We start from the raw sequence: 55,966 nt of genomic DNA, 5'->3' as shown, positions 1-55,966 counted from the left end.
ATCGTGTCCTCGGAGATCCCCACTTCGAGAGCGAGGTCCTTGGCGACGATCCGGCCGTCCGTGCGCAGGCGTTCGAGCAGCAGGTCACGGCGTTGGGCAGCGAGCATGCACGTTTCTCCTTGTTTCTGCCGAGTCTTGCACATTATGGTCGATCGCATGCTGATTCTGATCGCGGGGCCCTACCGGTCGGGTACCGGGGACGACCCCGAACTGATGGCGCGCAACCTCGAACGGCTGGAGGAGGCGGCGTGGCCGATCTTCCGCAGCGGGCACGTGCCGATGATCGGCGAGTGGGTGGCGCTGCCGGTTCTGCGTGGTGCGGGCGGCAGTTCGCCGTTGGACCCGATCGCCGAGGAGATCATGTACCCGACCGCGGAACGCCTGTTGAGGCACTGTGACGCGGTGTTGAGGTTGCCGGGGGAGTCGACCGGTGCGGACGAGGACGTGAGGCTCGCCCGGGAACGCGGGTTGCCGGTGTACGGCCGAGTGGAGGACATTCCGGGCTACCGTTCCGCCTAGCGGAACAGAAGCTTGCCAGGGGAGACGCTCCACATGCCTCGACCGGAACGGCCACTCGGGCCCGAGGACAGCTCGCTGCTGAGCTTCGCGGCGGACCTGCGGCGGTTGCGGGAGAAGGCGGGCAAACCGACCTACCGCGAGCTGAGCAAGCAGGCGCACTACTCGGTGACCGTGCTGTCGGACGCGGCGAGCGGGCGGAAGCTGCCGACGCTGGCCGTGACGCTCGCGTACGTCGAGGCGTGCGGGGGTGACGCCGAGGAGTGGCGGCGGCGGTGGCACGAGCTGTCCGAGGAGCTGACCGAACCGCCTGCTGAAGGTGTCCGGCCGCCCTACCTGGGGCTGGCCGCGTTCCAGGTCGAGGACTCCGACAGGTTCTTCGGGCGGGACGTGCTGATCGCCGAGCTGGTGCGACGGTCGTCGGAACGGCGGTTCCTCGGGGTGTTCGGGGCGTCCGGCTCGGGCAAGTCCTCACTGCTCCGGGCCGGTTTGGTCGCACGCACCAACACACCGTCCGTTGTCTTCACGCCAGGAGCCCGTCCACGCGAGGAATGCGCGCTGCGGATGGCCGAGCTGACCGGCACGCGGGTAGGTCAGGTCCTGGAAGACCTCAAGGATCCCGCCGCCCTGCACGTGTACCTCGGGATGGTGGCCGACGAGGTGCTGGTCGTCGTCGACCAGTTCGAAGAGGTCTTCACGCTGTGCCAGGACGAGGACGAACGGGCGTGGTTCGTGGAAGCACTCGTCAGGGCCTCGGCGCGGCACGGCCGGGTCGTCATCGGGGTGCGCGCGGACTTCTACGGCCACTGTGGACGGTACCCGGAGCTCGTGAAAGCTTTGCAGGACAGCCAGGTCCTGGTCGGCCCGATGGATGCCGACGAACTGCGCCAGGCCATCACCCAGCCCGCCTCCAGGGAAGGCTGCGTCCTCGACACCGCGCTGGTGGCCCGGTTGGTGGCGGAGGCGGCCGGGCAGCCCGCCGCGTTGCCGTTGGTGTCGCACGCGTTGCTGGAGACGTGGCGACGGCGGCGCGGGCTGCGGCTCACCGTCGAGGGCTACGAGGAGGCCGGCGGGATCCAGCACGCGATCGCCCGCAGCGGCGAGGAGGCCTACGCATCACTCGACCCGGCCGGGCAGGTGGCGGCAAGGCAGATCTTCTTGCGCCTCACCGCGATCGGTGAGGGCACGGCGGACACCAAACGCCGCATCACCCGCGAGTCGCTGGACGACAGCGACCTCACCGTGCACGTGCTGGAGAAGCTGGCCGCGGCCCGGTTGATCACCATCGACGACAACACCCTGGAGCTGACGCACGAGGCGTTGATCCGCAGCTGGCCGCGGTTGCGCGAGTGGCTCTCCGACGACCGCGAGGGACTTAGGCTGCACCGGCAGCTCAGCGAGGCGACCGAGACGTGGGCGGCGGTCGGACACGATCCCGGCGCGCTGTACCGGGGTGTGCGGCTCGCGTCGGCCCGCGACTGGGCCGCGGCGAACCCGGAGGCGTTGACACCGCGCGAAAAGCGGTTCCTGTCGGCCAGTCTGGAGTCGGAGGCGGCGGAGCAGGAGAACACGGCTCGTCGCAACAAACGACTGCGGAAACTCGTTGCGGCACTGATGGTTTTCGTGTTGCTCACGACGGTGGCGGGCGTTGCCGCGCTGGTGCAGTGGCAGCAGGCCGTCACCGACCGGGACCGGGCGACGTCGCGGCAGGGCGGCGAGCACGCCGCCGGGCTGATGGCCACCGATCCGTCGCTCGCCGCCCAGATCGGCCTTGCGGCGTACCGGATCTCGCCCACACCTGAGGCCCGCGGCGCTGTGCTGAGCACGTTCGCCGCGTCGTTCCCGACCCGCCTGCACGGCGCGGGCGACCAGGTCGACACCATCGCGCTGTCCCCGGACGGCCGCCTGCTCGCCACGGGAGCCGTCGACGGCGTCGCCGAACTGTGGCGGGACTCGCGGAAGATCGCCACCCTGCCCAACACCGGCCGCGTGACCGACGTGGCGTTCAGCCCCGACGGCCAACGCCTCGCGGTGGCGGGCCGCGAGGGCGTGCGGCTGTTCGACGCCGACGGGCGGCAGATCACCGCCCTGGAACCGAAAGCCGCGGCCGCGGGTGTTTCGTTCAGTCCCGACGGGACCCGGCTCGCGACCGCGGGAGCCACCGCGCAGGTGTGGGACCTGAAGTCCGGCAAGGCCGAGTCCGCGCCGGTGCGGCACGAGGGCGACGTCTACCGCGTCGCGTACAGCCCGTCCGGCGTGCTCGCCACCGCGGGCGCGGACGGCGGGGTCTTCGTGGGCGACCGGCAGATCATGAGGGCGGAGGGCCCGATCAGCGGCCTCGCGTGGAGCCAGGACGGCAAGCTCGCGATCGCCGACGAGACCCACGCCCTGTGGCTCTACGACGGCGCGGTCACGTCGTTCCCCGGCCCGGACTCGCTGGTCCGCGGCCTCGCCTTCCACGACGACAAGCTCGCCGTGGGCTCGAACGACGGCATCGTCCGGATCATGGACGTGGCCACCCGCCGCGAAACCGGCCGCCTCACCCAGCCGAACCGCGTCCGCGACGTCGCGTTCAGCCGCGACGGCGCCCTGCTGGCCAGCTCCAGCAGCGCCGGGCGCGCGTACCTGTGGCACGACCCGCTGACGAGCTCGACCGGCCACGCCACCTCCCTGGAGGGCTTCTACACCCACCCCGCGAGCGGCCTGGCCGCGACCACGGCGAGCCTCGACCCGACGGTTCGCCTGTGGCGCACCGACTTCCGCACGCTCACCCCGCTCACGACGCTGACCGGGCACACCGACTCGGTGTACTCCGTGGCTTTCAACCCGTCCGGCACCGTTGTGGCGACCGCGAGCCGAGACCGCACGGTCCGCCTGTGGGACATCACCGGTCAGCCGGTGGCCGTGCTCGACGGCTACCGCGAAACGGTCACCACCCTGGCCTGGAGCCCCGACGGCACAACGCTGGCCTCTGGCGACGACGCGGGCGACCTCGTGCTGTGGGACGTCACGGCCACCCCGCCTCGGAGACTCACGACCCTCACCGACAACGTCCGCAACGTCAACGGCGTCGCCTTCAGCCCGGACAGCAAACGCCTGGCGTCGGCCAACACCGACCGCGCCGTCCGGTTGTGGGACCTCACCGACCGGGCGAACCCGCGCCTGACCGCCAAGCTGACCGGCTTCCGCGAGGCGGTCATCAGCGTGACGTTCAGCCCGGACGGTTCGATGGTCGCTGCCTCCGGACTCGACCGCACCGCACGGCTGTGGCGCGTCGCCGACTCTGTTGCGTTGGCGACCATCACCGACCAGAGTGGACCGATCAACCGGGTCCGGTTCGCTCCGGACAACCGCTCGCTCATCACCACCGGCGGCGACCGCGCCACCCAGCTGTGGAGCATCGACGATCCCGTGAAGCCCGCGCTGGTCGCCACGCTGCGCAGTCCGGAGGCCACCGTGGTCGGGGTGATCTTCACGCCGGACGGGCGGCGCGTGGCCGTGACGAGCGACGAGGGCACGATCCGGTTCTGGGACTCCGACGTGGAGGCCGCCGCCAAGAGGATCTGCGAGCTGGCCGGCACCGCGATCACGCGCGAGGAGTGGTCGGCACAATTTCGCGATCACGACTACCAGCCGCCCTGCACGACCTAGCATCACCGGCATGCCGAGAGCCCTGGTCCTGCTGCTGTGCCTGCTGATCGCGGGTTGCGCCGAGCCTCCGCCCGAGCGCGGGGACCTGCAGGGCACGCTGCAGCGGCTGTCCGAGGCCGGCTACGACTGGACCAGCGTCGGGCACAGTCAGCCGGCGCCCGGTCAGGACCTCGTCCTGGTGGAGCTCAGGACCAAGTCCGAGCCGGCCGAGCAGGCGGCGGACCGCGCCGCGAAGCTCGTGTGGACGACCCACAAGGGACCGCTCGACGCCGTCGCCGTCGAGGTCAACGGCGTGGACACCCTGGTGCTGAACCGGACCGAGCTGGTGACGCGGTTCGGGGCGCGCGACCGGCAGCTCGACGCCCTGCCGAAGAAGGCCGACTGGACGGGGTTCTGGTCCGTTGTGATCGGCGTGGCCGGCGTCTTCGCGGTGGGGCTGCTGGCGTTCAGGCTGTGGCGTCGCGCGAGGTCGTGAGCCCCGCGATCAGCACGTCCAGCGCCCGCCGGAACTGACGCACGAAGTCGGCCCGCGCCGACTCCAGCCGCAGGTCTGACACCGCCTCCAGCACCTCCGCCGTACTCGGCCTCGAAGGCCGCCGTCACCGTGCTGCCCGAGCACCTCGGCGGCTCCACACATTGATCAACTAGCCTGGGCGCATGAAGTACGCGATCAGGGCAGAGCGGATCTTCGACGGAGAGCGTGAGATCGCCGGAAAGCCGTTGGTCGTGATCGCGGACGGCAAGATCGTCGACGTCACGCACGCTCGAGCTGACCTTCAGGTCGTCGACCTCGGCGACGTCACACTGCTGCCCGGCCTCGTCGACGCGCACGTGCACCTCGGGTTCGACCCCGACGGCAAGGCGGCCGAACACCTGCAGCACGACGCGGAAGACGTGATGCTGCAACGCATCCGCGCCAACGCACGGGAAGCCCTCCACGCGGGCGTCACGACCGTGCGCGACCTCGGTGACCGCAGCTACCTGACGCTCGAAGCCCGCGACGCCGGCCCGGAGGTGCTGGTCTCCGGTCCGCCCGTGACGACGACCGGCGGCCACTGCTGGTTCCTCGGCGGTGAGGCGGACGGGATCGACGGCATCCGCAAGGCCGTCACCGAACGGGTCGAACGCGGCGTCGACGTCGTGAAGATCATGGTCACCGGTGGGTCGATCACGCCGGGCTCGTCGCCGTTCCACCAGCAGTACACGACCGACGAAATCAAGGCGGGCGTGGAGATCGCGCACGCGGCGGGGATCCCGGTCGCCGTGCACGCGCACGCGCCGGCTGGCATCAGGGCGGCGGTCGAAGCCGGCGTCGACTCGATCGAACACGGCTTCTTCCTCACCCCCGAAGGCGCCGTCGCCGACTGGGACACCGTGGACCTGTTGGTGCAAAAGGGGATCTACGTCAGCACGACGACGGCGCGCCGGCCGTCCGGCAACCCGCTCCCGCCGATCAGCGTGCGCGTGCGGGAGAACTTCGCCCGGATGCGCGAGCTCGGGGTGCGGCTGGTCTGCTCGTCCGACGCCGGGGTCGGGCCGTTCAGCCGGTTCGACTCGGTGCCGCACGGGGTCGCCGAGTTCTGCGACGTGCTCGGATTCCGGCCCGCCGAGGCCATCGCGGCCGCCACCAGCGTTGCCGCCCAGTCCTGTGGGCTCGGCGGGCGCAAGGGCAGGATCGCACCCGGCCACGACGCCGATCTCCTTGCCGTGGCGGGAGATCCGTTGAAGGACGTCGCGGCGCTACTGGACGTGCGCGCGGTCTTTCGCGCCGGGGAGCGCGTCTCCCGCTGACGCCCGGTACGCCCTGGCCAGCTCGCGCAACCAGCGCAGCTCGGTCTCGGTGTCCGTTCCGCCGTGCCGCACCAGGTCCAGCACGACCGGCGACTTCGGTTCGCCGTCCCGCATGCGTTGCAACGCAAGACGAATCCACCGCGCGGTGGACTCCGCCGAGTCGCCGTCGACCTCGTCCGCCGGGGTGATCCACTCGCGCAGGCTCAGCATGCCGTCGCGGGTCTCGATGATCCGCCGCTGCAGGCGCATGCGCATGCTGCTGCGTGATGGCTGCAGCGCGATGTGCGGGAAAGCCGTGACGAGGTCGTGCCACAGCGGATGGAGCCGGCGGCAGTCTAGCCAGTCCACAAAGGACTCGCGCAACGGTGCGAGCGCGGCCAGCGAGGCACCGAGAGCCAGCAGTGCCAACGAGGTGGCGGCCCCGAAGTGGCCGATGTCGCGCAGCCAGACCGCGGTGCTGAACAGGCTGCCGATCCGGCTGAGCAGGTAGACCAGGCTCACCGCCGTCGCCAGCGCCAGCAACAGGATGCCGACCCGTGGCAGCGACCGGACCCGTGGCAGCAGCCGCCAGAACAACACCGACGAGACGAACCGGGTGCCGATCATGTACGTCAGGAAGAAGAACCAGTAGCCCATCACCCAGTTCAGCGCGCCGGGCGTGGGCGCGAAGCCGGGCCGCAGCGGGTCACCGGACGTGATCGCCATGCCGAAGCAGGTGATCTGCCCGGCCATCGTGATCGCGGCCAGCACGAACCGCGTGGTCCGCCCGCGCTGATCGGCACCGTGGAAGTGCACGGCGAGATGCAGCAACGCCGTCGAGAGCGCGACCGCGGCCAGGCCACGCGTGAGGTCCGCGAGCTGCGGCACGCCGGAGACCCCGTTGATCATCTTGGCCACGACCGGGAAGCCGGCGAGGTGGCCTACCTCCATGATCACCAACATCAGCCACAACGGCCGCTGCTGCGCGGACCGCACCGCGGGCAGCCGCAGCACGATCACCACGGTCACCAGCACCATCAGGAAGTCATTCATCACTCAGCCCCAGCACGTCGCTGATCCGCCGCTCGGTCTCGGTCGCCGGCGGCGTGCGCCGGCGTGCGAGCTCGAGGATCAGCGTCGCGACCATTTCCGCTTCATGTTCCTGCGCCGTCGTGTAACTGGTGCGCGCCATGGCCCGCTGCGACTCGTGGCCGCACAGCATGTGGCCGATCTCGTGGCAGATGATGTGTTCCTGGTGGAACCTGCTCGTCTGCTGCTCGAAGAAGACGTGGTCCGCCACGTCCGTCGCGACCCACAACCCGGACGGCATCTCGTCGACGGGCGGTTCGGTGAAGGGGTGCAGGAAGAGCTTCCGGCCGCGGACGCGCGCCACCTCGTCGCACAGCGCCTGGACCGAGAACGGCTCCGGCATCGTCAACCCGCGCAACGCCGCGCGGGCCCGGCGACGCAACCGGAACTGCCTGAGCTCCCGCAAGTCCCTCCATCCGCACGCCCGGTGGTGATCGGGCACCGGCGGTAGTCAATCACGACCCGAGGGGTCGTTTGGGGTCTTGTCTCGTTCTTCGTCCAGTTGCTCGATCTCGCGCGCCCGCTCGATCATGTCGAGGATCGCGCGCTGGCTGCGTTCAGACAGCCCGTTGGACCGCAGCGCGATCATCCGCACGCCCGCGGAGTGCAGCGCCGAGGCGAGCTCCATGTCGTCGTTCGTGACGTCGTCGTCGAGGAAGTACGCGGGCGGCTTGCCGAAGAACCTCGCGAGCGCCTGCAGCCGCGGCCCGGTGGGGTTGCCCCGCTGACCGGTGCGCAGCATCCACAGGTAGCCGGTGGAGATCGACAGCCCGGTCTCGTCGCGGATGGCCTTGGCGATCACCGCGTTGCCTGGCGGTTTCTCGTCCGCCCAGCGCTCGTCGATCAACGCGTTGATCTTGGCCGCGATGGAGCCGGGGTCGACCGAAGCCACGGCAGCTGCTCCCTTTGTGCGCCTGACATCCAGCGGATTGAACACAACGGTAGCCCAGTCCCGGTATCTGTTCAAACGAGTTGACAAGGCGGGGTGTCGTCCACTGAAATGAACAGCGCACGGCCGGTGACACGGCCTGGGGGTACGTGTCACCGGCCGCGATCGATGGATTGGGGGATCCGGTGATGGTTCACGAGCGTGAATGGAAGGGTGCGGCTGCTTAGAAAGCCGCTGCTCAGCCGCGGGCTGCGGCGACGAACTCACGCATCCGGCCGTGGTCCTTGACGCCGCGGCTCGACTCGATGCCGCTGGACACGTCGACGCCCCACGGCTGAGCCACCTCGATCGCCCCGGCGACGGTCTCCGGCGACAGCCCGCCCGCCAGCAGCCACTTCCCGGTGGGCCTGCGGTCGGCGAGCCTCGTGATGTCCCACTGCTCACCGGACCCCGCGACCGGGGAGTCGATCAGCAGCGTCTCCTCGCCGAACGCTCCGGCGCGCACGTCGGTGTCCGGCCCGAGCGCGGTCGCCCGCCACAGCCCGAACGGCTGCCCGGCAAGCTCGTCGAACGCGTCCTTCAGGTAGTCGCCGTGCAGCTGCAGCGCTTGCACGCCGCTCTTCAACGCCAGCTCGCCCGCCTCGGCGGCCGTGATCCCGCGCACCACGGCCACGGTCAGCACGTGTGACGGCACCGCGGCGACGAGCCTGGCGGCCAGGTCGACGTCGATCTGGCGGGGGCTGGTGGTCAGCACGAACCCGACCGCGTCAGCGCCGGTCTCGACCGCTACGGCGACATCGGCTTCGGTGCGCAGACCACAGAGCTTCACGAACACAGACCCGATCCTAGTGACGTGGCTCGCGTGTAGTTCAGCTAACAGTCACATATCGCGTCGCCACCTGGTCCTACTTGTAGAGACACGGGCAGCGTTGTTTTCGGAGGCCGCGATGACTGAACACCAGATAGCCACATCGGTACTAGTGATCGGCACGGGCGGTGCGGGGTTGCGCGCCGCCATCGAGCTGGCCGAGCGCGGCGTCGACGTGATGGTCGTCGGAAAGCGGCCCAAGGCGGACGCGCACACCGCACTCGCCGCCGGTGGCATCAACGCCGCGCTGGGCACCATGGACGAGGCCGACACGTGGCAGCAGCACGCGGCCGACACCATCAAGGAGAGCTACCTCCTCGCGAACCCGGAGACCGTCCGCACCGTCGCGGAACAGGCCGGACGCGGCATCGCCGACCTCGAACGCTGGGGCATGCCGTTCGCGCGCGAGGAGGACGGCCGGATCTCCCAGCGGTTCTTCGGCGCGCACACGTTCCGCCGCACGTCGTTCGCCGGCGACTACACCGGCCTGGAGATCCAGCGCACGCTCGTGAACCGGGCCGCGCAGCTCGACATCCCGATCCACGACTCCTGCTACATCACCCAGATCCTGGTGCGGGACAACGTGGTCTTCGGCGCCTACGGGTTCGACCTGCAGACCGGTACGCAGTACGTGTTCCACGCGGACGTGGTGATCCTCGCGGCAGGCGGGCACACCCGCATCTGGCGGCGCACGTCCAGCCGGCGTGACGAGAACACCGGCGACTCGTTCCGGCTGGCCGTGCTCGCCGGTGGCCGGATCCGCGACCCCGAGCTGGTCCAGTTCCACCCGTCGGGCCTGCTCGAACCGGAGAACGCGGCCGGCACCCTGGTGTCCGAGGCCGCGCGCGGTGAGGGCGGTGTGCTGACGAACGCGCTGGGGGAGCGATTCATGGCCCGCTACGACCCGAAGCGCCTGGAACTGTCCACACGCGACAGAGTGGCGCTGGCCGCGTACACCGAGATCAAGGAGGGCCGCGGCACCCCGAACGGCGGTGTGTGGCTGGACGTCTCGCACCTGCCGCGCGAACAGATCATGCGCCGGTTGCCCAGGGTGTACCAGACCCTGCTCGAACTGCAGATGAAGGACATCACCCAGGAGGCCGTGGAGATCGCGCCGACCGCGCACTACTCCATGGGCGGTGTCTGGGTTTCCTCCGCTGATCACTCAACGGGTGTCGACGGCCTCTACGCGATCGGTGAGGCGTCGAGCGGACTGCACGGCGCGAACCGGCTCGGCGGCAACTCGTTGATCGAACTGCTGGTGTACGGCCGGATCGTCGGTGAGGCCGCGGCCGAGTACTCGTCCTCCTTGAGCGCCCAGCGGCGTTCGAAGATCGTGCTCGGTGAGGCGCGGGCCGAGGTCGAGGGCTTGCTGAAAGCCGACGGCCCGGAGAACGTCCGTGCGCTGCAACGATCTTTGCGCAACACGATGACCGAGCACGCGGGCGTCGTGCGGGACGAGTCCGGTCTGCGCAAGGGCCTCGCCGAACTCGACGAGCTGGAAGAACGCATCCGCAACGTCGGCGTGCACCCCGACCTCGCCGGGTACCAGGACCTGGCCCACGCCTTCGACCTGAAGGCCTCGGCGCTCGCCGCCCGCGCGACCCTGGAGTGCGCCCTCGAACGCCGCGAGACCCGCGGCTGTCACAACCGGTCGGACTTCCCGGACACCGATCCCGCGCTGCAGGTGAACCTGGTGTGGTCGGGCCCCGGCTGGATCGACCGGGAGGAGATCCCTCCCGTACCGGACGAGATCGCGTCGCTGATGAGGGACGTCGACACGGCCGGCAAGCTGGTCGAGTGACACAGGCGAAAGGGGCGGGACTTCCCGCCCCTTTCGCTCTCACCGCAGTCGCAACGCGGTGGTGAACAGGAAAACGCTGTCTTCCAAGGCTTCTACCCGGTGCCGGTCCTCGGGCATGGTCAGCAGGTCGCCGGGGTCCGCCTCCCAGGAGTGCGGCCCGACGACGAGCCGCACCTTCCCGTGCAGCACCTGCACGGTCACCTCGCCGGGGTGCTCGTGCTCGTGCATGTGCTCGCCCTTGCGCAGCGCCATCACGGTCTGCCGCAACGACCGTTCGTGTCCACCGTGGACGGTCGCGGCACTGCGCCCGCTGGACGCCTCCTGCGCCAGCACAAGATGGTCGCGCACCAATGCGTTCAACGACGTCTTCACGGCCGCGGCGCCCGGAGGTGCTTGCGCGCTTCGAGCTCCTCCTCCGGCACCACGGTCAGCATCGGCTGTCCCGGCGCGCAGAACATCGTGACGACGAACGAGGATTCCTCGTCAGCGAGGTGGTTGCCGTCCTGGTAGTGGATGACGTCACCACCGGGCTCCCAGAACGTCTCGCCGGCCCGCACGACCCGTTCGGGCTCGCCTTCGAGCTCGAAGACGATGGCGCCGGAGATCACGTAACCGTAGGCGGGACCGGAGTGCCGGTGCGCGGGTGTGCCGGGACTGCCCGGAGGCATGACGACGTGCACCGTCATGGCATGGGCACCGTCCGGGACGCGTGGCGCTTCCGAGACGGTGCCGATGACCTCGAACTTCGGTGGCACGCCGGCGAAGGGGATGTCGGTCTGGTGGTCGTGGCTCATGCCAGTTGAGACCGGACAGCGTGCCGTTCTGTGACAGCGAACTAGGAACGCGGCGCCCTGAGGTGCCGGCGCGCCTCCAGTTCCTCCGGCGGCACGATCGTGAGGACCGGCGCGCCCGCCTCGCAGATCATGGTCACCACCAGCACGGACTCGGTGTCGGCAAAGTGGTTGGCGCCCTGCAGGTGGATCACGTCGCCGCCGGGTTCGTAGAAAGCCTCACCTTCCCGGAGCACCCGCTCCGGCCGGCCTTCGAGCTCGAACGTGGTGGCGCCCTTGACGACGTAGCCGTAGACGGGGCCGGGGTGGCGGTGCGGCGGCGCGCCGGGGCTGCCGGGCGGCAGGGTGACCCGGACCGTCCGCGCCACCAGGCCGTCCGGAATCGGGGCGATGGCCGGCACCTCCGCCAGGATCTCGACCTTCGGCGGCGGGCCGTCGCCGTGCGCGGGGTGGTGCAGAAGTTCACTCATACAGGTTCAGACCAAATACGCGTCCCATTTGTGACAACTGGGACGATCTTCGGTAGAAACGTGGTGGGGGGAGCATCGAGGGGATTGTCGTGTTCGACGAGGAGTCGGTGGCCGGGTGGGAGCTCACCCGTCACGGCAGCCGAGAGACCTACCGCAAGCGCTTGGCCAACGGCGTCACCGTCTGTGCGAGATGGGACGACGAGGAGAGCAGAGGTGTGGTCGAGGCCCGCGTCGATCTGGCCGGCAGCGGCCGCGCGCTGACGAGGAACCGGGAGGAGTTCCGGGACCGGGACGCGTGCTGGAGCGCCGCACGGCTCGCGGCGGACGTGGCGGCGAACCTGCCGGACTCCAGCGAGACCGGTGAACTCATCACGGTGCTGGCCAAGAGGTTCGGTGTCACCGAGGACTTCCTGCTCACCTACACCGACGGGTCCGCGGTGATCGTCGCAGGCGAACCGGCGGTGGGCACGTTGCTGCGGCGGGCCGATGAGCTGCGTGAGGCGATCGCGCCGCGGTGGTGGCCCGGGTTGCAGGAACGGCCGGGCGAGAAGTGGGTCGTGCTGGCCCGCCGGAGCGCGCCCAGCCAGATCTGACGGGACCGGCCGCCGCGACGGCCGGTCCCGCTTCTCAAGCCGCCGCCCCCATGGCGGAGACGACCTTCGTGGTCAGCGACGTGATCCCGATGACCTGCCCCTTCTTCAGGCCCCACGCGTCCTCGGCCATCACCGAGCGGGACCCGAGGTACTCGCCGGTGGCCGGGTTGATGACGATCTGCTGGGTGACGCCGTGGTCCGTGATGCCGAGCGCGGTGCCCGTGCGGCCGTCCAGCACCGCGGCCGTGTCGACGATCTCCAGCCCCGGCGCGTAGGACAGCGCCTTGAAGACGGCGGACCGCACGTCGGCCGGGTACACGCCGGTGTCCAGGCCGCTGGTGATCATCAGGACCAGGTTCTTGCCGTGCGACTCGCGCTTGAGCTTCTCGTAGAGCTCGCGCGGGTCACGGGGGAGCTTGGCGATGTACTCGACGGTCGGGTCCGTGAAGCTCACCGGGACCTTGTCGCCGAACCAGCGGCCGCCCGCGATCTTCCACTCACCGTCCTCGCGCTCCAGGTCCTTCACGGAGAAGGGCACGTCCTTCTCGGAACCGATCAGCCACTGCTTGTCGCCGACGTTGGTGCGCCGGTGCAGCCACGTGCCGCTCCGGTCGTACGGGATCCAAGTCTCGAACTTGTGATCCGTGAGGAACATCCACTTGTAGTCGTTGCCGTCCTTGTTCGACCACCGGGCCTGCTGCAGCACGTACAGGTACTGACCCGGCTCCAGCTTCGCGTCGCCGACCTTTCCCGCGGCCTGGATCAGCAGGTCGGCCGCGGCCACGTTCGGACCGGATTCACGCGACGTCAGCGACGGCACGATCAGCGCGGCACCGGCGATCAGGACGGTCACGGCGGCCGCGGCCACGAGCGGGATCCGGCGCCGGCGGCGAGGCGCCAGCGGGACCACCTTCCCGGACTCCTCGCCGTCGATGCGGGCGAGCAACGCGGCCTTGCCGCGCGAGAAAGCCTCGTCGCTCATCGGGGCGACGTCCGACATCGCCCACTTGACCATCTCGTCCTCAACCGGACGCTTCTCGTCACTCATCGTCGCCCTCCTGTCCGTTGATCTTCGCCCGCAGCTTGGCCCGAGCCCGGAACAACCGGGTCCGGACCGTCGCCACCGGCGTCTCGGTCACCTCCGCCACCTCGGCCGCGCTCAGATCGGCCCACGCCACCATGAGCAGCACGTCCCGTTCCTCCGGCCGCAGGTCCGCCAGCACCTCGCTGAGGTCGCCCATCAGCGACTTGGCGTCCACAACGGACGCGGTGCGGTCCTCGACGTGATCGGCCACCACGCGCCGGCCGTGGTCGCGAGCCCACGCCCGCAGGCGTCTGCCCTCCGACCGCACGTGCTGCCGGAGCAGGTTCGTGCCGATCCCGAACAACCACGCCTTCACGCTCGCGCGGGCGGGGTCGAACGACTCACGGCGTTCCCACGCGATGAGGAACGCCTCGGAGACGAGGTCGTCCGCGATCGCGGGGTCCACCCGCAGCGCCAGGTAGCGGTGCAGGTCACGGGCGTGCCGGTCGTACAGCTCGACCCACGCTTCCCTGTCCAGAGGTCTGGTCACCCCCGGCCCTCCAGTTCGCGCCGGCGGCGCAGTCTCGGTGCTCACGCAACTTATTGGCCGATGGGCCTCTCCGCATTCCCATGAGGACGGTCACACCCGTCAGGTGGAAATGCGAGAACGCGAATCGGCCAAGAAGCCGACATGAACGAGACAGCGTTGATCAGACAGTTCGTCGACGAAGTGCCGCCGATGTCCCAGGAGGCGTTCGAGGCAGGGCGGCGGCGGATCCTCGCCCTGGACCGGTGGGCCAGGGCGCGCCGGGACTTCCGCGTGCTCTGGTTCGCGACCCTGGTGGGGCTGCCGCTCGTGCTGGCCGCCATGGGCGTGTACTACCTCGACCTGCAGGTGTACCGGACGGGCGGACTCGCCTGGCTGGAAGGGCTTCCGCTCTACCACGACTTCCCGGGGAAGCTGGCCGACTTCAACCTGCCCTTCACCTATCCGCCGATCGCCGCCGTCCTCTTCAGCGGGCTCGCGGTGCTGCCGACCTGGCTGGCGAACACCCTCGTGACGATGGCCAGCTTCCTGTGCCTGTCGGTGGTCTGCTTCGTCGTGACCCGGCGGCTCACCCCGCGGATGAACGTCGTGTGGACGGTCAGCGCCGCGGTCTCCGTCGCGGCTTTCGCGCTGGAGCCGGTGCATTCGACGTTCCTCTACGGGCAGGTCAACCTGCTGCTGATGGCGTTCGTGGTCGTGGACTGCCTGGCCGTCACCGACCGGCGGTGGCGCGGGATGCTCGTCGGCCTGGCCGCCGCGCTCAAGCTGACCCCGCTGATCTTCGTGTTGTACTTCCTGGCGCGCAGGGACTGGCGGGCCGCGCTCACCTCGCTCGCGACCTTCGCCGGTGTCGCCGGTGCCGGGTTCGTGCTGGCACCGAAGGACTCCGCCGAGTTCTGGTTCCACGGGCTGCTCGACGGGAGCCGCGTCGGCGGCATCGCATACATGACCAACCAATCGTTGCGGGGCGTGCTGCACCGCCTCAACCCCGGCCACTCCACCGAGATGCTGCTGTGGGTGCTGCTGTCCGCGGTCGTCGTGTTGCTCGCGGTGATCGCGGCACGCCGGGCCCGGCACGACGTGGTCGCCCTGGTCGCGATCGCGACGGCGGGCCTGCTCGTCTCGCCGATCTCGTGGTCCCACCACTGGGTGTGGTGCGTGCCCGCGTTCCTGGCGCTGGCTTTCCTGCGCCGCAACGGATCCGGGGTGGCGCTTCCCGCACTTGTCGTGGTGTTCTTCCTCGGGCCGTTCAACTGGCTGCCCAACACCGGTGACAAGGAAATGCTGTGGACCTGGTGGCAGCACATCTACGGTGACATCTACACGTGGGTGGCGATCGGCCTGCTCGTGACGCTCGCCGTGAGCGGGCGTGAACGGACACGCGTGCATGCAGTCAGGTGAAATCCCGTAGTCCGCACCTTCTGACGGTATTTTCGGACGCGGCAGACCGCTAGCCTGTACTCCGGTACACAATTAGACGGGGGTTCACGTATGGCGGGGACGCGACGCGTGGCCGAGCCCGCGGCGCCGACTCAGGCTGTCGGGAGGCGTGAGCGGCACAAGCGGGCCATGTACGAGCGGTTGTACACGGCCTCCATAGAGCTGTTCACCGAGCAGGGCTACGAGGAGACCTCGATCGAGGACATCACCGAACGGGCTGATGTCGCGCGAGGCACCTTCTTCAACTACTTCGACCGGAAGGAGGAGGTCATCGCCGCGTGGGGCGCGCGGCGACGGGACACGCTGCGGGCGGAGCTCGGTGCGATCGCGGGCGGGGGCCTGGACGTGCTGACGTGCCTGGAGAACTGCATGCGAGCGCTGGCGAAGATCAACAAGCTGGAGTGGCGCACCACGCAGGTCATGCTCGCGGCCTGGGTGCGGTGCGGCCACCCCATCTTCGAGGAGCCGTACGCGACGTCGTTGTTCGCGGAGATCGTCGCCGGCGGCAAGCAGGCCGGCGAGATCGCCGACCACGTCGACCCGACGCTGGTGGGCAACATCCTGCGCGACATCTACCTGGGGACCCTCTACCGGTACGTGGGTCGTGGCAAGCAGCCGACGACGCTCGCCAACGAGCTCGTCACGACCCTGCGACTGGTGATGAACGGAGTCCTGGCGAAGTAGATCAGGCGAGGCTGTCGGCGAGCGCCCCCACGTTCTCCGGCCCGAGCAGCTGCGTCGCGGGAACCGTTCTGCCGAGGGACTTCTTCAGCCTAGCGGCGAGTTGCGCGGCCATCAGGGAGTCGAGTCCCAGGTCGCGCAACGCCCGCCGGGTGTCGAGGCGGTCCGGTGTCGTGCCGAGCACGGCCGCGACGTGGCCCAGCACCACTTCGCGCACGGGTTCGCCCGGCCGTTCGACGACGACGGGCTCCTTGTGCTGAGCGGTTCGCACCGGCAACGGCTTCGGTGTCCTGGCTGACCGCAGCAGGTTCGTCACGCCGCTGACCAGTTCGTTGAGGCCCGCGAACGGGGTCGGCGCCTCGGTCCGGACGGTGATGCCGGTCAGCTCGGCGAAGCACTCGTGCTGAGCGTCGAACAACCGGACGTCGACCACGGGCTTGCCGCGCCGCCGCCGCGCCACGGCCCAGAACTCACCGCTCGCCCGGCCGGTGATCCGCACCCGGTCCACGCTCAGCGGGATCGCGGACGAGCCCAGCGCGAGCATCACGGCCTGCATGCCGGTCTCCAGCACCACGGACATCGCTGTGGTGCTGTTGAACCGCGCGACGGCCATGTCCTGCCCGCGCCAGGCCTGGCGCAGCGAGCGGAACACGCCCTCGAACTCGTAGCCGTGCCGGCTCGCCAGTTCCTGGAACTCGCTGTCCCGCACGTACTCCCGGCAGCGTTCGAGCGCCCAGTCCAGCTCGACCGCGCTGATCGAGCCACCGCGTTCCAGCTCACCGCTCGCGCACTTCAGCCCGTCGTCGGTGTGCAGGGTGAACGCCCTCGTTCCGCCGCGCTCGGGTCGCAGCGTGACGGTGAGGGTGGGTAAGGCCTCCGGGTCCACCGTGCACAGCTCGTGGAACCGGATGTTCTTGAGCGCGTGCGTGCTGCCCGGTTCGGTGCTGCGGGCGACCGAGAGCACGGCCTCGAACAACGCCGCGCACGGCAGCGGGGTGAGGCCGCGGAACCGCAGCCCGCGCAGGGCTTCCGCGAGGCCGAGGGTCGCCGGGTCGACCTCGCGGACGATCTCGGTGTCCGCGGTGAACGACTCGAACCAGTACTCCTGGTGCTGCCACGGGTAGGTCGGCAGGTTCACGCACCGACCGTCGCCGAGCCAGGTCGCCCAGTCGATCGGCACGCCCGCGACGTGCAGCCGCCCCAACGCTTCCGTGATCGCGCGGAGTTCGGGTTCCTCGCGCAGCAACGACGGCACGGTCATCGCCGCGCCGATCTCACTCGCAGCGTTCAGCAACACCGGGTGCGGGCTGATCTCCAGGATGACGGCGTGCCGCGCCTCGGTGAGGATGCGGCGCACGGTGTCGTTGAGCCGCACGGTTTGCCGTACGTTGTCCGCCCAGTAACGGGCGTCCAGCTCACGCCTGCCGTGCTCCACAGTGGACCGGAAGTCGACCTGCGGTGCGTGCGGGCGCAGATCGTCGAGCTGCTCGCGCAACGCCGTGGCGACCTTGTCCATCAACGGCGAGTGCGACGCAACGTCGACGTTCTTCACCGCGCGGCACGCGATGCCGAGCGACTCCAGGTCGTCCGCGACGGTCGCCATCAGCCCGGCCGGGCCGGCCAGGACGCACGTGCCGGGGGAGTTGTCCGCCGCCACGCACACCTCACCCTGATACCGGTCGAGCAGGCCCTCCGCACGTTCGGCGGAGAGCTCGGCCCACAACATCGCGCCACTGCCCGCCGTCTCCTGCATCAACGCGCTGCGGCGGCAGATCACCGCGGCCGCGTTCCTCTCCGACAACGCGCCGGCGATCTGCGCCGCCGCCACCTCACCCATGCTGTGACCGACAACGATGTCGGGCTCCACGCCCCACGACCGCCAGTGCGCGGCCAGCGCGACCTGCACGGCCCACAGCACCGGCTGGATCACCGCGATGGTCTCCCGCCACGGTGCCGCGCCGGTCAGAACATCCACAACGGACCAGCCGGCCTCGTCGCGCACGGCCGCGTCGCACTCGTCGAGCGCGGCCCGGAACGCCGGTGACACCTCGTAAAGCTCACGGCCCATACCGCGCCACTGTGAGCCCTGGCCGGGGAACAGGAAGACGACCGGTGGCCGTTCCGTTGCTTCGCCCGCTGCGATCTCACCGTCGAGGAACGCCCGCAGCCCGGCCTGGAACTCCGCGACGGTCGCGCCCGTGATGGCGAGCCGGTGTTCGTGGTGGTCGCGACGGACGGCTGCGGTGTGGCAGATGTCCTGCACGGCAACGGCTTCGTCGAGGTGCGTGAGATGTGCGGTGGCGGCGTCCCGAAGGGCAGCAAGGGATTTGGCCGACAGCGTCAGCACTCGCGGCCGGGCGTCGGCGGGGATGGCGGTAGCGGCGGCGGGGACGGAGGCCGCGGGGACGGAGGCGACTGGGGTGACGGTGGCGGTGGCGGCGACTGGGGTGGCGGCAGCGGCGACTGGGGTGGCGGTGGCGGTGGCGGTGGAGGGAGTGGCAGGGGTGGCAGCGGGGGTGGGTGTGGTCTGGGTTGGTGGCGAGGTCAGGACGACGTGCACGTTGGTCCCCGAGATCCCGAACGAGCTGACCCCGATGATCGGCCGCTCCTCACCCAACGGCTGATTGCGCGTGACGAGCCGCAACGGCCCGTCCGTCAGCGTCTCCGCGAGCACCTGAGCGTGCAACGAGGCCGGAACCACGCGGTGTTCCGCGATCAGCACCGCCTTGATGAGCCCAGCGACACCGGCTGCCGCCTCGGTGTGCCCGAGGTTGCTCTTCACCGAACCGAGCAGCAACGGCTTGTCCCGGTTCGCCCCAGCCACCTCGCGCAGAGCGGCGAGCTCGACCCGGTCGCCGACGCTGGTGCCCGTGCCGTGCGCCTCGATGTAGTCCACAGTGGAGGGATCGAGGCCGGCGTCGGAGTACGCGGCCGTGAGCATCTCGGCCTGACCGCGCACGGCGGGCTGCAACAGCAGACCGCTGCCGCGGCCGTCGTTGCTGACCGCGCTGCCGAGCAGCACGGCGTGGACGCGGTCGCCGTGTGCGACCGCGTCGGGCAACCGTTCCAGCACCACCGCGCCGACACCTTCGCTGCGCACGAAGCCGTCCGCGGTCGCGGAGCCGAACTTGCAGCGCCCGTCGGGGGCGAGCATCGACGCCTGCGAGTACGCGATCGCGTCGTCGGGCAGCAGGATCACGTTGACCCCGGCCGCGATCGCGAGGTCGCACTCGCCGGCGAGCAGCGCCTGCCGGGCGTTGTGCACGGCCACGAGCGACGACGAACAGGCCGTGTCGACCACGATGGACGGACCGCGCAGGTCCAGCGCGTAGGAGAGCCGCCCCGCGGTGACGGCCCGGAGCTCCCCTCCCGCCGCGTGCCGGACGTCGTGGTTGCCCGCGTTGCGACTGGCCTTGCCGTACTCGGCGGTGGCCTGGCCGACGAACACGCCGACGCGCCGCCCGGCGAGCTCGGAGGGCCGGATTCCCGCGTCCTCCAACGCTTCCCAGGCGACTTCCAGCAGCAGTCGCTGCTGCGGGTCCATGGCTCTGGCCTCACGCGGTGAGATGCCGAAGAACTCCGCGTCGAAGCCGCGGACGTCGGCGAGGAACCCGCCGTGCCGCGAGATCGTCCTACCGGGAGCGGGTGTTGTCGAATGCCAGTCGTCGATCTCGAATCGATCGCGCGGGATCTCGCTGACGGCATCGACGTTGCCGGTCAGCAGATCCCAGTACGCGGCCAGGGATCCGGCGCCGGGGAAGCGGCAGGACATGCCCGCCACCGCGACTTGTCCGGTTGTGTCACCGGTGCTTCCGCGAGATCTGTCGGACATGGAGGCATGGCGGCGTGTCACGGTCCCCCCGTGGGTTCAAAGTAGTTCCAAGTACAACTATGTACCCGAAGCCAAGTTTAGCCAGCCGTGGTGAACGCTGGAAGTCAAAGTTACGCAATTGCCGGTCGTCGCTGAGAGTTCGGGAACCACGGTCTCGCAGGGTGGAACGAGAAGCCCTACACTCAAAATCGGTCTTGCGTTCAAGTTTGTACTGGCGTACTCACTACAGCGGTCGACGGTCCAGCAGGGGGAGATCCACAACATGGCCAGGTTCGTGGTCGAGATGGTGTTCGAGACAGCGGACGAGCGGTTAGGCGAGGTCCGGCCCGCTCATCGCAGGTACTGGGAGGACCTGGCCGCGCGCGGCGTGCTGCTGGGGGGCGGCCTTTACACCGACGAGTCGGGCGGGCTGATGCTGTGCGAGGCCGCGGACGACGCCGCGTTGCGCCGTTTGGTCGACGGAGACCCTTATGTGCGCGGGAAATTGGTGCGCAGCGTCAAGATTCGCGAGTGGCACGTGCTCGTCGGCGGGTTGAAGCTCCCGGTTGGACACGAGCCTGAGCCGCAGCAATTCGGTTTCACTATGGCTGCCGGGTCCAGTTCGCTGATCTCCCGGATCGAGAACGGCCCGCGCATCACGCGTGCCGCGGTGGCCGCTGGTCGCGCTCTCACGGCGCACGAGCACCGGATCGCCGCGCTGATCGTCGGCGGCAAGACCAACCGGGAGATCGCGGGCCAGTTCCGGGTCTCGGTGCGCGCGGTCGAGCTCCACATCACCAGCATCTACCGCAAGCTCGGCATCAACCGCAGGGCGCAGCTGGCGTCCGCACTGGCCGCCTGAGGGGACTGAGGATGAGGTTCGGCGTCAACATCCCCAACTACGGCGACCGTGCCGCGCCCGGCGAGATCCTGCGCTGGGTCCAGCACGTCGAACGGCTCGGCTACCACCTCGCCATGGTGTCCGACCACGTCGCGCTCACCCCGGAGGTGGAGCGGCTGTTCCCGGCGCCCTTCTACGACCCGTTCGCCACGCTGTCGTGGCTCGCCGGGCAGACGACCGGGATCGAGCTCGGTACGACCGTGATCGTGCTGCCGTACCGGCATCCGCTGGTGATGGCGCGGATGGCCGCGTCGATCGACCAGTTCAGCGGCGGCCGGCTGGTGCTGGGCGTGGCCGCGGGCTGGGCGCCGGGTGAGTTCGCCGCGGTGGGTGCCGACTACCGCTCGCGCGGCCGGATCGCGGACGAGTCGCTGCGCGCGATGAAGGCGTTGTGGGCCAACGACATAGCGAAGTCCGATGGCTCTTTTGTCCGGTTCGGCCCGGTGGCCACGGGGCCGAGGCCGGTGCGGCCGATCCCGGTCTGGGTCGGCGGGCACAGCGCCGGTGCGTTGCGACGGGCCGTGCTGCACGGCGACGCGTGGCATCCGACGTCCGTGCCGCCGGGCTATCTGGAGCAGCTCGGAATGCCGCAGCTCCGCCGGGTGTCCGAGCAGAAGGAGCGCCCAGTGCCCGCGCTGGCGCCGCGCATCAAGCTGCGGATCACCGCGCGGCGGTTGCCCGACCACGGCCGGATCCTCGGTGAGGGCACGGTCGACCAGCTTCGCGACGACCTCGGCGCGTTGGCCGAACTCGGTGCCACGCATGTAGTTCTGGATACGACATATCCGGGCGAGACCGTCCGCGAGCCCGCCGAGCACTACCTGGGGTTGCTCGAACTCGTGGCGTCGGAGATCGTTGATCTCGGCACCGGCCAACTGCGTTAGGTGGAGCCATGGGGGACCTGGACGTCCGCAAGCTGCGGATGCTGCGTGAGCTCGACGAACGCGGCACCGTCGCCGCGGTGGCACAGGCGCTGCACCTCACGCCGTCCGCGGTGTCGCAGCAACTCGTGGCGCTGTCGAAGGAAGCCGGCGTCCGCCTGATCGAACCGGTCGGCCGCCGCGTCCGCCTCACGGATGCCGCTCGTGTGCTGTTGAGGCGTGCCAACGAGATCTTCGCCGAGCTGGAACGGGTCCAGGCCGATCTTCTTGCGTACTCGGAAGGCTCGGTGGCCGAGGCACGTGTCGCGGGCTTCGCGGCCACGTTGTCCGGCCTCGTGCTGCCCGCCGTGCGCGAACTGCGCGACAGTCACCCCGGCGTCGTGGTGCGGCTGGTCGAGTCGGATCCGCCGTACTCGTTCGACCAGCTGATGCGCGGCGACGTGGACGTGGTGCTGAGCCTGGAGTCCAAGGACAGCCCGGCCGCCACCGATCGCCGCTTCCACCGGGTGGCGCTGCTGGCCGAACGCTTCGACGTAGCGTTGCCGGTGCACCACCCGCTCGCGCACGCGCCGGTCGTTCGGCTGGCGGACCTGTCGAGCGAGGCGTGGATCTTCTCCAACACGGGGACGTGCCGCGACATCTCGTTCGCCGCGTGCATCGCTGCCGGGTTCACGCCCGAGATCGTGCACCAGATCGGCGACTGGGAAGCGACGTTGGGCGCGGTGGCACTGGGGCTCGGCCTGGCCCTGGTGCCGAGGCTGATCAACGCGGGACCGCGCGAGGACGTGGTGATCCGGGTGCTCGACGCGGAGCAGCCCACCCGGCACGTGTTCGCAGCCGTGCGCAGGGGGAGTGAGGAAGCACCGCACCTGGCCGCGGTGCTGAGCGCACTGGAGGCCGCCGCCGAGCTCAAGGCGGCCCAGCGGGGCTGATCATTCAGTTTCCCTGCACGGTCGAGAGCACAAATTCTCGATGGACCTACCTCTACGCGCGTGTGAAGCTCGTTCTTGCCAACCACTTCGGTCTGGATTCCCGATGAGAAACAGGGATTACTGATGTCTGCTGCCGTGTCCAGGATGAGCCTGGTGAGGTTGATCGCGCTCGGCCTCATCTGGGGCTCGGTCTTCCTCTTCATCAAAATAGCCGGTTATGCGTTCTCGCCGGTGCAGATGGTGTTCGCCCGGCTGGTGCTCGGGGCGATCGTGCTGCTGCCGTTCGTGTACAGCAGGGGCGGACGGCTGCCGAAGGGCGGCGTGATCTGGGGCCACCTCGCCGTCGCTGCTTTGCTGGGCAACGCGATTCCGTGGGTGTTGTTCGCGTGGGGTGAGCAGACCGGGTCGTCGAGCGTCGCCGGCGTGGTCAACTCGACGACGCCGCTGTGGACGATTGTCGGTGCCTACGTCCTCGGGCAGGACCGCAAGGTGACCGCCACCAAGATCGGTGGCGTGGTGCTCGGCATGGTCGGCACGATCATCATCGCCGCACCGTGGAGCGCCGCGTCGGCAGGCAGCACGAGCAGCATCGTGGCATTCGTCGTCGGCACGGTCAGCCTCGGCGCGAGCTTCGCCTACATGGGCAAGTTCCTGGCAGGTCGCGGCATTCCGCCGCTCACCCTGGCGGCCTCCCAGCTGACGGCCGCGAGTGCGTTGTTGCTGGTGGCGATGCCGTTCGCCGGGTTGCAGCCGCTGCACCTGCGGGCGGACTCGCTGATCGCGATCGCCGTGCTCGGGCCGATCTGCACGGGTATCGCGTACGTCCTGAACTTCCAGCTGATCACCAAGGACGGCCCGACCGTCGCGTCCACCGTCACCTACCTGTTCCCGATCGTCTCGGTCGCGCTCGGCGCGCTCGTGCTCGGTGAGCCGGCGGGCTGGCCGCTCTACGTCGGGGCGCTCGCGTCCGTCGCCGGGGTGATGCTCGTCCGCCGCAAGCCCAAGGCGGTCGAAGCGCCTTCTCCCGCCCCGGCCCCCGCGGCGGCGAAGGCCTGACCCCCAGCCTTCCCCCGCCCGGCGAAGGGCCTCCCGGTTTTCGACCCGGGAGGCCCTTTTTCGTGTCCGTGTGGCAGAAATCCCCTTCGGTATCCCGAAGCGTTTTATGTATCAAGCAATTCTGCGGACTTCCGTAGTGAACTCCGGTCGGCGCGCTCATAACGTCGGCGTCATGGTCAATCCAACCGCTCCCCGACTGGGTGTCGTGGTGCCGTCAGGAAATGCGGCGGTGGAACCGGAGATCGCCGCTCTGCTGTTCGGTCACGTGAACGTCCACGCCACCCGTTTCCCGTTGTTCACCGAGTTCGAACAGCGGGAGCGGATCGAGAAGTACAACGAGGCGCTGGCACCCGCGATCGCGTCGTTCGGGCGGCTCGGCGCGCAGGCGATCGTCGCCGAGTGCAGCGGGTCGCACTACCTGCAGGGCCCGGAGCGCGAGCAGGAGTTCTGCGACGACCTGAGCGCGCGCTTCGGCGTCGAGGTCACGACCGTGACGCGGACCGTGCTCTCGGCGCTGGCGAGCATCAACGCCACCGAGGTCACGCTCGTCTCGCCGTACGCGCAGTGGCTCACCGACCTCTCGCGGTCGTACTGGGAGGCTGCCGGGATCAAGGTCCGCGACATCGTGAAAGTCCGGTCCAGCAAGGGTTTCTCGCCCTACGACGTCACCACCGACGAGTTGGTCGAGCAGGTCCGCGAGGCTGACCGACCGGCCGACGAGGTGCTGCTGATGACCGGCACCGGGATGTTCACGCTCGCCGCCCTGAAGGAGCTGAAGGCGGGCACCGAACGCACGATCCTCACCTCCAACCTGGCCACGGCCTGGTGGGCGCTCAGCAGGCTCGTGTCGGACGCGGTCGTGGACTGGCGGCTGGCACCGTGATCGCGGTCGTTGGCGCCGGCCCGGTCGGGCTCACCGCGGCACTGGTGTTGTCGCGTGCGGGCATCCCGGTGACGTTGCTGGAAAAGGGATCCGCGCTCGGCACGGCCTCGCGCGCCTCCACGTTCCACCCGGCGACGCTCGACCTGCTGGCCGGGCTCGGTGTGGCCCGTGACTTCATCGCGCAGGGCCGCGAGGTGCACGACCTGCAGTGGCGCAGTCGCAGCGGCTCGTTGCTGACGCGCATGGAGTACTCGACGATCGCCGACCGGACGGCGCACCCGTTCCGCCTGCACGCCGAGCAGACCGTGCTGACCCCGTTGCTGCTCAAGGGACTTCAGGCCGACGTTCGCTGGGACACCGAGGTTCTGGACGTTCGTCAGGACGCCGACGGCGTCGAGCTGGTCACGACCAACGGCACGATCAGCGCGTCCCACGTGATCGCGGCCGATGGTGCGCACAGCGCGGTCCGCACCCGGCTGGGTCTCGGCTTTCCCGGCCTGGAGTACCCGACCTACGCGTTGCGCGTCATCACGACCACGGAGCTGGACCGGTTGCTGCCGGGCCTCTCGCCGATGACGTACTTCCGCGACCCGGTGCAGTCGTGCAGCGTCCTCGGCCTGCCCGACCACTGGCGGGTCATCCTGCGCCTGCCGCACACCGCCGACCCGGACGACGTCCCGGTGGAGGCGTTGCTGCACAAGGCGTTGCCGACGATCGCCGATCGGATGGAGGTGCGCGACGCGCACTCCTACCGCACCTCGCGCCGCGTGATCGACAACTACCGGGTTGGACGCGTCCTCTTCGCGGGCGACGCGGCCCACCTCACCTCCACCGCCGGTGGCATGAACATGAACTGCGGCATCCACGACGCCGTGGACATCGCCACCGCCCTCTCTCGTGTGGTCAACGGCGACCACGGAAACGCACTGCTCGACGAAGCCGCGCAACGCCGCCGGAACGTGGTCACCGACCACGTCATCCCGCGCAGCGAAGCACGAGTGTCCGGAGTGGATGGACAAACGGGCTCTGTCGACGCCGCGGTGCGCCAGCTCGCCGCCACCGCAAGCGATCCCGCCAAAGCGGCGCAGTACCTCGTTCAGGCATCGATGCTCGACTCCGTTCCCAGGCTGGAAGGGTCCGTCGCCCCATGAAGATCTGGTTCCACAAGCACACCGTCGAAGGCAGACTGCCACTGCTCGACGAGTGGTACCGCAAGCATCTCGCCGAGGTCACCTCGCCCGGCACCGAGATCGTCATCAAGACGCTGCCGGAAGGCACCTACGACACCGAGACGCCGTTCGACCTGGTCAAGTTCGGCGCGCTGCAGATCCACTTCAACGCGCACTTCGCCCGTGGCGCGGTCGAGGCCGAACGTCAGGGCTTCGACGCGTGGGTGATCGCCGCCGGCCAGGACCCCGGTCTGCACGACGGCCGCGCGCAGACGTCGATCCCGACGCTGGGCTACGGCGAGACGAGCTTCTTCTACTCCGCGATGCTCGGCTACCGCTTCGGTGTCCTGGGCTTCATGCCGGCGTTGAAGGAGATCATCACCGAGAACATCGAGCGGTACGGGTTGAGCAGCCGTCTCGCCGCCTACGAGCTGGTCGACGACGGCCACGAGGCCGTGCGGCAGGCGTTGGACGGCGACTTCGACCGGTTCGTCGAGGTGTTCGACGTCGCCGCGAAGAAGGCGGTCGAGGCCGGCGCGCAGGTGCTCATCCCCGGTGAGGGCATTCCCGCCGAGATCTTCTGGCACCTCGGCACCAAGGAGCTGCACGGCGTCCCGGTGATCGACCCCGCCGGACTCCTTGTGCGCCAGGCGGAACTCGCGGTGCACCTCAGCCGGCTCGGCGTCGTGAACCGCTCCACGGCGGGCTACTGGTTCCGCCGCCCCGACGACGCGCTCACCGAGCACGTCGAGAACGTCTTCCTCGGCTCCGGAAAGGCAGTCTGATGTCGTCCCACTCCTTCTCGGCACAGTTCCCCGTCGCCCGTCCCCGCAGGCTGCGCCGCACGCCCGCGTTGCGCAGGCTCGCCACCGAGACCCGCCTGCACCCGAGCAACCTGATCCAGCCGCTGTTCCTGCGCGAGGGCATCGACCAGCCGCGCGAGATCAGCTCGATGCCGGGCGTCTACCAGCACACCCGCGAGTCGCTGCGCAAGGCGGCGGCCGAGGCCGTGAGCGCGGGCGTCGGTGGCCTGCTGCTGTTCGGCATCCCGCTGGAGAAGGACCCGCTGGGCCTCGGCGCGACCGACCCCGACGGCATCCTGCAGGTGGCGTTGCGCGACGTCGTGGAGGAGGTCGGTGACGCGACCGTCGTCATCGGCGACGTGAACCTCGACGAGTACACCGACCACGGCCACACCGGCGTGCTCGGCCCGGACGGCGACGTCGACAACGACGCCAGCATCGAACGCCTCGCGGACCAGGCCGTCGTGCAGGCGGAAGCCGGTGCGCACGTGATCGCGCCGAGCGCCATGATGGACGGCCAGGTCGGCAGGATCCGCGCGAAGCTCGACGCGGCCGGGTTCTCGCACGTGCCGATCATGGGTTACTCGGCCAAGTACGCCTCCGCGTTCTACGGCCCGTTCCGCGACGCCGTGGAGTCGTCGCTGAAGGGCAACCGCCGCGCGTACCAGCAGGTACCGGGCAACATCCGCGAGTCGCTGCGCGAGGTCGACCTGGACCTGGCCGAGGGCGCGGACTTCGTGATGGTCAAGCCCGCGGGCGCCTACCTCGACATCGTCCGGCTGGTCGCCGACCACGTCGACGTTCCCGTTGCGGCGTACCAGGTCTCCGGTGAGTACTCGATGATCGAGGCCGCTGCCGCGAAGGGCTGGCTCGACCGCGACCAGGTCGTGTTGGAGAGCCTCAACTCCATCCGGCGCGCCGGTGCGTCGATCATCATCAGCTACTGGGCGACCGAGTTCGCCACACGTCTGGAGCGGTGAGCGTGGGAGACGTCAAGCTGACCCTGCTGGGCATCAGCCACTCGTCGGCGCCGGTGGACGTGCTGGAGCGCGTCGTGATCTCCGGCGAGGACCTGGACGCCGTGCTCGGTGAGATCAACTCCGCGGACGAGTTCGGTGCCGTGTACGCGTTGTCGACGTGCAACCGGATGGAGTTCTACGTCGAGAAGCAGTCCGACAGCGCTCCCGCGTTGTTGCGTCAGAGGCTCGTCGAACGGCTCGGTCTGTCCGAAGAGGACGCTTCTCGCTTCCTGTACCAGCACGAGGGTGCGGACGCGGTGCGGCACCTGTACTCGGTGTCGAGCGGCCTGGAGTCGATCGTCATCGGCGAGGACCAGATCCTCGGCCAGGTCAAGGACGCGCTGGACCGGTCACGCCGCCTCGGCACCGCCGGTCCGCTGATCAACCAGCTGGTGCAGTCCGCGATCCGGATCGGCAAGCGGGTGCGGACCGAGACCGACATCAACCGGGCGGGGCGGTCTTTGGCCACGGTCGGGCTGTCGGCGCTGGAGCACGTTGTGGGCGCGATGGCCGGCAGGTCGGCACTGGTCGTCGGCGCGGGGGCGATGGCCGGTGTCGTCGTAGCAGCGTTGCGCGGCAGCGGTTTGGCGCGCATCGACGTGGCGAACCGCACGCCGGAGAAGGCTGCTCGACTGGCGGAGACGACCGGGGGCAACGGGTACGGGCTCGACGAACTGCCGTCGTTGCTCGCCCAGGTCGATCTCGTGGTGACCTGCATCGGTGGCACCGGGGCGTTGCTGACCGCTGCGGACGCGGAGGAGGCGGTGCGCAACCGCGCAGGCTCGCCGTTGTTCCTGCTCGACCTGGCGTTGCCGCGCAACATCGCCGGCGACGTGGCGAAGGTCGACGGGGTGTCGCTGGTCGACCTGGAGACGTTGGCGGGCAACGGCCCTGACGAGGCCGCACTGTCCAGTGTGGCGTCGGTGCGGTCGTTGATCGAGGGCGAGGTCGAGGGATTCCTCGCCGCGCAACGGGCCGCGAAGGTCGCGCCGGCGTTGGTGAAGCTGCGGACGGTCGCGTCGACGACCGCCGAGGCCGAGCTGGGCAGGTTGTTCCGGAAGGTGCCGGCGTTCGACGAGCAGCACCGCTCGGAGATCACGCTGTCGGTGCACCGGATCGTGGAGAAGGTGCTGCACGGCCCGACCGTGCGCGCCCGTGAGCTGGCTGGGGCGCCGGACGGCTCCAGGTACGTGGAAGTGCTGGGGAAGTTGTTCGACCTGGATGAGGTTGTCGCATGAGTGAGCTGTCCCTGTTGTGGAACGCCGAGTCGGTCGCCGTCATCGGCGCGACCGAGCGCGAGGGAGCGCTGGGCCGCAAGCCTGTCGCGTACCTGCAGCGGTACGGCTACCCCGGCCGGATTCTGCCGATCAACCCCAAGGGCGGCACGATCCTCGGCTACCAGGCCTACCCGTCGGTCCTGGAGGCACCGGGGCCGATCGACCTCGCGTTCATCGTGGTGTCGGCGGACCGCGTGCCCGCCGCCGTCGACGACTGCGTGGCCGCCGGGATCAAGGTCGCGATCATCGCGTCCTCCGGGTTCGCCGAGACCGGTGACGAGGGTGCGGCGCTGCAGGCCGAGACCGTGGCGCGGGCTCGTGCCGGTGGACTCCGCCTGATCGGCCCGAACTGCATCGGTGCCGTCGGATTCGGCAACAAGGTGATGGCGACGTTCTCGCCGCTGTTCTCGGCGGAGGCGGTCGTGTCGCTGGAGCCGGGTGGGCTCGGGATCGTCTCGCAGAGTGGCGCGTTGGGCTTCGGCGCTGCGTCGCTGGGCATCGAGCGCGGGCAGCGGCCGGGCTGGGTGATCACCACCGGCAACGACGCCGACGTGTCCGCGCTGGAGGTGCTGGCGGAGCTGGCTTCTGAGCCTTCGTGCACCGGGCTGCTGGGCTACCTGGAGAACGTGCCGGACGTGTCCGCACTGCGGTCGCTGGCCAACTCCGGCAAGCCCGTCGCGCTGCTGAAGTCGGGTCGTAGCGAGGAAGGCGGCCGCGCCGCGGCCTCGCACACCGGTGCGCTGGCGACGGACGACCGGGTGCTGGACGCGGCGCTGCGGCAGTTCGGGATCGTGCGGGCCGGGGACATCGACGAGCTGCTGGACGCGGGCGATGCCTTCGTGTCGCCGCGCCGACCGGCCGGTCCGCGGGTCGCGATCGTCACGACCTCGGGCGGTTCGGGCATCCTCGCCGCGGATGACGTGGTGGCGCAGGGACTTGAGCTGACGCCCCTGAAGGACGAGACGCGGGCTGCGCTCTCGGAGATCATCCCCAGCTTCGGATCGGCCGACAACCCGGTCGACATCACGGCCGCGGTGCTGAGCGACCCGTCGCTGTTCGACCGCTCGCTGGAGGTCATCGCCGCCGACGAGACCGTCGACATGATCATCGGCTGCTTCTGCGTGATGACCGACGGCGACGTGGACAAGGCCGTGCGGGCGCTGGCCAAGGTGGCGGAGAAGTCCGGCAAGCCGGTGCTGGTCTCCCGCACCGGCGCGGACTTCCTCGCCCCGAACGCCCGCGCGACGTTGCGGGAGGCCGGTCTGCCGGACTACCCGTCGCCCGCGCGCGCCGTTCGCGCCGCGGCTGCTCTGTGGCAGGTGAGCAAGCCGCGTGCTTCGGAGGTGTTGGCGGGCTTGGGGATCGAGACGCCTGCTGCTGAGCTGACCGAGCCGGAGCTCAAGGCGTTGCTGGCTTCGGCGGGTCTGTCGGTGCCGGTCGGGCGGGTGGTCGGTTCGGCCTCCGAGGCCAAGGCCGTGGTGGACGAGGTCGGCGGAACCGCCGTGTTCAAGGCGGTCGTTCCTGGGCTGGTGCACAAGACCGACGTCGGCGCGGTGAAGGTCGGCGTGTCTTCTGCCGACGCTGCTGCTGCGTTCGACGAGCTGTCCGCGTTCGGTGGGGCGGTGCTCGTCGAGGAACTGGTCGGCGAGGGCGTCGAGCTGATCATCGGCGTGCACACGTCCGACCTCGGTCCGGTCCTGACTCTAGGACTTGGCGGCATCTTCACCGAGGCACTGGACGACGCGACCTCGCGCCTGCTGCCGCTGGCACCGGGTGACGCTCTCGCCATGGTCGGCGAGCTGCGCGGCAAGGCGTTGCTCGACGGCGCGCGTGGCCGTGCGGCCGCGGACGTGCCGTCGCTGGTGCGGACGTTGGAGACCGTGGCCGCGCTGGTGTCCGGCTGGGAGGGCGGTTTCGAGCTCGACCTGAACCCCGTGCGAGTGCTTTCTTCCGGCACCAAGGTGCTGGACGCCGCGCACGTGATCGCGAAGGAGGCGTGACGTGACTCTGTCCATTGTGGATGTTGACCGGATCGGCGAGCCGGCGGCGGCTCCCGAGTCGGACGCGCTGTTCAGCCGCGCCCAGAAAACCGTGCCGGGCGGCGTGAACTCCCCGGTGCGGGCGTTCCGCGCGGTCGGTGGCACGCCGCGGTTCATGGCGAGCGGCAAGGGCGCGTACCTCACCGACGCCGACGGCCGCGAGTACGTCGACCTGATCTGCTCGTGGGGCCCGATGATCCTCGGCCACGCCCACCCCGCGGTCCAGGAGGCCGTGTACGACGCGATCGCCCACGGCACGTCGTTCGGCACGCCGACCTTGAACGAGGTCCTGCTGGCCGAGGAGATCGTGGCCCGCGTGGACCCGGTCGAGTCGGTGCGCCTGGTCAGCTCCGGCACCGAGGCCACGATGTCCGCGATCCGCCTGGCCCGCGGCTTCACCGGCCGCACCAAGGTCATCAAGTTCGCGGGCTGCTACCACGGCCACGTCGACGCCCTGCTGGCCGCGGCAGGCTCCGGCGTCGCCACGTTCGCCCTGCCGGACACTCCGGGCGTCACGGGCGCACAGGCCAGCGACACGATCGTGTTGCCCTACAACGACCTGGACGCTGTCAAGGCCGCTTTCGCCGCGAACCCGGACACGATCGCATGCGTGATCACCGAGGCGTCGCCGGGCAACATGGGCGTCATCCCGCCCGCACCCGGCTTCACCGCGGGCCTGCGCGCGCTGACGTCCGCTCACGGCGCGTTGCTGATCTCCGACGAGGTCATGACGGGCTTCCGCCTCTCGCGCGCCGGCTGGTACGGCCGCGAGGGTGTGGCAGCCGACCTCTTCACCTTCGGCAAGGTGATGGGCGGCGGCTTCCCGGCGGCAGCGTTCGGAGGCCGCGCGGACGTGATGGCCCATCTGGCCCCGGCCGGCCCGGTGTACCAGGCGGGCACGCTGTCCGGGAATCCCGTTGCCACGGCGGCAGGTCTCGCCACCCTGCGGCACTGCACGCCCGAGGTGTACACGCACCTCGACGCGACGGCGACCGTGGTCGGCGCGCTCATCTCGGACGCTCTCGCCCGCGAGGGCGTGGCGCATCAGTTGCAGCACAGCGGGAACATGTTCTCGGTGTTCTTCGCCTCGGAGCCGGTGACCGACTTCGAGCAGGCCAAGGCCAGTGAGACGTTCCGGTACAACGCGTTCTTCCACGCGATGCTGAACCAGGGCGTCTACCTGCCGCCGTCGGCTCTGGAGTCGTGGTTCCTGTCCGCTGCGCACGACGACAGCGTGCTGGACCGGATCGCCTCGGCGCTGCCGCTGGCCGCGAAGGCCGCGGCTTCTGCGTGATCGACGAAAAGGGGGATGCCGGGTGCGGCATCCCCCTTTTTTCGCGTGCTCAGACCTTCGCGGTGACCTCGACGTCGACGTTGCCGCGGGTGGCCTTGGAGTACGGGCAACGCCGGTGCGCCTGACCGACGAGGTCATCGGCCTGCTCCTGGGAAAGACCAGGCAGGGTGGCCACGATGCGCGCGCCGAGGTGGTAGCCGTCGTCGCCCTTCACCAGGTCGACCGAGACCGTGACGGTGCTGTCGGTGAGGTCGGCGGAGGCGTTGCGGGCGACCAGGCGCAGTGCGGAGTGGAAGCACGCGCCCCAGCCGGCCGCGAAGAGCTGTTCGGGGTTCGTGCCCTCGCCGCTGCCGCCGACCTCCTTGGGGGCGGCCAGGTTCAGGTCGAGCGCGCCGTCGGAGGACGTTGCCGCGCCCTTGCGGCCGTCGCCGCTCGACGTCACGTCCGCCGTGTAGACCACAGACATTCTCGTTGCTCCTCTGAGGATCGTTTTGCCGCCGAAGCTAGGTCGGCATCCGGGCAAGGGCACTACGGGACCGCGTAGGGACATCGCGCGCGAGCGTGGGAAGGGTGGGCAGCGTTCACGTACTTGAGTTCTTGGAGGGGCTGTGCCTGGTCCGTTGGAAGGCGTGCGGGTGCTGGAGATCGGCGGGTCGGTGGCCGGGGCGTTCGCCGCGACCGTGCTCGCCGACCTCGGGGCGGACGTGCTGCGCATCGACCGCGCGGCTCAGGTGCCGGACGCGCCCGTTGAACCGCCGGCTGACCCGTTGGCGCGAGGCAGGCGTTCTGTCGCGGTCGACCTGAAGCACCCGGACGGTCCCGCGGTGGTGCTGGATCTGGTGGCACAGGCCGATGTGGTCGTGGAGGGTGGCCGGCCCGGCAGTGCGGAGAAGCTCGGCATCGGGCCCGAGACCGCCTTGCAGCGCAACCCGAAGCTCGTCTACGGCCGCGTCACGGGCTGGGGCCAGGACGGTCCGCTGGCGCGGCGGGCGGGGCACGACATCACGTTCCTCGGCGTCACGGGTGCGTTGTCGGTGCCCGGTCAGGCCCCGGCCACGCCGCCACCGTACTACCTGTCGAGCTTCGCGGGCGGCGCGCTGCAGCTGGTGATCGGGATCCAGGCGGCGCTGTTGGAGCGCAACAACTCCGGGCAGGGGCAGGTGATCGACGCGGCGATGGTCGAGGGCACTGCGCTGCTGTCGGTGCTGGTCGACCAGTGGCGCAACACCCCCGGCCGGGTCACGGTCGTCGACGCTCCGTTCTACACGACCTACGAGTGCGCGGACGGGCGGTTCCTGTCGGTCGGTGCGGTGGAGCCGCACTTCTACCGCGAACTCCTGGACAAGCTCGGTCTGGGCGAAGACCTGCCCGGCCAGTACGACGAGTCGGGCTGGCCGGTGCTGGCGGAGAAGATCGGCGAGGCGTTCCTGTCCCGCGACAGCACGGAGTGGGAGAAGGTCTTCGCCGACTCGGATGCTTGTGTGGCACCGGTTCTGACCCCGGCCGAGGTCGCCGGGCACCCGCACCTGCAGGCTCGTGGCTCGTTCGTGGAGGTCGGTGGGCAGCACCAGCCCGCACCCGCGCCTCGCTTCTCACGGTCGCAGAGGGTCGTCCCGGCAGCCGCGCCGTACGTGGGTCAGCACACGACGGATGCGTTGCAGGACTGGGGAGTTGACGGATGGGCGGGCAGCACGGCGGTTCGGGGCGTCTGAGATGACGGGGAATCGGCGGGCATCCGGCGCGGAGACCCGGAGCGTGTGATGCGCCGGGTCCTCACCCTCCTGCCCGGCATGGTGGCGCTGGGCCTGGACGCGTACGTCGTCGCCGGCGTGCTGCCCCAGCTCAGCGCCTCCCTGAACCAGCCGGTGCCCGCGGTCGGCCAGCTCGTCACCGTTTTCACGCTGTCGTACGCACTTCTCTCGCCGATCGCCGCAACCCTGGTTACCGGCAAGCCGATGCGCACCGTGCTCCTCGCCGCGCTGGCCGTCTTCACCCTCGGCAACGCCCTGAGCGCCGTCGCCGAGTCCCTCGCGTTCCTGTTGCTGTCACGGGTGATCGCGGGTTTCGGCGCCGGCCTCTACTCACCGATGTCCGCCGCCACCGCAGCCGCCCTGGTGCCGAAAGAGCGCCGCGGCCGAGCCCTCGCCCTGATCACCATCGGCCTGAGCTCCGGCACGGTCGCGGGCGTGCCGCTCGGCCTGCTGCTCGCGGACCACGTCGGCTGGCGCGGCACGTTCTGGCTGGTCACCGCACTGGGAGTCACAGCGATGATCGGCGTGAGAACCCTCCTGCCGGACATCCCGCCCGCCGCCCCTCCGTCACTCAAAGCACGTCTCAGCGTCCTGGCCGACCGGCACGTCCTGTCGATCGTGCTGGTGACGGTGTTCTCCACGCTGACCAGCCTCGGCACCTACACCTACATCGCGCCGATCCTGGGCCGCGACAACGTGACGATCTACCTGGTGATCTGGGGCTTCGGCGGCCTCGTGGGCAACCTCCTCACCGGCGTGGTGATCGACCGCTGGCGCGACACCAGGACGTTGATGGGCGTGCTGCTCACCGTGATGGGCGTGAGCCTGGCCCTGCTGCCCGTCGGCCCGCCCGGCCTGCTGATCTTCCTGTGGGGCGCGAGCGCGTGGAGCTGCCCGGCCACGCAGCAGCACCGGGTGATGGCGGCCAGGCCACAGGAAGGCCCGGTCGCCGTGTCCCTCAACGCTTCCGCCATCTACCTCGGCTCGTCGCTGGGCGCGGGGCTCGGCGGCATGGTGCTCGCGAGCGGGGGAGCACCCACCGTGCTGCCGTACGTTTTCGGTGGCCTGGCGGTGGTCGCGGCGGTGCTCAACCACCTGATCACCGCCAGGCCGGTGCTCAGCAGCGCCTGATCCGCACAGCCCCGTTGCTCGACTCCACGATCGCGAAGTTCAGCCGGTCCGGGTCCGCCGAACCGATGTTGACCCGCACCTCGGCGTTGATGTTGATGTTGCGCCGTTCACCGCACGGCGCCCACTGCACGTCGGACGAGTTGGGGTGGTAGTTCGTCTCCCAGCTGTCGCTGAACGGCCCGGTGAACGGGTGGCTCACCGCCGCCGTCGCCGACGAGCCCTGCAGGTAGGTGCTGACCCTGTTCAGAGCGCTCGCACCGTCCTGCAGGTGCGTGTAGCCCTCGTACGAAGTCCTCGCCAGGCCGTAGGTCCAGCCCTGCGGCACGTTCACCCGCAGGTTGATCTGGCAGTTCTTGCGCAGGTCGAGAGGCGACGAGCCACCTCCCGCCCGTGCCAGGAACGTGTGGTAGCCGACGCTGAATGTTCTGCCTTCGGTCTTCACGTCCGCGTCCCCGGCCGGGCAACCCGATCCGTTGACCGTCACGACCTCGATGGCCGGTGCGGGTTCTTCGGCCGTGTCGGCGGGAATAACCGAGGACAAAGCGAATAGTGCTGCCGCTGCCGTGCTCAGCATGAGGAACCTCTCTGGGGGTCCGTGCTCGAGTGGCGGCGGCAGCACCAGACGCTAGCGGTGAACTACCTGACGTTTCCCTGACGATTCTCTCTAAACCGGGATCAGCTCCCATTGCTGGTTGGCGTTGTCACCGATGTGGCAGCCCCACTGGTACACCGGAACGCCCTCGGCGGTGCTGGTGTGCGGGACGTCGACGCAGCGGTCGGTGTCGTGTGCGCGGATCTCGTAGTACCGGCCACCGCGCCAGTTGAGCCGCCAGTTCTGCTGCGGCGCGTTGTAGCAGGACCAGCTCACGACGCCGACGGTGTCGCGGCCGGAGTTGCCCCACAGGTCGAGGCAGCCGTTCGTGAGGTTCCTGACCTTCGTGACGGTGCCGCCGCTGTTCAGCACCCACTTCTGGGTGGCGTGCCCGGCGCACGTCGCCTGCAGGATCGCCGCACCGTCACCGGTTCCGGCCGCCGTCAGGCATTTGCGGCTGTGCTTGGCCACGAGCGTGTACGTGGGTTCTGCGGACTCGGCGACGACCGGAGTGCCGAACAACGGCACGAGCACGAGCAACGTGCCCGCACGACGCATCCACTGGTTCATGGTTCTCCCCCTTGCGGTTGGTGGAACTGGACGGCACCAAGGTCGGGGGAACGATCCGTCCGGCGCGTGAGTAGGCCACTACTCAACTTGCGCGACTACCCCGTTCGGATGGTTCTCGCAGCGGAGGGTGATCGGGCGGTTACGCAACAGCTTCGGTGGGCGATTGAACGGTGTGGAGAACATCTGGCCGCTGACCGGGCGCGCCGAAGAGCTCGAACTCCTCGAGAGCCTGTGCGGATCGGATCGGCGGGGCGTCGTGCTCTGCGGGCCGGCCGGTGTCGGCAAGACTCGGCTGGCGACCGAGCTCTCCGAACGCGCGCGGGCCCGTGGTTTCGTGGTGGAACGGGTGACCGCGAGCCGATCGATGTCCGGGATCGCGTTCGGCGCGTTGATCCACCTCATCCCGGTGGCCGCGGACGCGACCGACGGCACGGTCGAGCTGATGCAGGGCCTGCGCGACGCCTTGAGCCACGGCGACCGCCCGGTGTTGCTGCTCGTGGACGACGGCCACCTGCTCGACGACGCCTCGGCGACCGTGATCCACATGCTCGCCGCGACCGGTGCGGCCTTCGTCGTCGTCACGGTTCGGGCTCGCGAACCCGTCCCGGAAGCCTTGACGACGCTGTGGAAGGACGGCCTCGCCGCACGGCTGGAGCTGCAACCGTTGTCCCGCACGGAAACCGCGGAGATGCTGGCGGCGGGGCTGAACGGTCAGGTGAGCCGCCTGACCGCGAACCGGCTGTGGCACGCGACCCGCGGCAACGTGCTGTTCCTGCGCGAACTGGTGCGCGCGGGGCGGGAGTGCGGGCGGCTGGCGTTGCGGGGCGAGGTGTGGAGCTGGGACGGCGACATCGCGTTCGGGGAACGGTTGTCCGAGCTGATCGAGGCCCGGCTGGTCGGCCTGACCGCGGCCGAACGCGCGGTGCTGGAGGTGCTCGCCGTCGGCGAACCGCTCGAGCTCGCGTTCCTGCCCCACAAGGAGCTCTCCTCGCTGGAAGAACGCGGCCTGGTCGCCGCGACCGCGCACGACGGGCGGGTCACGCTCCGGCTGGCGCACCCGCTCTACGGCGAGTCGCTGCGAGCCCGCCTGGGAACGTTGCGGCGCAGGGCAATCCTCGCCGGGCTCGCCGAAAAGCTCGCTGGCACAGGCACTCGGCGCCGCGGAGACCTGATCCGGTTGGCCGGCTGGAGCCTCGACGGCGGCCGGCCGCTCGATCCCGCCACGATGCTGGCCGCCGCCCACGAGGCCCGGCACGTGTTCGACCACCGGACGACCGAGCGGTTCGCCCGCAACGCGGCGGAGAACGGCGGCGGCCCGGACGCGCACCTGCTGGTGGCGGACGCGTTGTACTGGCAGTGCCGGCACGACGAGGCCGCGCGGGTGCTGGACCTGGTGCCCGACGACGTGCCGAACCCGTGGCGCGCCATCGTGTCCGCTTCGAACCTGTTCTGGGGACTCGGCGAGACGGACGCGGCCGAGAAGGAACTTCTTGCCGCACAAGAACGTGTGGGCCCGAGCGCGGAACACGACGAGTACGCCGCACACCGGGCGTCGATCGTGATGTTCAACGGTCGCGCGCACGAGGCTCGTGCGGTCGCGGAGGCCGTGCTGACTTCGCCGAACGCCACGGATCTCGGTCGTGCGCGGGCGTTGCAGGCACTGATCCCGGCGCTGGCGTTGATCGGCAGGACGGACCGCGCGATCGAGATCGCCGAGGCCGGGATCAGCTTCGCCCGCAACGCCACCGCGGACGTGCCGTGGTCGGTGAACTACCTGCAGGCCGGGCAGGCGACCGCGTTGTGGCTGGCAGGGCGCCTCACCGAGATGCACGCACTCGCGCAGGAGGGCTACACGGCCGCCACGAGCCGCCGCACGGACGACGTGCGCGGGTTGTGGGCGACGTTGCTGGGCCGCGCGTTGCTGGCCAAGGGCCAGGTCGCGTCGGCCCGCCGCCAGTTCGCCGAGGCCGCGGACCTGTTGCGGCAGCACGACTTCGGCAGCCTGCTGTCGTGGTGTCACGCGAGCCACGCGATGGCTGCGGCGTGGCTGGGTGATCTCGACGCCGCCTCCAGCCTGCTGGAAGCCGCACGACAGGCGAAGCAGCCGATGGTCCGCACGCACGACTCCGAGATTCTCCTTGCGGAGGCGTGGATCGCGGCCATGAGCGGCGAACGCAGCCGTGCCGAACGCCTCGTGCGCAGCGCAGCGGACACGGCTGCGGCACGAGGGCACCGGGCGTTGGAAGCGCTGGCGTTGCACGACGGGATCCGGCTCGGCGTGCCGGGGTTGCGGCACCGGCTCACCACACTGGCCGAGCAGGTCGACGGCGAGATGACGCGGTGCTTCGCCGCCCACGCGACGGAAACGGACCTGCTCGCCGTGTCGAAGCGGTTCGAGGCCCTCGGCGCCACGCTGCTGGCCGCTGAAACAGCCGCGCAAGCAGGCACTTTCAGCCGGGCCCGCGCCCTGGCGTCGCGGTGCGAGGGCGCGCGCACCCCGATCCTGCGCACGCTCGACGAGTCACCCGTCGTCGCCGCCATGACCAGCCGCGAACGGGAGATCGCCGAACTCGCCGCCCGCGGCCTGAGCAACCAGGAGATCTCCGACCGGCTCACGCTGTCGATCAGGACCGTCGGCAACCACCTGACCAGGCTCTACGGCAAGCTCGGGCTGCGGCGCGACGACCTGCCCGGCCTGTTCGACCTGGATTGAGCAGCCGGCTACGGCTTGAACGGCGCCAGTTCCTCCTCGACCCCGGGCCGCACGATCACGCAGGTCGACTCCGGGACCTCCTGCCACGCGCCCACCAGGTCGCCCAGCGGCTCGGACACGACGAGCCGCGAGTCGTCCGCGAGGTTGTGCAGCGCCGGGTTGTCCGGGTATTGACGGCGCAACGTCGACACGTCGGTGCTGTGGAAGAGGCTCCGCGACTTGCCGCGGCTGGAGTAGCGGAACGCCCAGGTCGTGGAGCCGTCCGTGGTCGCGACGGTCATCTGGACCGGGTACTCGACGCCCGCGCGCCGCCCGACGTCCTCGACGAACCCGACCATGCGCGCCACGGCCCCCAGCGGGTCCTGCTCCAGCCCGAAGCTGACCGCGAGGTAGAACATGATCTCGGAGTCCGTCGAGCCCTCGATCAGCGGGAACAGCTCCGGGTCGATCGCCAGCGTCAGCTCGCGCCGCACCAGCGGGAACTTCGCCACCAGGCCGTTGTGCATCCACAGCCAGTTGCCGTGCCGGAACGGGTGGCAGTTCGACCGCTGCACCGCCCCGCCCGTCGACGCCCGGACGTGCGCGAACACCCGGTCGACCGTGATCTGCGCGGACAGTTCGCGCAGGTTGCGGTCGTTCCACGCGGGTTCGGTGCTCAGGAAGAGGCCGGGCGTGCTCGTGCTGCCGTACCAGCCGATGCCGAACCCGTCGCCGTTGACCGCCGTCGCACCGAGGCGCGCGTGCTTGCTCTGCATCACCAGCGAGTTCTCCGGCGCGTAAAGCAGCTCCTCCAGCAGCACCGGCGAACCGGAATAGGCGAGCCACCGGCACATGTCGAAACCTCCTCAGACCCAGCGCTACATGGGAACACGTACCGCACCTGAAATGCGAGGTTTGCTCCGGCGTGCCTTTCTCGGGCAGCATGACGGGCGTGACGGTTCCCCCCGGCTTACGACCCCCGGCGTACCAGCAGCATTTCGAGACCATCGAAACGCAGGTGCCCGTGCAGCGGATCGAGCCGGTCGAACCGCGCGAGGAGCGCGAGGATCGCCACGACATCGCGATCATCGGGCCGATCGCGGCTCTGGTGCTGGCGCTCACGATCTGCACCCTGATCCTGGACCACCCCGCCGCCCGCGCGGTCGCCGCCGGGCTCGCGACGTTCGGCCTGATCGTGTCCGTGATCCTGATGCTGATGGGCAAGCGGCCCCAGCCGGGCCGGCACGTGGCGCGGCACGCCATCGACCGGGAGCGGTGACCGGAGGCTGGCACCCCCGGCCACCGAACTTTCTCCCGAGCACGTCCAGAGTCACCCAGTCCGCGGTTCGGGCGGGCGCGGTGAAAGCGCACCGCACGTCACAGTATTCGGCCTGTACCGCCGCAGGTGTTCATCCAGCGCGTCCATGTCAACCCGGCGGCGCCCACCTGCGCGTCCACTCCGTCCACGACCGGGGTGGGACGTTCACTCCGACGTTCGTGAACGGCGCTGGACGCCCGTGAACGGTCCGCGACTGTCCACAGTCGTCGCGACACGCCCGTTCTCGCTGGTACGCCTCACTTTTCTCGGTGCAACATGTGTCCGCACGCTCCGTGCAGGCAGTCATCACTCAGCGGCTGGCACCGCCTGATGAGACCGCACGGGGCCGTTCCAGAGTCACCGAACGATCGGACGAACCAATGTTGTTCGAGTTCAACCTGCCCTCGTTGCGCAAGCTGTCGGCGCACACCAGCCCGTTGCTGGGCAACATCACCCTGATCTGGGCGATGAGCGAACGCGGGCACAGCGCGAGCGTCGTCCTGGAGACCGTCGTGATCGTCAACGCGATCGTGGTCGGCTTCGTCGTGCTGTCCCAGCTGGGCCGGCAGCCGCGGTCATGACGGCACCCGACACCGCCGCCGGTCTGGCGGCAGCGCTGAAGGCCGATGTGGTCCGCCGCTGGAACCTCGCCGGCAGACCCACCGCGGCCAGGCTCGCCGCCACCAGCGGGCACGACGCCGGCCTGTTCCGGGACTTCCTGGAGGGCCGGCCGGGCTTCAACCCCCACCGGCAGTGGCTCGCGATGAACGACGCGCTGCCCGCGTCCGACGAGCACGACCGGAAGTTCAAGGCGGCCGTGGCGCGGTGGCTGCGCGAGGTCAGCGGACCGCCCACCCAGCCGTCGTTGCGGCCGGTGCGGGCCAAGTCCAGCAGGTCCTGCACCCCGTTGCAGGGACCCGATCCGCTGGTCGTGGCGCAACGGGTGAACTCGGCGCAGCAGTTCAACCACCAGCTGCGGCGGCTGATGATCCAGACCGGGACCTCGTTCACCGACATCGGCCGTCGCAGCGACAACCTGCCGCGCAGCACCGCGCACCACATGGTCAACCAGGAGCGATTACCGCTGCGGGAGGAGCAGATCCGCGCGTTCGTCGGGGCCTGCGGCGTCGGCGACGAGGGTCAGGACGAGTGGGTCGCGGCCTGGCGCGAGGCTCGCGCCCGCCTCTCCGGTGCTTCTGTTGCGCCCCAACCGGTCCGGCGGCGGCGTCGGGACAAGGTGCTCTTCACCGTCACGATCACGACGCCACGGCGCGGGCGGGCGTGCACGGTGACCGCCGCGCGGGCCGGCCGGGCCGCGCTGTTCGTGGTCGTGCTGGCGTTGTGCTTGATCACCGCGCTGGCTTCCGCACCACTCGGGGAATTCGCCGGGTGAGCCTTTTTGTTGTCGTGCCCACCAAACAACTGCTTTGTGTGGGAGCAGGCCCTGTTCCCGCAGGGCCTGCTCCCGATGTCCCGTGCCGCGTCCGGATCCTTTGCAGAAGATGCAGGCAGGGCCGGGAGTTTCGAGGAGGCGTGAGCGAATTCGCTCATTGCCGCCCGGACGTTACACGCTTGCACGGCCGTTTCGGTTCGGTTGTCGGCGTACTTGACCGGCTGCAACGCCTCTACCTGCGACTTCTCTGGATTCCTTACCGGATCGTGTGACAGGCATCCGGATGAATCGTTTTCTGAGTTACCGGTCAGTGTTCACGGAGCGCAGGTACGGCATGTCGATTTCTTCGGTGGCTCACCGAGGTGTACTGTCACGATCCTCTCGCGCGGGCGAGTGGTATTCCCGTGCCACTTCCGAGCAAGTGCGAGAGGTTGCGTCCGGATCCTTTGCAGAATGTGGAGCAAATTCTTCATGGGCAGGAATTCGAGGAGTGCTGACGCGCACCCCGAGCCGTGGCCGGACCCAGCCACGATGCGGACCACCGCGGCGTTCTTCTGCGGTCTCAAGAAGGTGCGAGCGTGGTCGGGCCGGTCGTTCACCGAGCTGGCCGCGCACAGCAAGGAGCTCGGCTATCCGCTGGCCCGCAGCACGATCCACAAGCTGTGCAGCGACAAGGAGGAGAACAAGAAGCTGCCGGCGACGTTCGCGCGGATCGAGCACCTCCTGCTGACCTGCGGTGTGCCCGCCGACCGGATCGGTCCGTGGAAGCAGGCTTACCACCGCCTGAACGAGGCCTCGGAAGTCGTTGCGGTGGAACAGATGCCGGTCGGCGAGGTCGGCGAGTTCGTGCCCACGTTCGGCCCCGAGTACGACCGGCCCTCGATCACCTGGCTGGCCGCGACGTTCCTGACGGGCACGGCGGTGGGCGGCGCGTTGGTGGCCTGGCTGCTGTGAGCCGGAGGCCGTCCGCTCCTCGCGCGGACGGCCTCCGCCCGGCTTCACCGCAGCGTGGCGAGACCGGCCCGCGCGAACTTCTCGTCCAGGTCACCGCTCGGCGCGCCGCCGACCCCGATGCCCGCGATCGACGTGCCGTCCACCGTCACCGGCACGCCGCCGCCCAGGAACAACGTGCCCGGGATGTCCCGCAGCGTCGCGCCCTGACCCGTGACGCGGCCGGCGAGTTCCGAGGTCGCCGCGTTGAACGACACCGCGGTGAAGGCCTTGCGCTTCGCGGACTCCTCGGTCTGCGGGCCCGCGCCGTCGCCCGCGAGCAGCACGACCAGGTCACCGCTGCGGTCGACCACGGCCACGGTGACGCGCTGGTTCTCCTTCTCCGCGGCGTCGAGGGTGGCCTGCGCGGCCTTGACCGCCGCGTCGATGGTCAGCACCTTCTCGGCGCGGGTGGTGTTGTGCTGGTCGGCTGCCGCGTACCCGGCGCCGCTGACGGTGAGCACGGCCAGGGTGGCGATCGCGATCTTCTTGATGTCCATGCCATCAACGGTGTCGCGAACAGAGCCGGGAAACCTGGTGGTGACGGTTGAACCTCGGTTCAACCCATCGGTTGACCCGCGCGGTCGTGGTCAGCGCTTACAGTCGCCGACGTGTGGCTGCACCGGGCGATGCACGCGGGCTTCTACGTGCTGTTGACGGCGTCGGCGGCGCGGTACGTCGCGTACCACGGCGCCGATCTCGTGGTGCTCGGGCTGGCTCTGGGGCTCGGACTCGTCTACCCGGCCGGGGTGCGGTGGACGCGGGCGTTGCCGGTCGTGCTCGCGGTGTGGCTGGTGCTGGTCTGGCTGGCGCCGAGCTTCGGGTGGTGCGCGATCCCGCTGTTCTTCCAGTGCCTGCGGCAGCTCAGGCCGCGGGTGGCGTTGCCGATCGCGGCCGTGCTGACGTTCGCCGTGGTGCTGGCCCAGATCCGGCTGGCCGCGACGTTCGACCTGTCGCTGGTGCTCGGGCCGGTCGGGGTCGCGGTGCTGACGGCGGCGGTGTTCTTCGACCGGGCGCGGCTGCTGCACGAGGCCGGCGTCCTTGAGGAACGCCAGCGGCTCGCCCGCGAGATCCACGACACCCTCGCCCAGGGCTTCTCCAGCATCAACCTGCTCCTGGAGCTGGGCGAGGCGGACCGGGCCGCGGAGGTCGCGCGGGAGAACCTGGCCGAGGCACGGAGGTTCGTCCGCGATCTGTCCCCGCTGCCCGGCACGTTGGTCGACGCGTTGCACCGACTCTGCTCGCACGTGGAGGTCGACGGCGAGCCTTATCCGTTGAGCGTGCAGACCGAGGTGGCGCTGCTGCGGGTCGCGCAGGGCGCTGTGGCCAACGCTGCCGAGCACGCTGAGGCGTCGAAGGTCGCGATCACGTTGTCCTACTTGGGCGACGCCGTGACGCTGGACGTGGTCGACGACGGCCGCGGCTTCGATCCGGCCGCGGTGGTTCCGGTGGAGGGCCGCGGTTACGGGCTGGCTTCGATCCGCGGGCGCATCGCGGAACTCGGTGGCACGGTGTCCGTGGAGAGCGCACCGGGGGAGGGAACCGCAGTGGCCGTGACGGTGCCGACGCCGTGAAGGTGCTGGTGGTCGACGATCACCCGGTGGTCCGGTTCGGACTGGTCGGGTTGCTGTCGCGCGACTTCGAGGTGGTGGAGGCCGCTACCGGCGAGGAAGCGCTGACCAAGGCATCCACTGTGGACGTCGTGCTGATGGATCTCCAGCTGGGCAAGGGGATCGACGGCGTGGAGGCCGCGCGCAGGATCCGCGTGCTGGAGAACCCGCCGCAGGTCGTCGTGCTCACGACGTACGACTCGGACGCGGACATCGTGCGCGCGGTCGAGGCCGGCGCGATCGGTTACCTGCTCAAGGACTGCGCGCCCGAGGAGCTCGCGAAAGCCGTGCGCACCGCGTCGACCGGCCAGACGGTGCTGTCGCCGGACATCGCACAACGGTTGCTGCGCCAGGTCCGCGGGCCCGCGCCGAAACTGAGCAAACGGGAGGTCCAGATCCTGGAGAACCTCGCCAAGGGCCTGTCGAACCGCGAGATCGCCAAGGCGTTGTTCATCAGCGAGGCCGCCGTGAAGACACACCTGGTGCGGATCTTCGCGAAGCTCGGCGTGGAGACGCGCACGGCGGCCGTGACGACCGCCGTGGAACGCAAGCTGATCCGGCTCTAAAGCTCTGGCGGGGTCGTGTCGACCAGCCGCGGATCGGGCTTCCCGCCTGACATCGCGAGCATGCCGCGCAACACCTGCAGCAGCTTGCGCAGCCCGCTCGGCTTCTTCCGGTCGATACCGCCGATCACCTGCTTCAACACGCTCAGCTGGTCGAAGTAGATCCGCTCGGTGACGAGGTTCTCGTCGGCGTCGAAGATGAAGTACGCGTTCATCCGCGTGCGGTGCGAGCCGCCGGTGGCCGGGATCTTGCCCAACGGCCCGAGGTGCGTGCCGATCAGCCAGAACTCCACGATCACGGCGTCGACGCTGTGCCGGAACGAGATCAGCTCGTGGTGCTGGTCGGGGAACGCCACGCGCGTGTCGGTGTAGTACTGCCGCACCGCGCTGTCGCCGTCGTGCACGACCATCTGCGCGATGATCTCGTAGTGCGGGTGCGGGAACGTCGAGAGCGTGGCGTCCCAGTCGTGCGCCACCTCGTCGCGGAAGTGGTCGAGCACGAGCTTCTCTCGGGCGCGCAGGACGTCCTCGGAGGGCAGCACGAATCGGGAAGACATGGGACTCCTTACCCACGGTGTGGGTTATCGACGTTAAACCCACACCGTGGGCATCCGCAAGGCACAATGGACAGGTGACGGAAACCCGCCGCGGCCGCCCGCGAACGCCACTGCTGTCCCGCGAGTCCATCGTCGACGCGACGCTGCGGGTGATCGACGCGGAAGGCATCGCCGCGGTGGGCATGCGATCGGTCGCGCGGGTGCTCGGCGTCGACGCGAAGAGCCTCTACAACCACGTCGACGGCAAGGACGGCCTGCTCGACGCCGTGGCCGAACAGCTCCTGGCCGGCCTGGTCCTGCCGCCCCGCACCGGCGACGCACGCCACGACCTGCGCGCCATCGCCGGCAGCTTCCGCGCCCGCGCACTCCAGCACCCACAGGCCGCGCCGCTCGTGCTCACCCGCCAGCTCTCGTCGTTGGAAGGCCTCGCACCCGTCAACGAGGTGCTGGCGGTGCTGCTCGCCGCGGGCGCAGAAGCCGAAGAAGCCGTGCACCTGCTGCGAATGCTGCTCGCGACGTTGATCGGCACGTTGCTGCGTGAGGTCGAAGCGGCCCCGACGTTCGGGAGCGACGACGGGGACCGCAGGGGAACCCTTGCGGCGTCCGGACTCCCCGCGGTGGCCGAGGTCGCGCCGCATCTCGCCCGCTTCGACCGCCAGGCCGAGTTCGACTACACCGTCGAGCTCGCGATCACCGCCGTGCTCGACCGCATTGATCTTCGAGGAGCGCGCTAGGCCGAACGGCGGCAGACTCGGCGCCGTGAACCTTCGACGGTGGCCCGTGGTCGCGGCCGCGGGATTCGTGGTCGCCGCGCTCGTCTACGTGCTGGCGGTGCTGACCAGAGCCGGCCAGACGATCGAGAACGCGGCCCTGCGCGGCGCCGACCAGGACAACGTGACCGAGACGGACGCGGCCTGGCAGGCGCTGGGCCAGATCACCATCTACTCGCTGGCCGCGGCCGTGATGGCAGTCGCGTTGGTCGGCGTGCTCAGGAAGCGCTGGGACCTCACGATCGCCGCGGTCGGCGTGATCGTCGCCGGGCAGCTGGTCGTGCAGGTGCTCAAGCGGTTCGTCCTCCCGCGTCCCGCGCTGGTCGAGGTCACCGGCGACTACGCGCACAACAGCCTGCCCAGCGGCCACACCACGATCGCGATGACCGTGCTGTTCGCGGCGATCATCGTGGTGCCGTGGAAGTGGCGCGGCGTGATGCTGTTCTTCGTGCTGCCGTGGGCGACCGCGATCGGCCAGTACACGCTGACGGCGAAGTGGCACCGCCTCAGCGACACCCTCGCCGCGGACGCGATCGCGCTGTCCATCGCGGCCCTCGCCTCGTGGTGGCTGCAGCGCAAGGGGTCGATCAAGCCCTACACCGGCCCGAAGCGCCGGGGCCGGGTCGTGCTGGTCGTGTTCTGGTCGCTGATCGCGGCCGCAACGCTCGCGCTCGGCCTGATCCTGTGGGGATATCCGCTGGCCAGCGAGGGTCTGCAGGCTGATCCGTGGGTGATCTACCTGGGCGCCGGCACGTTCGCGTCGGCCGGGTCGCTGATCGCGGCGCTCACCTTCCTCGCGTGCTGGCGCCGGATCGAATAGCAACCAGTTGATCTCTCGTGCGTCCCTTCAGGTGGGAGGTCCACGATGAAGGGGGACAGGACGTTGAACGTCAACCGTCGTTCGTTGCTGGCACTGGGGGCGGGGGCCGCGCTGGCCGTCGCCGTGCCGGCGCAGGCGCACGCCTCGACGATCACCGGCAAGCTGCGTGACCTCGAACAGGAACACGGCGGGTACCTCGGCGTGTTCGCCACGGACACCGGCAACGGCCGCACAGTGGCCTATCGCGCGGACCGGCTCTTCCCGATGTGCTCGGTGTTCAAGACCATCGCGTCCGCCGCGATCCTGCGGCGCGACGTCAACGGCGAGCTGCTGAACAAGGTGATCCGCTACACGAAGGCGGACGTCGACAAGTCCGGCTACGGGCCGATCACCGGCAAGCCCGAGAACCTCGCGAACGGCATGACCGTCTCGGCCCTGTGCGAGGCGACCATCACCTACAGCGACAACTGCGCGGCGAACCTGCTGCTCACCGAGCTCGGCGGTCCGCAGGCGATCACGCGGTTCAGCCGCTCGATCGGCGACCCGGTCACGCGCCTCGACCGCAGGGAGCCGGAGCTCAACTCGGCCGAGCCGGACTGCGACTGGGACACCACGTCGCCGCGCGCCATCGGCCAGAGCTACGCGCGCCTGACCCTCGGCCACGCGCTGAACCGCCCCGACGCCGACCAGCTCACCCGGTGGCTGCTCGCGAACACCACCGGCGCGAACCGGATCCGCGCCGGGTTGCCAGTGGCGTGGCGGCTCGGGGACAAGACCGGCACCGGCAAGTACGGCACCACGAACGACGTCGGCATCGCGTTCCCGCCCGGCCGCGCGCCGATCGTGATCGCGGTGCTGTCGACCAAGACGAAGCAGGACGCTCCTGCCGACGAACCGCTGGTGGCCAAGACCGCGGAACTGGTGGCGGCGGCGTTCGCCTGAAACCCCTTCGCTCATGCACCCCGTCTGGTCAGATGGGGTGCATGAGCACCTGGGGGAGATCGATCGTGCTCGCCTTGGCACTGGTCGCCACGCTCGTGGCACCAGCGCACGCGAGCAACCAAATCACGGTGTCGGCAGCGGAAGTCACGCTCGCACCTGGCCAGAACACGGCGTCCGTCGACGTCAGCTGGCACACCGACGGCAACCAAGTGGTCCAGATCTGGATCCGGGAGACCGGCAAGGCGGCCAAGCTGTGGCGGCAGCAGACCAACGGCAGCGCCGCCTGGCCGTACCTCCACGCCGAGACCACCACGACGTTCGAGCTGCGCGGTGGACCGAACTTCGGGACCGTCCTGGGCACCACGAGCAGCACCGGGCGGCTGCCGGGCCGGTTGAGCGCCGACCGCACGCACCTCGCGCTCGCACCCGGCACCACCGGCACGATCGACCTGACCTGGGCGACGAAGCTGGGTGACGCCCAGGTGTGGGTGTCGCACAACGGAAACCCGCAGAAGCTGTACGCGCAGGGCCCGTCCGGCACGGGCCGGATCACCTGGATCAGCCGCGGTACCACGGTGTTCACGCTGTGGTCCGGCACGGCACAGGAACACCTGCTCGACACTCTCGTCGTCACCGCGGACTCCGGCGCGACGGCCGCTTTCGACCAGCCCGTGGTCAACGCAGGCGGCACCGCCACGGTGCGCTGGACCGGAGGCGAGGCACGGCTCGTCAACGACGACGGAACCGAGACCGTGCTGAGCGGCGGATCGGCCGCGATCAGCACCCAGGGCGCGGACCGCAAGGTCGTGCGGGTCTACGAGGGCAACCAGGTCGTGTCGCACGCGAGCGTCACGGTGCTGCGGAACTCACGCGGCTGGGCCGGCTTCAACTACCTGCCGGAGCACGAGAAGCGCTACCAGGACTACCTCGACGACGCGACCTGGCCGCAGGTGCGTGACCAGGTCGCGCGGGACTTCGACGTGATCGCGTCCACCGGCGGCACGCTCGCCAGGGTCGTGCTGTGGCCGGAGAAGAGCACGCCGACGCAGTCGCGCAACCTGGTCGACCTCGCGGGCATCGCGAAGCAGCGCGGCGTCCGGCTCGTGGTCGCGTTCGGCAACAGCTGGCTGACGAACCCGAACTGGCAGAGCGACCGCAAGAAGTGGGCGGAGTTCACCGGCACCAGTGCCGACTGGATGAACGGCTACATCACCGCACTGGAGACCGCGGTGCCGGACAGCGTCCTCTACTACGACCTGCAGAACGAGACGTCCGGCGTGCGGGGCAACCAGCCGAACCTTCAAAGCGCTTACGTGGCAATGGTCTACGACCGCACCGCCGCGCCGAGGGGCAAGCGCGGCATCTCCGTGATGCACGCGTCGACCGACGGCGCGGACCTCGCGGAAGCGTTGCTGGGCAAGCCGATGGACTTCGTCGACGTCCACGGTTACGGCAACCTGGACCTGCTCGACGGCGCGGTGCGCGGACTGAGGCAGAAGTTCCCCGCCGCCACCGTGCTCGTCGGCGAGATCGGCCGGTCGACCTGGGACAACGGTGTGCCCAGTGACCAGAAGGAACGCGAACACGCCGACTACACCAGGCAAACGCTGCAGACGCTCGACAACCTCCGGGTGCCGATCACCCTGGCCTGGGAGCTCTACGACGACCCGCGCACGCCGCCGCACCCGAACAGCATCGGGTTCGGCCACCTCACGAGGAACCGGGCGAAGCCGGGATTCGGCGTGCTGTGTTCGCGCTGGAGCCTGGTGCCGGACTGCGGCACCCTCCGCGAGGCCACCTCGCCGACGCCGTCTGTGCTGGAGGTCGACGCGACAGTTCCGGTGCAGCCCGGAACGTTGACGCCCAACGCGATCCTGCGCGGCAACGGCACGGTCCGGCTCGTGATCACCGAGTTCGACTCGGCCGGTCGTGAGGTGGGTGCCACGCAGACCGAGCCCGTCGCCGTCGGCGAAGGCCTCAACTACCTGCGGCACCGAGGGTCCGACGTCCGGCTGCGCGACGAGACCCGGTCCGTGCGGATCGTCGTGCGGGCGGAGGGATCGACGCGGCTGCAGGTGGACGCGCTGACCGCGGCCGTCAGGTGACCGGCACCCAGAGCTCGACCACGGTGTGCCGGCGGTAGAACTCGACGAGCGGCCTGGAGGAGTCCCAGGGTGCCTGCGCCTTGAGCTCCTCCATGGCCGGTCCGATCCGCCCGTACAGCTCGGGCGGCTCGCCTTCCAGCACCGTGCGCCGGTACTTGCCACCGGGTAGCGTGCCGATGGTCAGGTCGTACGAGTCGCCGGGCTTGCGTGGCGTGCAGATGGTGTACGTGCCGGCCGTCTCGTCGATGCGCGCGAACATCTTGCGGCCCTTGAGGCCGACGAGGTTCTCGAACCAGTTCCACGCCTCCGCCATCGCCGTGAGCTCGTCGGCAACGGTGTGCTGCAGGACTTCCACGTCGTCGCGGGTGATCAGGTCGGCCATGGTCAAGTCGTCCTTTCGCGTTTCCCGGTGGCATCAGTGCGGCCGCGGCAGTGCCTTCTTGTCGGGTTTTCCCAGTGGTGTGAGCGGAAGCCGGTCGACGAACGTCACGTGCTGCGGCACGTGCTCGGGTGTGACTTGCTCGCTGACCATGCGCCGCAACACGTCCGAGTCGGGGGAGCGGCCGGGCAGCGGTTCGACGACGGCGTGGATCGCCTGGCCGGTTCGGGCGTCCGGCACGCCCACGACGGCGGCCTGCGCGACATCCGGGTGGCTCGCCAGCGCGGCCTCGATCGGTGCCACGTAACAGGTGTCGGCGTTCACCACGATCACCTCGGCCGCGCGGCCTGCCAGGTGAAGATGGCCGTCCACCCGCGAGCCCAGGTCGCCGGTGCGCAGCCAGCCGTCCTGCAGCACCTCCGCGGTGAGGTTCGGGCGGCGCCAGTAGCCGGTCATCGTGCCGGGTGAACGCACCAGCACGTGTCCGCCGTCGATCTTCAGCTCCACGCCGGGCACCGGTTCCCCCACCGACGTCAGGTGATCCGCCGCGTCGCCGTGGTCGAGATAGGTGATCGCGAAGCTCTCGAACTGCCCGTACGCCTGCGCGACGATCGGGCCGTACCGGTCGATCGCCTCCTGGTAGCGCGACGGCAGCAGGGGAGCGCCGCCGGTCGTCACGTGCGCGAGGCCCGGGATCTCGCCGGCCTCGTCCAGCAACCGGTACAGGTACGACGGGTAGAAGTGCACGGCCGCCGAGCCGGCACGCTTCACCGCGTCCACAAAGGACCCGACCTCGAACTCGCGGTGGATCTCCAGTGGAACTCCCAGTCGCATCAACGCCGGTCCGACCGTGCCGAGCGCGTGAGCAAGTGGCGTCACCACGATCAGCCGGGTGTCTGCGGGGTACGGCGGGCGTGCGGCGAACGACGCCGTGACGAACTCCAAGGCCTCGAACGTCAGCATCACGGCCTTCGACTCCCCGGTCGTGCCGCCGGTGTAGACGAGCTGCGCGATGTCGGAATCGAGTGCCTGCACCGCAACGGGTTCGGTGGAGTCCTCAGTGGACGCGAACGAGCCCAGGTCGTCCTCGGTCAGGATCAGCGCCGCGTCGATGTCCTGCACCAGGAACGGCAGCCCACCGACGACGTGACTCGGGTCCATCGCGACGAACCGCAGCCCGAGCACCTGCGCGGCGAACTTCAGGACCAGCAGCTCCCAGCGGTTGCCCGACTGCACGCCCAGCCCGTCGCCGCGCTTCAGGCCGTGCCGGGACAAGGCGCGGGCGAACCGGTTGATCTCCGCGAGCAGTTCCCGGTACGTGAATTCGACATCGCCTTCGATCAGGGCGAGCCGATCGTCGAATGCGTCGAACGCGTTCAACGTGTTGTGCACCAAGCGAGCCATGCGATCCCCCTTCGCAGTCGAAACCCTAGTCGAACGCCAATTCGTCGGCTACCGTGGAATGCGAATCTCGTTCACGTTCCCAAAGGCGGCGGCGATGCGGCGAGCTGTGCTCCTGACAGTCCTGTTCCTCTTCTCGTTGGTGATCACCCCGGTGCGCGCGGAGTCGTTCGACGGCACCGAGCTCCGGGTGTCCGGCGGGGTGTTCCGCGACGAGCACGGCCGCGAGGTCGTGTTGCGCGGCTTCAACGTCTCGGGCACGGCGAAACTCGCCGAGTACCGCGGTCTGCCGTTCGCGTCGGTCGCGGACGCGCGCAAGTCCGCGACCGCGATGAAGCAGCTGACGGGTGCGAACGCGGTGCGGTTCCTGCTGACCTGGGCGTGGATCGAACCGGTGCGCGGCCAGATCGACCACGCGTACCTCGACGGTGTGACGGCGCAGCTGCGGGCGTTCACCGACCAGGGGATCCGCGCCTACCTCGACTTCCACCAGGATCTGTACTCGCGCCATCTGTTCAACAAGGACAGCTGGTACACCGGTGACGGTGCCCCCGCGTGGGCCGCGAGCGGCTACCCCAAGGAGTCGTGCGGTCTGTGCTTCCACTGGGGCCAGAACATGAAGAACAACAACGCCGTCACCGCCGCCACCTACGACTTCTGGCACAACCGCGACGGTGTGCAGGACTCGTTCCTGAACGCGGCCGGTGAAGCCATGAAGCACGTCCGGGAAGCGTTGCCCGCCAACGAGTTCAAGCTCGTCGTCGGCGTCGACCCGTTGAACGAGCCCTACGCCGGCAAGTACGACAGCGGCCAGACCTCGCAGCAGTGGGAGCGCGATCTCCTGATGCCGTTCTACCACCGCTTCCGGGCCGAGATGGATGAGGCGGGCTGGACCTCGAAGCCCGCCTTCGTGGAACCGCTGGTGTTCTGGAACCAGAACGTGGAGTTCTTCGCCGAGCCCGGCGGCCTCACTCTGGTGCCGGCGCTGGGCGACCGGTTCGTGTTCAACGCGCACTTCTACGACGGCAAGGCCCAGTCGGGCGTGCTGATGCCGGGCAAGGCTGGCGACGGCCAGTACACCCAGGCGTTCGGCACGATCCGTGAACGCGCCGCGGCGCACGGCACCACCGCGATCGTCTCCGAGTTCGGGCACCCGGTCTCGGGCTACACCTCCGACAAGACCTCCTCGGTGCTCAAGGCGATCTACCAGGGCCTCGACTCGGTGTCCTCCGGTGCTCGCTGGTGGTCGGCGCCGCGCGGCACGGTGATCTCCGGCAGCCAGTGGCACTGGGACACCAACTACGGCCGCCACCGCGAGCTGATGAACGACAACCCGGACAAGGTCAAGACCGACGGCGACGCGATGAACGACGAGCACTTCTCGGCGGTCAAGCTCGACGCGGCCGGCCACCCGGTGCTCACCGTCGAACGCGCTCTCGTCGACCGCGTCTACCCGCAGGCCGTCGCGGGCACCACGCTCGCGTTCACCTACGAGGACCGCGCCTACCAGACCTGGCAGCAGATCCCGCTGCCCGCGGTGCGCTCGCTGGTCGGCTCGGCTCCGTTCGCGGTGCTGGTCTGGGACTCGAACGGCGGCGCCGCGCCGACCGAGCTGCACCTGCCCGAGTCGCTGCGCTCGCCGCTGGTCGTGAGCTCGGCGTCGTCCGTGGTGGAGGGCTCGCGGCTGCTCCTTCGAGGAGGCACCGGACGGCAGTTCGCGCTGGTCACGGCCGCTTCCGGAGGCAACGTTGCGGCTGCGGAGGCCGAGCTGCGGCAGTGGTACCAGAGCTGGTGAGTTGCAGCCGGTACGTAACCTGGTGAAGTGCGAACAAGGCCCACTCTGACCTGGTCTCCGTCAGGCCCGTCGCTGCCGCGCACCTCCACCCTCGACGACGTGATCCCGATCGTCGCCGACGGTGGTGTGCTGGTGCTCAGCGGCGCGGGCCTGTCCACGGAGTCCGGCATCCCGGACTACCGCGGCGAGGGCGGGTCCCTGCGCAAGCACACCCCGATGACCTACGAGGAGTTCACGACGAGCGCCGCGGGCCGCCGCCGCTACTGGGCCCGCAGCCACGTCGGCTGGCGCACCATCGCCCGCGCCCACCCCAACGCGGGCCACCACGCCGTACACCGTTTGTCCTCGAAGTTGTCCGGCGTCATCACCCAGAACGTCGACGGCCTGCACCAGGCCGCGGGCTCCTCGGACGTCGTGGAACTGCACGGCGGCCTGGACCGCGTGATCTGCCTGGACTGCAGGCTGCTCTCCCCGCGCCTGGACCTGGACCGCCGCCTGCGGGAGGCGAACCCTTCGTTCGCCGCCACGACCAACGAGATCAACCCGGACGGCGACGTCTTCCTGCCCGAGGAGGCGGTGCGCGGCTTCGAGGTCGTCGACTGCCTGGAGTGCGGCGGTGTTCTCAAGCCGGACGTCGTGTTCTTCGGCGAGAACGTGCCGCGCCCGCGCGTCGAGCAGTGTTATGAGCTCGTCGACAACGCCCGCTCGTTGCTGGTGCTGGGCTCCTCGCTGACGGTGATGTCCGGGCTCAGGTTCGTGCGGCGCGCCTCCGCAGCCGGTCTGCCGGTCGTGATCATCAACCGCGGTGAGACGCGCGGCGACCCGTACGCATCACTGCGGGTGGACCTGCCGCTCGGCAAATCGCTCACATCGCTGGCGGAGGTCGTTCTACAGTCCGGGAATGGTGACCTTCCCGGTCGATGACGTCACGCCCGTCACGGACGCCCTGCCCACTCGCCCGACAGCCGACCTGTTTCCCGGTGCTCGGGCGGTGGGCGGTGACGCACGGGTGCTCAAGCCCAACGGCGTGCACCCGCTGCTGCACGCGGTCGGCAAGGCGTTCGCCGAGCACCGGCCGCTGGTCCTGTCACCGGACGCGGTGTGGCTGACCATCGCGCGGGGCATCGCCGATCACGTGAAGCAGCACGCCGAGGAACTGCGGCCGGTTCTGGTCGGCCACGAGGGCAAGGAACGCCTCACGGTGCTCTACGGTCCGGACGACACCTGGGACACCGTCGTGGAGCGCCTCTCGAAGCAGATCGGCGACACGATCTTCGAGTGCGACTTCAGCACGAGCACCGCCGTCGAACGCCTGGCCGGCCGCATTGCCATGCTCGACGCGTACTCGCCCTACTTCGGCTACTGGATGGTCGCGATCTGCGGCATCCCGTCGATCACCCTCACCGGGACGCCGGACGACTGGCGCGAGATCCGTGCGCGGCTCGCCTACCTGCCCCGGTTCGGGTTGGAGCGCTGGTGCCGTTCCCTCGTCCTGATCATCGACGAGTTCGTCCGCGCCGCCGAAGGCAACCCGGACACGGCGTTCTGGAAGCGCATCTACAACCCGATCGACGCATACGGCGCCGAGGTTGTCACCGGATGGATCACACGCTTCTACCCGTACCTGGAGGTCTCCGTCAAAGGAACCGTGCCGAACCACATGCTCGACCTCCCGGTCGGTGAACCGCGCGAAAGCACCAGGCCGGGTATCGACACCCGATCCGTGCCGGCCACGCTGTGCCGTGCGGTGATCAACGTCAATGACGGCAGCGACATCAGCGCGGTTGCGGTCGACGCGGGTCTGGTCGGGGTCACCCGGCACGAGGACGGCGCACTGGAGCCCGTGGCGGGCTGGGCGGTGGTAGCTGCTCCACCGAGCATCGAGGCGGTGCTGGACCGCATCGCCGCCGAGCACGAGTGGGAGCCTTCCCTTCCAACCGGGGAGACGGTGGAAGCGGCCGGGCACGAGATCAGCCTGTTCGACCGGGTGCAGGGCGGCGGCGAGCTGATCGCGCTCTACGGACGTTTCGGCACGGTGTCGCTGCACGGCGGCGCGTGGCGGCTCCGCGAGAACAGGGCACGCCGTTACGAGTCCGTCGGCAATCATTCGGTCGACGTGGTGTTCGACCTCGCGGACGGGCGCCTGGTCGGCGAGGTCGGCGACTTCCTCACCGGCCTGAGCCACTGGGTGATCTTCCGCCCCGGCGATCGTGCCGAGGACGTCCCGGTGCTCGGCACGTCCCTCGCGATGCTGCTCGAATCGGTGCTGGACCACGGCGAGGTCGACCACCTGGAGACGATCAAGCTCGTCGACGTGGAGATGAGTTACGAGGACTAGTTCTCCGCGCGCCAGCGGTCCAAAACCCGCCGCTCGCGCTTCGTCGGCCGC

Annotated in this window: 55 protein-coding genes (2 of these 55 running past the window's edge); 35 read left to right on the top strand and 20 right to left on the bottom strand. The window is 69.6% G+C overall.

The features are described 5' to 3' along the window. Positions 1 to 107, bottom strand: partial view of a DeoR/GlpR family DNA-binding transcription regulator gene (locus LFM09_RS12035; RefSeq protein ID WP_414096465.1) — the start only. It extends 625 nt beyond the left edge of the window; only the first 107 of its 732 coding nucleotides appear in the window; it begins with the start codon at positions 105 to 107; its stop codon lies beyond the left edge, outside the window. Positions 108 to 156: 49 nt separating this feature from the next. Between LFM09_RS12035 and LFM09_RS12030 the strand changes: the two genes are divergently transcribed. The 4 genes from LFM09_RS12030 to LFM09_RS12015 all read left to right on the top strand — a co-directional run bounded on the left by LFM09_RS12030 (position 157) and on the right by LFM09_RS12015 (position 5,958). Then, positions 157 to 519: a DUF4406 domain-containing protein gene (locus LFM09_RS12030; RefSeq protein ID WP_414096464.1), complete on the top strand. Its 363-nt coding sequence runs from the start codon at positions 157 to 159 to the stop codon at positions 517 to 519. Between the two features lie 33 nt (positions 520 to 552). Beyond that, a complete protein-coding gene (locus LFM09_RS12025) occupies positions 553 to 4,167 on the top strand; it encodes a hypothetical protein (RefSeq protein ID WP_414096463.1) in 3,615 nt (1,204 codons plus the stop codon). Positions 4,168 to 4,177: 10 nt separating this feature from the next. Next, complete coding sequence (locus LFM09_RS12020) at positions 4,178 to 4,642, top strand: hypothetical protein (protein WP_414096462.1); 465 nt, start codon at positions 4,178 to 4,180, stop codon at positions 4,640 to 4,642. A 182-nt stretch (positions 4,643 to 4,824) separates the two neighbouring features. After that, the gene (locus LFM09_RS12015; RefSeq protein ID WP_414096461.1) at positions 4,825 to 5,958 is read left to right on the top strand and encodes an amidohydrolase family protein; all 1,134 of its coding nucleotides are present in this window, start codon (positions 4,825 to 4,827) and stop codon (positions 5,956 to 5,958) included. Here LFM09_RS12015 and LFM09_RS12010 read toward each other — a convergent pair. From LFM09_RS12010 to LFM09_RS11995, 4 genes are all read right to left on the bottom strand, one after another. Beyond that, a complete protein-coding gene (locus tag LFM09_RS12010; protein ID WP_414096460.1) occupies positions 5,908 to 6,990 on the bottom strand; it encodes an MAB_1171c family putative transporter in 1,083 nt (360 codons plus the stop codon). The genes LFM09_RS12015 and LFM09_RS12010 overlap by 51 nt on opposite strands. Continuing rightward, on the bottom strand, positions 6,983 to 7,432 hold the full coding sequence (locus LFM09_RS12005) for an ImmA/IrrE family metallo-endopeptidase (protein WP_414096459.1): 450 nt from the start codon (positions 7,430 to 7,432) through the stop codon (positions 6,983 to 6,985). Before LFM09_RS12005 ends, LFM09_RS12010 begins: the two co-directional genes overlap by 8 nt. Before the next feature lie 45 nt (positions 7,433 to 7,477). Further along, positions 7,478 to 7,918 carry a hypothetical protein gene (locus LFM09_RS12000; protein WP_414096458.1) on the bottom strand — a complete coding sequence of 147 codons (441 nt, stop codon included), beginning with the start codon at positions 7,916 to 7,918 and terminating at the stop codon, positions 7,478 to 7,480. Between the two features lie 235 nt (positions 7,919 to 8,153). Beyond that, positions 8,154 to 8,750: a phosphoribosylanthranilate isomerase gene (locus LFM09_RS11995; protein WP_414096457.1), complete on the bottom strand. Its 597-nt coding sequence runs from the start codon at positions 8,748 to 8,750 to the stop codon at positions 8,154 to 8,156. A 112-nt stretch (positions 8,751 to 8,862) separates the two neighbouring features. Between LFM09_RS11995 and LFM09_RS11990 the strand changes: the two genes are divergently transcribed. Further along, a complete protein-coding gene (locus LFM09_RS11990) occupies positions 8,863 to 10,587 on the top strand; it encodes an L-aspartate oxidase (RefSeq protein ID WP_414096456.1) in 1,725 nt (574 codons plus the stop codon). A 39-nt stretch (positions 10,588 to 10,626) separates the two neighbouring features. Here the strand turns inward: LFM09_RS11990 and LFM09_RS11985 are convergent, their stop codons facing one another. From LFM09_RS11985 to LFM09_RS11975, 3 genes are read right to left on the bottom strand one after another with little or no spacing between them, the layout of a single operon-like run. Next, entirely contained in the window at positions 10,627 to 10,947 is a 321-nt protein-coding gene (locus tag LFM09_RS11985) for a cupin domain-containing protein (RefSeq protein WP_414096454.1), read from the bottom strand. 8 nt (positions 10,948 to 10,955) lie between these two features. After that, positions 10,956 to 11,381, bottom strand: coding sequence for a cupin domain-containing protein (locus LFM09_RS11980; RefSeq protein WP_414096453.1), 426 nt, complete (start codon positions 11,379 to 11,381; stop codon positions 10,956 to 10,958). 41 nt (positions 11,382 to 11,422) lie between these two features. Continuing rightward, the gene (locus LFM09_RS11975; protein ID WP_414096451.1) at positions 11,423 to 11,848 is read right to left on the bottom strand and encodes a cupin domain-containing protein; all 426 of its coding nucleotides are present in this window, start codon (positions 11,846 to 11,848) and stop codon (positions 11,423 to 11,425) included. An 89-nt stretch (positions 11,849 to 11,937) separates the two neighbouring features. Between LFM09_RS11975 and LFM09_RS11970 the strand changes: the two genes are divergently transcribed. Then, complete coding sequence (locus LFM09_RS11970; RefSeq protein ID WP_414096449.1) at positions 11,938 to 12,441, top strand: hypothetical protein; 504 nt, start codon at positions 11,938 to 11,940, stop codon at positions 12,439 to 12,441. 34 nt (positions 12,442 to 12,475) lie between these two features. Here the strand turns inward: LFM09_RS11970 and LFM09_RS11965 are convergent, their stop codons facing one another. Then, the gene (locus LFM09_RS11965) at positions 12,476 to 13,489 is read right to left on the bottom strand and encodes a CU044_5270 family protein (protein ID WP_414096448.1); all 1,014 of its coding nucleotides are present in this window, start codon (positions 13,487 to 13,489) and stop codon (positions 12,476 to 12,478) included. Next, on the bottom strand, positions 13,482 to 14,015 hold the full coding sequence (locus LFM09_RS11960; RefSeq protein WP_414096447.1) for an RNA polymerase sigma factor: 534 nt from the start codon (positions 14,013 to 14,015) through the stop codon (positions 13,482 to 13,484). The genes LFM09_RS11965 and LFM09_RS11960 overlap by 8 nt, the downstream gene beginning before the upstream one ends. Before the next feature lie 141 nt (positions 14,016 to 14,156). Here LFM09_RS11960 and LFM09_RS11955 point away from each other — a divergent pair, with 141 nt between their 5' ends. Further along, entirely contained in the window at positions 14,157 to 15,413 is a 1,257-nt protein-coding gene (locus tag LFM09_RS11955) for a glycosyltransferase 87 family protein (protein ID WP_414096446.1), read from the top strand. Between the two features lie 108 nt (positions 15,414 to 15,521). Continuing rightward, positions 15,522 to 16,136: a TetR/AcrR family transcriptional regulator gene (locus tag LFM09_RS11950; RefSeq protein WP_414096445.1), complete on the top strand. Its 615-nt coding sequence runs from the start codon at positions 15,522 to 15,524 to the stop codon at positions 16,134 to 16,136. Between the two features lies 1 nt (position 16,137). Here the strand turns inward: LFM09_RS11950 and LFM09_RS11945 are convergent, their stop codons facing one another. Beyond that, the gene (locus LFM09_RS11945; protein WP_414096443.1) at positions 16,138 to 19,965 is read right to left on the bottom strand and encodes a type I polyketide synthase; all 3,828 of its coding nucleotides are present in this window, start codon (positions 19,963 to 19,965) and stop codon (positions 16,138 to 16,140) included. A 262-nt stretch (positions 19,966 to 20,227) separates the two neighbouring features. On the opposite strand from LFM09_RS11945, the gene LFM09_RS11940 reads away from it, so the two are divergent. The 11 genes from LFM09_RS11940 to hemL all read left to right on the top strand — a co-directional run bounded on the left by LFM09_RS11940 (position 20,228) and on the right by hemL (position 32,198). Next, positions 20,228 to 20,806, top strand: a complete 579-nt coding sequence (locus tag LFM09_RS11940; protein ID WP_414096442.1) for a LuxR C-terminal-related transcriptional regulator — start codon at positions 20,228 to 20,230, stop codon at positions 20,804 to 20,806. Positions 20,807 to 20,817: 11 nt separating this feature from the next. Then, positions 20,818 to 21,729, top strand: a complete 912-nt coding sequence (locus tag LFM09_RS11935) for a TIGR03619 family F420-dependent LLM class oxidoreductase (protein WP_414096441.1) — start codon at positions 20,818 to 20,820, stop codon at positions 21,727 to 21,729. Between the two features lie 8 nt (positions 21,730 to 21,737). Then, the gene (locus LFM09_RS11930) at positions 21,738 to 22,658 is read left to right on the top strand and encodes a LysR family transcriptional regulator (RefSeq protein WP_414096440.1); all 921 of its coding nucleotides are present in this window, start codon (positions 21,738 to 21,740) and stop codon (positions 22,656 to 22,658) included. Between the two features lie 123 nt (positions 22,659 to 22,781). Continuing rightward, the gene (locus LFM09_RS11925) at positions 22,782 to 23,714 is read left to right on the top strand and encodes a DMT family transporter (protein WP_414096439.1); all 933 of its coding nucleotides are present in this window, start codon (positions 22,782 to 22,784) and stop codon (positions 23,712 to 23,714) included. Positions 23,715 to 23,886: 172 nt separating this feature from the next. Beyond that, positions 23,887 to 24,597 (top strand): hypothetical protein, encoded by a 711-nt coding sequence (locus LFM09_RS11920; protein ID WP_414096438.1) that lies wholly within the window; start codon positions 23,887 to 23,889, stop codon positions 24,595 to 24,597. Further along, positions 24,594 to 25,748 carry an FAD-dependent oxidoreductase gene (locus tag LFM09_RS11915; RefSeq protein ID WP_414096437.1) on the top strand — a complete coding sequence of 385 codons (1,155 nt, stop codon included), beginning with the start codon at positions 24,594 to 24,596 and terminating at the stop codon, positions 25,746 to 25,748. The genes LFM09_RS11920 and LFM09_RS11915 overlap by 4 nt, the downstream gene beginning before the upstream one ends. Then, positions 25,745 to 26,551 carry an aspartate/glutamate racemase family protein gene (locus tag LFM09_RS11910; protein ID WP_414096435.1) on the top strand — a complete coding sequence of 269 codons (807 nt, stop codon included), beginning with the start codon at positions 25,745 to 25,747 and terminating at the stop codon, positions 26,549 to 26,551. The genes LFM09_RS11915 and LFM09_RS11910 overlap by 4 nt, the downstream gene beginning before the upstream one ends. Next, positions 26,551 to 27,549, top strand: a complete 999-nt coding sequence (gene hemB / locus LFM09_RS11905) for a porphobilinogen synthase (RefSeq protein ID WP_414096434.1) — start codon at positions 26,551 to 26,553, stop codon at positions 27,547 to 27,549. The genes LFM09_RS11910 and hemB overlap by 1 nt, the downstream gene beginning before the upstream one ends. A 2-nt stretch (positions 27,550 to 27,551) precedes the next feature. Continuing rightward, entirely contained in the window at positions 27,552 to 28,826 is a 1,275-nt protein-coding gene (gene hemA / locus LFM09_RS11900) for a glutamyl-tRNA reductase (RefSeq protein ID WP_414096432.1), read from the top strand. After that, the gene (locus LFM09_RS11895; protein ID WP_414096431.1) at positions 28,823 to 30,865 is read left to right on the top strand and encodes an acetate--CoA ligase family protein; all 2,043 of its coding nucleotides are present in this window, start codon (positions 28,823 to 28,825) and stop codon (positions 30,863 to 30,865) included. The genes hemA and LFM09_RS11895 overlap by 4 nt, the downstream gene beginning before the upstream one ends. Position 30,866: 1 nt before the next feature. Continuing rightward, on the top strand, positions 30,867 to 32,198 hold the full coding sequence (hemL, locus tag LFM09_RS11890) for a glutamate-1-semialdehyde 2,1-aminomutase (RefSeq protein WP_414096430.1): 1,332 nt from the start codon (positions 30,867 to 30,869) through the stop codon (positions 32,196 to 32,198). A gap of 49 nt (positions 32,199 to 32,247) precedes the next feature. On the opposite strand, the gene LFM09_RS11885 is transcribed toward hemL, so the two are convergent. Beyond that, complete coding sequence (locus LFM09_RS11885; RefSeq protein ID WP_414096429.1) at positions 32,248 to 32,664, bottom strand: organic hydroperoxide resistance protein; 417 nt, start codon at positions 32,662 to 32,664, stop codon at positions 32,248 to 32,250. A gap of 142 nt (positions 32,665 to 32,806) precedes the next feature. Here LFM09_RS11885 and LFM09_RS11880 point away from each other — a divergent pair, with 142 nt between their 5' ends. Both LFM09_RS11880 and LFM09_RS11875 read left to right on the top strand, forming a co-directional pair. Then, on the top strand, positions 32,807 to 33,910 hold the full coding sequence (locus tag LFM09_RS11880; RefSeq protein ID WP_414096428.1) for a CaiB/BaiF CoA transferase family protein: 1,104 nt from the start codon (positions 32,807 to 32,809) through the stop codon (positions 33,908 to 33,910). Positions 33,911 to 33,958: 48 nt separating this feature from the next. Beyond that, positions 33,959 to 35,080, top strand: coding sequence for an MFS transporter (locus LFM09_RS11875; RefSeq protein WP_414096427.1), 1,122 nt, complete (start codon positions 33,959 to 33,961; stop codon positions 35,078 to 35,080). Here the strand turns inward: LFM09_RS11875 and LFM09_RS11870 are convergent. Together LFM09_RS11870 and LFM09_RS11865 are read right to left on the bottom strand one after the other, a co-directional pair. Continuing rightward, a complete protein-coding gene (locus LFM09_RS11870; protein ID WP_414096425.1) occupies positions 35,067 to 35,654 on the bottom strand; it encodes a DUF4360 domain-containing protein in 588 nt (195 codons plus the stop codon). The two genes, LFM09_RS11875 and LFM09_RS11870, sit on opposite strands and share 14 nt — an antisense overlap. Before the next feature lie 90 nt (positions 35,655 to 35,744). Then, positions 35,745 to 36,242, bottom strand: a complete 498-nt coding sequence (locus LFM09_RS11865; RefSeq protein WP_414096424.1) for an RICIN domain-containing protein — start codon at positions 36,240 to 36,242, stop codon at positions 35,745 to 35,747. A 172-nt stretch (positions 36,243 to 36,414) separates the two neighbouring features. On the opposite strand from LFM09_RS11865, the gene LFM09_RS11860 reads away from it, so the two are divergent. Further along, on the top strand, positions 36,415 to 38,955 hold the full coding sequence (locus tag LFM09_RS11860) for a LuxR C-terminal-related transcriptional regulator (protein WP_414096593.1): 2,541 nt from the start codon (positions 36,415 to 36,417) through the stop codon (positions 38,953 to 38,955). Positions 38,956 to 38,963: 8 nt separating this feature from the next. Here LFM09_RS11860 and LFM09_RS11855 read toward each other — a convergent pair whose 3' ends face one another. Next, a complete protein-coding gene (locus tag LFM09_RS11855) occupies positions 38,964 to 39,788 on the bottom strand; it encodes a class II glutamine amidotransferase (protein ID WP_414096423.1) in 825 nt (274 codons plus the stop codon). A 71-nt stretch (positions 39,789 to 39,859) separates the two neighbouring features. Between LFM09_RS11855 and LFM09_RS11850 the strand changes: the two genes are divergently transcribed. From LFM09_RS11850 to LFM09_RS11835, 4 genes are all read left to right on the top strand, one after another. Next, positions 39,860 to 40,213, top strand: a complete 354-nt coding sequence (locus LFM09_RS11850; protein ID WP_414096422.1) for a hypothetical protein — start codon at positions 39,860 to 39,862, stop codon at positions 40,211 to 40,213. Between the two features lie 419 nt (positions 40,214 to 40,632). Then, positions 40,633 to 40,833 (top strand): hypothetical protein, encoded by a 201-nt coding sequence (locus tag LFM09_RS11845; RefSeq protein ID WP_414096421.1) that lies wholly within the window; start codon positions 40,633 to 40,635, stop codon positions 40,831 to 40,833. After that, positions 40,830 to 41,645: a hypothetical protein gene (locus LFM09_RS11840; protein ID WP_414096420.1), complete on the top strand. Its 816-nt coding sequence runs from the start codon at positions 40,830 to 40,832 to the stop codon at positions 41,643 to 41,645. The genes LFM09_RS11845 and LFM09_RS11840 overlap by 4 nt, the downstream gene beginning before the upstream one ends. A 471-nt stretch (positions 41,646 to 42,116) precedes the next feature. Further along, positions 42,117 to 42,599, top strand: a complete 483-nt coding sequence (locus LFM09_RS11835; protein ID WP_414096419.1) for a hypothetical protein — start codon at positions 42,117 to 42,119, stop codon at positions 42,597 to 42,599. A gap of 44 nt (positions 42,600 to 42,643) precedes the next feature. Here the strand turns inward: LFM09_RS11835 and LFM09_RS11830 are convergent, their stop codons facing one another. Beyond that, on the bottom strand, positions 42,644 to 43,135 hold the full coding sequence (locus LFM09_RS11830; protein ID WP_414096418.1) for a GlcG/HbpS family heme-binding protein: 492 nt from the start codon (positions 43,133 to 43,135) through the stop codon (positions 42,644 to 42,646). A 111-nt stretch (positions 43,136 to 43,246) separates the two neighbouring features. Between LFM09_RS11830 and LFM09_RS11825 the strand changes: the two genes are divergently transcribed. Both LFM09_RS11825 and LFM09_RS11820 read left to right on the top strand, forming a co-directional pair. Further along, positions 43,247 to 44,209, top strand: a complete 963-nt coding sequence (locus LFM09_RS11825) for a sensor histidine kinase (protein ID WP_414096417.1) — start codon at positions 43,247 to 43,249, stop codon at positions 44,207 to 44,209. Beyond that, complete coding sequence (locus LFM09_RS11820) at positions 44,206 to 44,811, top strand: response regulator (RefSeq protein ID WP_414096416.1); 606 nt, start codon at positions 44,206 to 44,208, stop codon at positions 44,809 to 44,811. The genes LFM09_RS11825 and LFM09_RS11820 overlap by 4 nt, the downstream gene beginning before the upstream one ends. On the opposite strand, the gene LFM09_RS11815 is transcribed toward LFM09_RS11820, so the two are convergent. Further along, on the bottom strand, positions 44,808 to 45,365 hold the full coding sequence (locus tag LFM09_RS11815; protein ID WP_414096415.1) for an ester cyclase: 558 nt from the start codon (positions 45,363 to 45,365) through the stop codon (positions 44,808 to 44,810). The two genes, LFM09_RS11820 and LFM09_RS11815, sit on opposite strands and share 4 nt — an antisense overlap. A gap of 74 nt (positions 45,366 to 45,439) precedes the next feature. On the opposite strand from LFM09_RS11815, the gene LFM09_RS11810 reads away from it, so the two are divergent. From LFM09_RS11810 to LFM09_RS11795, 4 genes are read left to right on the top strand one after another with little or no spacing between them, the layout of a single operon-like run. Next, a complete protein-coding gene (locus LFM09_RS11810) occupies positions 45,440 to 46,099 on the top strand; it encodes a TetR/AcrR family transcriptional regulator (protein ID WP_414096414.1) in 660 nt (219 codons plus the stop codon). Positions 46,100 to 46,124: 25 nt separating this feature from the next. Beyond that, complete coding sequence (locus LFM09_RS11805; RefSeq protein WP_414096413.1) at positions 46,125 to 46,955, top strand: phosphatase PAP2 family protein; 831 nt, start codon at positions 46,125 to 46,127, stop codon at positions 46,953 to 46,955. 45 nt (positions 46,956 to 47,000) lie between these two features. Next, positions 47,001 to 47,897: a class A beta-lactamase gene (gene bla, locus LFM09_RS11800; protein ID WP_414096412.1), complete on the top strand. Its 897-nt coding sequence runs from the start codon at positions 47,001 to 47,003 to the stop codon at positions 47,895 to 47,897. A 41-nt stretch (positions 47,898 to 47,938) separates the two neighbouring features. After that, a complete protein-coding gene (locus LFM09_RS11795) occupies positions 47,939 to 50,002 on the top strand; it encodes a hypothetical protein (RefSeq protein ID WP_414096411.1) in 2,064 nt (687 codons plus the stop codon). Here the strand turns inward: LFM09_RS11795 and LFM09_RS11790 are convergent. Further along, positions 49,995 to 50,384, bottom strand: coding sequence for a GyrI-like domain-containing protein (locus LFM09_RS11790; protein WP_414096410.1), 390 nt, complete (start codon positions 50,382 to 50,384; stop codon positions 49,995 to 49,997). The two genes, LFM09_RS11795 and LFM09_RS11790, sit on opposite strands and share 8 nt — an antisense overlap. Positions 50,385 to 50,417: 33 nt before the next feature. Continuing rightward, positions 50,418 to 51,785 carry an AMP-binding protein gene (locus tag LFM09_RS11785; protein ID WP_414096409.1) on the bottom strand — a complete coding sequence of 456 codons (1,368 nt, stop codon included), beginning with the start codon at positions 51,783 to 51,785 and terminating at the stop codon, positions 50,418 to 50,420. Positions 51,786 to 51,879: 94 nt separating this feature from the next. On the opposite strand from LFM09_RS11785, the gene LFM09_RS11780 reads away from it, so the two are divergent. From LFM09_RS11780 to LFM09_RS11770, 3 genes are read left to right on the top strand one after another with little or no spacing between them, the layout of a single operon-like run. Beyond that, positions 51,880 to 53,577 carry a cellulase family glycosylhydrolase gene (locus LFM09_RS11780; protein ID WP_414096408.1) on the top strand — a complete coding sequence of 566 codons (1,698 nt, stop codon included), beginning with the start codon at positions 51,880 to 51,882 and terminating at the stop codon, positions 53,575 to 53,577. Positions 53,578 to 53,604: 27 nt separating this feature from the next. Beyond that, on the top strand, positions 53,605 to 54,501 hold the full coding sequence (locus LFM09_RS11775; RefSeq protein WP_414096407.1) for an NAD-dependent protein deacetylase: 897 nt from the start codon (positions 53,605 to 53,607) through the stop codon (positions 54,499 to 54,501). Next, complete coding sequence (locus LFM09_RS11770) at positions 54,479 to 55,915, top strand: DUF4419 domain-containing protein (RefSeq protein WP_414096406.1); 1,437 nt, start codon at positions 54,479 to 54,481, stop codon at positions 55,913 to 55,915. The genes LFM09_RS11775 and LFM09_RS11770 overlap by 23 nt, the downstream gene beginning before the upstream one ends. On the opposite strand, the gene LFM09_RS11765 is transcribed toward LFM09_RS11770, so the two are convergent. Beyond that, positions 55,912 to 55,966, bottom strand: partial view of an RNA-binding S4 domain-containing protein gene (locus LFM09_RS11765; RefSeq protein WP_414096405.1) — the 3' end only. The gene runs 302 nt beyond the window's last position; the window shows 55 of its 357 coding nt (coding positions 303–357); its start codon lies off the right edge, out of view — the gene reads right to left on this strand; the stop codon is at positions 55,912 to 55,914. The genes LFM09_RS11770 and LFM09_RS11765 overlap by 4 nt on opposite strands.

Origin of the sequence: Lentzea alba, assembly GCF_047445655.1 — a bacterium.
Lineage (GTDB): Bacteria > Actinomycetota > Actinomycetes > Mycobacteriales > Pseudonocardiaceae > Lentzea > Lentzea alba_A.
The sequence above is the reverse complement of the archived record's forward strand: the minus strand, read 5'-3'. Positions and strand labels throughout refer to the sequence as shown.

What these genes read in the sequence shown, in the direction of transcription:
- LFM09_RS12030 (WP_414096464.1), top strand. Translation starts at nt 157, where the DNA reads ATGCTGATTCTGATCGCGGGGCCCTACCGGTCGGGTACCGGGGACGAC.
- LFM09_RS12025 (WP_414096463.1), top strand. Translation starts at nt 553, where the DNA reads ATGCCTCGACCGGAACGGCCACTCGGGCCCGAGGACAGCTCGCTGCTG.
- LFM09_RS12020 (WP_414096462.1), top strand. Translation starts at nt 4,178, where the DNA reads ATGCCGAGAGCCCTGGTCCTGCTGCTGTGCCTGCTGATCGCGGGTTGC.
- LFM09_RS12015 (WP_414096461.1), top strand. Translation starts at nt 4,825, where the DNA reads ATGAAGTACGCGATCAGGGCAGAGCGGATCTTCGACGGAGAGCGTGAG.
- LFM09_RS12010 (WP_414096460.1), bottom strand. Translation starts at nt 6,990, where the DNA reads ATGAATGACTTCCTGATGGTGCTGGTGACCGTGGTGATCGTGCTGCGG.
- LFM09_RS11990 (WP_414096456.1), top strand. Translation starts at nt 8,863, where the DNA reads ATGACTGAACACCAGATAGCCACATCGGTACTAGTGATCGGCACGGGC.
- LFM09_RS11980 (WP_414096453.1), bottom strand. Translation starts at nt 11,381, where the DNA reads ATGAGCCACGACCACCAGACCGACATCCCCTTCGCCGGCGTGCCACCG.
- LFM09_RS11975 (WP_414096451.1), bottom strand. Translation starts at nt 11,848, where the DNA reads ATGAGTGAACTTCTGCACCACCCCGCGCACGGCGACGGCCCGCCGCCG.
- LFM09_RS11965 (WP_414096448.1), bottom strand. Translation starts at nt 13,489, where the DNA reads ATGAGTGACGAGAAGCGTCCGGTTGAGGACGAGATGGTCAAGTGGGCG.
- LFM09_RS11955 (WP_414096446.1), top strand. Translation starts at nt 14,157, where the DNA reads ATGAACGAGACAGCGTTGATCAGACAGTTCGTCGACGAAGTGCCGCCG.
- LFM09_RS11945 (WP_414096443.1), bottom strand. Translation starts at nt 19,965, where the DNA reads ATGTCCGACAGATCTCGCGGAAGCACCGGTGACACAACCGGACAAGTC.
- LFM09_RS11940 (WP_414096442.1), top strand. Translation starts at nt 20,228, where the DNA reads ATGGCCAGGTTCGTGGTCGAGATGGTGTTCGAGACAGCGGACGAGCGG.
- LFM09_RS11935 (WP_414096441.1), top strand. Translation starts at nt 20,818, where the DNA reads ATGAGGTTCGGCGTCAACATCCCCAACTACGGCGACCGTGCCGCGCCC.
- LFM09_RS11930 (WP_414096440.1), top strand. Translation starts at nt 21,738, where the DNA reads ATGGGGGACCTGGACGTCCGCAAGCTGCGGATGCTGCGTGAGCTCGAC.
- LFM09_RS11925 (WP_414096439.1), top strand. Translation starts at nt 22,782, where the DNA reads ATGTCTGCTGCCGTGTCCAGGATGAGCCTGGTGAGGTTGATCGCGCTC.
- LFM09_RS11920 (WP_414096438.1), top strand. Translation starts at nt 23,887, where the DNA reads ATGGTCAATCCAACCGCTCCCCGACTGGGTGTCGTGGTGCCGTCAGGA.
- LFM09_RS11910 (WP_414096435.1), top strand. Translation starts at nt 25,745, where the DNA reads ATGAAGATCTGGTTCCACAAGCACACCGTCGAAGGCAGACTGCCACTG.
- hemB (WP_414096434.1), top strand. Translation starts at nt 26,551, where the DNA reads ATGTCGTCCCACTCCTTCTCGGCACAGTTCCCCGTCGCCCGTCCCCGC.
- LFM09_RS11895 (WP_414096431.1), top strand. Translation starts at nt 28,823, where the DNA reads ATGAGTGAGCTGTCCCTGTTGTGGAACGCCGAGTCGGTCGCCGTCATC.
- LFM09_RS11885 (WP_414096429.1), bottom strand. Translation starts at nt 32,664, where the DNA reads ATGTCTGTGGTCTACACGGCGGACGTGACGTCGAGCGGCGACGGCCGC.
- LFM09_RS11875 (WP_414096427.1), top strand. Translation starts at nt 33,959, where the DNA reads ATGCGCCGGGTCCTCACCCTCCTGCCCGGCATGGTGGCGCTGGGCCTG.
- LFM09_RS11870 (WP_414096425.1), bottom strand. Translation starts at nt 35,654, where the DNA reads ATGCTGAGCACGGCAGCGGCAGCACTATTCGCTTTGTCCTCGGTTATT.
- LFM09_RS11865 (WP_414096424.1), bottom strand. Translation starts at nt 36,242, where the DNA reads ATGAACCAGTGGATGCGTCGTGCGGGCACGTTGCTCGTGCTCGTGCCG.
- LFM09_RS11855 (WP_414096423.1), bottom strand. Translation starts at nt 39,788, where the DNA reads ATGTGCCGGTGGCTCGCCTATTCCGGTTCGCCGGTGCTGCTGGAGGAG.
- LFM09_RS11845 (WP_414096421.1), top strand. Translation starts at nt 40,633, where the DNA reads ATGTTGTTCGAGTTCAACCTGCCCTCGTTGCGCAAGCTGTCGGCGCAC.
- LFM09_RS11840 (WP_414096420.1), top strand. Translation starts at nt 40,830, where the DNA reads ATGACGGCACCCGACACCGCCGCCGGTCTGGCGGCAGCGCTGAAGGCC.
- LFM09_RS11835 (WP_414096419.1), top strand. Translation starts at nt 42,117, where the DNA reads ATGGGCAGGAATTCGAGGAGTGCTGACGCGCACCCCGAGCCGTGGCCG.
- LFM09_RS11830 (WP_414096418.1), bottom strand. Translation starts at nt 43,135, where the DNA reads ATGGACATCAAGAAGATCGCGATCGCCACCCTGGCCGTGCTCACCGTC.
- LFM09_RS11815 (WP_414096415.1), bottom strand. Translation starts at nt 45,365, where the DNA reads ATGTCTTCCCGATTCGTGCTGCCCTCCGAGGACGTCCTGCGCGCCCGA.
- bla (WP_414096412.1), top strand. Translation starts at nt 47,001, where the DNA reads ATGAAGGGGGACAGGACGTTGAACGTCAACCGTCGTTCGTTGCTGGCA.
- LFM09_RS11795 (WP_414096411.1), top strand. Translation starts at nt 47,939, where the DNA reads ATGAGCACCTGGGGGAGATCGATCGTGCTCGCCTTGGCACTGGTCGCC.
- LFM09_RS11790 (WP_414096410.1), bottom strand. Translation starts at nt 50,384, where the DNA reads ATGGCCGACCTGATCACCCGCGACGACGTGGAAGTCCTGCAGCACACC.
- LFM09_RS11785 (WP_414096409.1), bottom strand. Translation starts at nt 51,785, where the DNA reads ATGGCTCGCTTGGTGCACAACACGTTGAACGCGTTCGACGCATTCGAC.
- LFM09_RS11780 (WP_414096408.1), top strand. Translation starts at nt 51,880, where the DNA reads ATGCGGCGAGCTGTGCTCCTGACAGTCCTGTTCCTCTTCTCGTTGGTG.
- LFM09_RS11770 (WP_414096406.1), top strand. Translation starts at nt 54,479, where the DNA reads ATGGTGACCTTCCCGGTCGATGACGTCACGCCCGTCACGGACGCCCTG.